This is a genomic window from Saccharococcus sp. Marseille-Q5394 (assembly GCF_946901335.1).
GTDB classification, from domain to species: Bacteria; Bacillota; Bacilli; order Bacillales_A; family Planococcaceae; genus Sporosarcina; species Sporosarcina luteola_C.
In genome coordinates this window covers 864,430-922,100 of sequence record NZ_CAMPPQ010000001.1, presented here as the reverse complement: position 1 = coordinate 922,100, position 57,671 = coordinate 864,430, and the positions used below count along the sequence as shown (strand labels likewise).

Genomic DNA, 57,671 nt, shown 5'->3' with positions numbered 1-57,671 from the left:
GAAGTCGTAGAAACAGTGATTGAGGTGTACGAAAAAGCGCGGAAGTGGGTTATGAAAAATCCGGAAGAGGCAGCCGATATACTTGCACAAGAAGCAGAGATGCCATTAGAAGTGGCCCAAAAGAGTTTAGAACGTAACGACTTTTCGGATTCAATCCCTGGCTCAAAGCAAATCGAAGCGTTAACTGCAGCGGGTGAAGTGTTGCAATCAGAGAACGTAATTAAAGGCAATGTGGATGTCACAAAGATTGTCGAAGAATTGATTAATGATCAGTTTGCAAAAAAAGTAATCGAATGAATTAGGGGGAATAGACATGACGGTCAATATTGACGAAAAAGAATTGTTTAAAGTGAAAGGAAAAAAGTTGGTCAAAGTAAACTTTGAAAATAAGGTGAGGGGTTTAGCGCTTGGCTTGATCATTCCGTTCATTCTTTTAGTCGTTTGGGAAGCGGCTGTCCGTTTCAATTGGCTCGATGCCTATGTCTTTCCCGCTCCGACAACCATTTTGCAAAAAAATATCGAATTAGCCCAAGAAGGCACACTCTGGGGACATGTAGGAATTACGTTCTTTCGTGTCCTGATCGGGTTTCTGGCAGGAACAATTGCCGCGGTTGTACTTGGATCCATCGTTGGTTATTTTAAATGGTTTGAACAGTTGATGGATCCATTAATTCAAGCCTTTCGCTCGATTCCCTCACTAGCGTGGGTTCCGTTGTTCATCCTGTGGATGGGTATTGGAGAGTCATCCAAAGTGATGTTAATCGCTGTCGGTGTGTTCTTTCCGATCTATTTGAATATCGTCTCGGGTATTCAAGGGGTCGATCGGAAGTTGATTGAAGTCGGTAAGATCTATCATTTCACACCGTTGCAAATTATTCGTCGTATCATCCTGCCCGCTTCACTTCCATCATTTCTTGTAGGATTACGCAGCGGTGTCGGATTGGGCTGGATGTTCGTCGTTGCTGCCGAGCTGATGGGTGCCAGTCAAGGCCTTGGCTATTTACTTGTCGTTGGTCAGAACACGTACTCACCGGAGCTCATTATTGCCAGTATTATTTTGTTTGCATTGTTAGGGAAAGCGACTGATTCCCTGTTGAAAGCATTGGAATCACGTGCATTGAAGTGGCAAGACAATCTACAAAACCAACTATGACGGAGGGGTTTCAATGTTGAAAGTGAAAGAGGCAACGAGGACATTCAATAACGGGCTTGCAGGATTCAACAACATCTCATTTTCAATAAAGGAAGGGGAAACTGTTGGAATTCTGGGAACGAGTGGTTGTGGGAAAAGTACATTGCTGCGCGTTTTATCGGGACTTGATCAGAATTATGAAGGGGCAATTGAAATTGGGGGTGTAGGGGATCAGCCAATCGGGATGATCTTTCAAGAGCCAAGATTGATGCCTTGGCTTACAGTAAAAGAGAATATTTTATTCGGGGCGAAAGATGAGAAGGAGAAACAAGAAACCGTCCATGAGTATTTGAATCTTGTCGGTTTGTCTGACTTCGACGCTCATTATCCGAAAGACTTGTCCGGAGGTATGGCACAGCGAACCGCAATTGCCCGTGCACTTATTGGAGAGCCCGATGTCTTGCTTCTTGATGAACCTTTTAGTGCATTGGATGCCTTCACTAAAATGCAATTGCAAGATTTATTATTGAAAATCCAACAGAACCGTTTAACAACGATGGTAGTCGTTACACACGACATAGACGAAGCTCTATACTTATGCGACCGGATTTTTATCCTCGGTGGTCAGCCCGGGACATTGCAAGCGGAATTATCGATTGATGTACCGAAACCGAGGAATCGAGGAGATTCGTTTTTAGCGGGGAAAAAAGCAGAAATCCTTGAGCTTTTACATATCGAGAAGGAGGTTATCTAACATGGCAAATGAGGAAGTAATTCGTCCATTAGAAGGAAATTACAATATTTCAGCTGAACTTCCTTCAAGAAAAGATTTCACATGGGAAAGTATCGAATCAAATTTTAGTTGGTATGATTCCGGAAAAGTGAATATGGCTTATGAATGTGTGGATCGCCATGTAGTGGAAGGATACGGAGAGAAAGTCGCTCTGCATTATTTTGCAGAAAACGAAGAGTATACAGTAACATATCGTGAATTGAAGGCGAAATCAGATCTGTGGGCTACTGTTTTGAAAAAGAGAGGGGTGAAAAAAGGGGACTTCGTCTTTATCTTTTTACCGAAGCATCCTGATTGCCATATCGCGATGCTTGCTGCCATTAAACTGGGGGCTGTTGTCGGACCACTTTTTGAAGCATTCATGGAAGATGCAGTGAAGGAGCGGATTGCAGATTGTGAGGGAACGTATTTAATTGCTTCACCTGAGTTCATAAAACGGGTTCCGCGTGCCGAGTTGCCGTCATTGAAAACAGTGTTCATTACGGCAGAGCCGGAACAATGTAAGGATGATGAAATCTCGTTGTTTGAGGAAGCGAGAGCTGTTGAGGTTGAAGACGATCTCATCGAGTGGGTAGGGTTGGATCATGCGCTTAATATTCATTATACGAGTGGTTCGACAGGTCGGCCAAAAGGAATTATCCATTCTCATCGAGCTATGATCCAACAATATATCACAGGCAGATGGGTGTTGGATTTGAAAGAGGAGGATGTTTATTGGTGCACAGCACACCCAGGTTGGGTTACAGGGACGGTATATGGAGTATTCGCTCCATTGCTAAACCGGGCGACCATTGTCATTCACGGTGGCAGATTCAATGCCGATGAATGGTATTCCGTCTTGGAGAAATCCGGTGTCACTGTTTGGTATAGTGCGCCGACAGCTTTCAGAATGTTAATGGCGGAAGGGGATTATAAGACAGCTACTTATGATTTATCGAAAATCCGGCATATCTTAAGCGTGGGCGAGCCGTTAAATCCCGAAGTGATTCGTTGGGGGATTAAGACGTTGTCAAACAGAATCCATGATACATGGTGGATGACAGAAACAGGGGCTCAACTCATTGTAAATCTGCCCTCCGATAACATCATTCCAGGATCTATGGGAAGACCGTTTCCAGGAATTGAAGCGGCAATTCTAGGAGATGATGGAGAAAAGCTTGCGTCTGGCGAAGTAGGACACTTAGCTTTGAAAGCAAATTGGCCTGCCTTGTTGCGGGAAGTGTGGAAAGATCCTGCAAAGTATTCGACGTACTTCCCGTTCGAGGGATGGTATGTGTCCGGTGATTTGGCGACAATCGATGACAACGGTTATATATTCTTCCAAGGCAGGAGCGACGATATGATCAATTCTTCTGGTGAGCGCATCGGTCCGTTCGAAGTGGAGAGTAAATTGATTGAACATCCGTCTGTTGCAGAGGTCGGTGTGATTGGGAAGCCGGATGCTGTGAGAGGAGAAATCGTGAAGGCGTTTATCGTTTTACGGGATGGATTTGAAGCAAGTGATGCGTTATTGCAGGAACTACGTCTTTTTGTCCGAAGTGGGCTTGCTGCTCATGCTGCACCTAGAGAAATTGAATTTCTTGAGGAACTGCCGAAGACACCAATAAGCGGAAAAATCCTTCGACGTGAATTGAAAGCAAGGGAGCTTCAAAAAGTAAACGCGTAACAATTGTAGAGTTCTAGAATTTAAACACTAGAAAAGATATATTGAGGAGGAAATGAAATAATGAGTAAAGAAGAATTGTACAGAAAATCATATTTTAACCGTCTTGGGGAATTAAGTGATCTTGTACCAGAAGCGTTCAAGGCTTATGCACAATTTGACAAACTGGCCCTGTCTGAGGGGAAACTATCCAAGAAGCTAAAAGAACTAATAGCCATTGCTGTAGCCCATACGACAGGATGTCCATATTGTATTGAAGTTCACGTGAAAGCAGCGAAGTCAGAGGATGTTACGAAGGAAGAAATGGCGGAATCCACCTTGGTTGCAACGGCTTTAAAAGCAGGATCAGCGCTTGCTCATGGAGTGAATGCATTAAATGCATACGATCAAACGGTCGATGATGAATTATACAAAGCGTCCTATTTTACTAGATTGAAGGAGTTCTCAACCCTAAATGGAGATGTCTTTAAGTCGTTTGTTGATTTTGATACAAAATCAATGAAAGATAGCATCTTAAGTGTAAAAGAGAAAGAATTGATTGCTGTAGCTGTTGCACATACTACGGGCTGCCCGTACTGTATTGACATCCATACGAAGGGTGCAAAAGGTGCAGGCGCAACAAAGGAAGAACTAGCAGAATCGATTATGGTAGCAACTGCATTAAAAGCAGGTTCAGCGCTCGCTCACAGCGTGAATGCATTAAATGCATATGATTCATAAAACAGTGTAGTGTATTCCCTTATTAGTTTAAATGCGATGCAAGCGTTGAAAAAGTAACGCTTGCATCGCTTTTTCTTTAGTAAATAATACATTTATAAAACGAATGAATACCTGTCATGATATAATTTCCAAAGGAGATTATTTCTTATAATAGGAGATAGTATATGATAAATAAGCAATTAACCCCCAAAAAACTTAAAATTGACCTTACAGCTTTATTGTTGACGGCTTTATTGACGGCCATAGCGGGGGAGTTTAAACTTATTCCTTTCAATGGAGAGTATTTTCGTTTTGGTTTAGGGAGCATTGCTTTTTTCCTTCTCCTCCTCATTCGTCCAGCCGGATCTCTTCCGTTGACAGGTTTGGTGACTGGCTTGACTGTCGTTGTTTTTCGGACAGGTATTGAAATGACGACAATGTCTGTTTCGTTTACGGAGAGTTTCCAGCATCATATGCCTATTTTGTTATATTATGTTGTCTTTGCGATGGGTTTTCATATCATCCATCTTGACAAGTATCGGGCAGCTCCGCTCATGTTAGGGGCTTTGGCTTCATTTTTTGAGTTTGTCGGGAACGGTTCGGAAAGCATCATGCGCATAGTCATGCTGGACCGTGGCGGTCTGATGTGGAAAGACTTGGCGTTGATTGCCGGTGTGGCGATGTTCCGCAGCTTTTTCGTCGTTGGCCTTTATAGTTCAATTATGGTATCTGAGCAGAAAAAGCGAGTGCGGGAAATGCTCGGAATCGGTTCGAATCTGTATGCGGAGTCGTTATATTTACAGAAGTCGATGAATCATATCGAACAAGTAACGGCCGCCAGCCATGATTTGTACCGGAAGTTAAAGCAAAAGAATCTACATGACTTGAGTGTGCAGGCGCTAGCCATTGCACAAGAAATCCATGAAGTGAAAAAGGATTCTCAGCGGATAGTAGCAGGATTGTCTAACATTACAAAAGAAAAGAGCGCTGATTTCTTTCTCTTGTCCGATCTGCTTGAACTTGTAATTACATCGAATCGGAATTATAGCGAGTTATTGAAGAGGACTGTCAATTTCCGCTTAACGATGACAGTTGATTATGAAACGGATCAGCATATCCCGCTATTGGCTTTATTGAATAATGTAACGGCCAATGCAGTTGAATCGATTACACATACGGGTACCGTTGACATTCGCATATTCGAAGAAGCGGATGATCTGCGCATCACAATCAGGGATACAGGCAAAGGGATTCGAAAAGAAGATATCCCTATACTGTTTGAACCTGGCTATACAACGAAGTTCAATGAGCAGGGCGTGGCGGCGACTGGCATTGGTCTATCCCATGTCCAACAGATTGTTCAGACACTGCAAGGGGAGATTCATATTGAAACACCAGAAAAAGGAACGGTTTTTCAAATACGGATTCCTGCACATACTTTAGTAATGAGGTGATCTATCGTGCGTTATTTTATTGTAGATGATGATTTGGCATGCCGGAGAATGCTTGAGCAGATTATCATAGAAGAGGAGCTTGGCTATGTGGCAGGCGAGGCGGAAAATGGTGTGAAATCACTTGTTCTTATAATGTCTACGCAGCCTGACGTTGTACTGATTGATTTTCTCATGCCGGAACTTGATGGCATCGAAACGATGGAACATTTGAAAGAGCAAGGATTCAAGGGTCAGTTCATCATGATTTCTCAAGTCGTCAATAAGGAAATGGTTGGTGAAGCGTACGAAAAAGGTGTGGAGTTCTTTATTCATAAGCCCATTAATCGTGTGGAAGTTCGAAGTATTTTAACGAAGACTAAAGAAAACTATCGGCTTCAGCAATCGCTGCAAACGATTCGGGAATCGCTAGCAAATATCGGATCGGTTGGTGAACAACCAATGCGACACAGTGTGAGTGAAATTGTTCGTTCCATTTTAAACGATATGGGGATTGTTGGAGAGGCAGGCAGCGATGATATCGTAGCCATTATGGACTTACTAATGCAACAGCAAAACCGGCCATCGCAGTTGCCGCCATTAAAGGACTTATATGAAGCGGCCGCCAGGGATATGGAGAATGTTGATATTACAAAAGAAAGCAAGGCGATTGAGCAGCGGATCCGAAGAACAATCGCAGCCGCAGTCAACAACCTAGCCTCGATGGGAGTAGTTGATTATACATCGCCTCAATTCGAATATTATGCACCGCGCTATTTCGACTTCCAGGACATTCGCCTACGCATGAAACAAATAGAAGATGACCTCCCAACTCCTTCCCGATTAAAAATTAATATAAAGAAGTTCCTACAAGTGCTCTATATTGAAACAGGCGAAAGGTATAAGCGGTAATGAAGATTTTTCCTGCAAATAAATAAAAAACACATTGTCGGATTTTGTCGGATTCGATAAGTATCCCTTACACTAGTAAAAAGTGAGAAAACGCTTTCATTGGTAGAGGGAGGTATCTTTATGAAAAAGAAATTTAAATTTCCATTAGCTTATCAAATACTTGTCGGATTAATAGCAGGAATCATCGTCGGGGCAGTCTTTTATGGCCATCCGGCAATAGAGACTTATTTACAGCCACTAGGTACTATCTTTATTAACATGATCAAAATGATTGTTGTCCCAATCATCGTTTCAACTTTGATTGTTGGCGTTGCAGGAACGGGTGATCTAAAGCAATTAGGTAAACTTGGCGGAAAGACGATGCTTTACTTCCAAGTTGTCTCGTTAATCGCTATCCTCGTCGGTTTATCTGCAGCAAATATCTTTAAACCAGGTGAAGGCATTGATATGTCGACATTGGCAAAAGGCGATATCGACTCCTATGTCCAAACGACTGAAAGTGTACAAAACGAAGGATTTATGGACGTTCTAGTCGGTATCGTGCCGAGTAATATTATCCAAGCGATGGCATCAGCCGATATGCTTGCGGTCATCTTCTTCTCTGTATTGTTCGGATTAGGGGTTGCTTCAATCGGTGAACGCGGAAAGCCGGTGCTGGCATTCTTCCAAGGCACTGCAGACGCGATGTTCTGGGTAACGAACTTGATTATGAAATTCGCACCGATTGGTGTATTCGGTTTAATCGGTGTGACGGTTTCAAAATTCGGACTCGAATCGCTAGTGCCGCTTGGTAAATTAATGATTCTCGTCTATGCAACTATGATTTTCTTCGTCATTGTGGTCCTTGGCGGAATTGCGAAGTTAGTCGGCTCAAGCATCTTCAGCATTATAAAACTGTTGAAAGACGAACTTATTTTGGCTTATTCTACATCCAGTTCTGAGACTGTGCTGCCGAAGCTTATGGAAAAGATGGAGAAATTCGGTTCACCGCGGGACATCGTGTCTTTTGTTGTTCCGACGGGCTATTCATTCAACTTGGACGGCTCAACACTCTATCAAGCACTTGCGGCAATTTTCATTGCTCAAATGTATGGCATTGACCTTAGCATCATGGAGCAGGTTACATTAGTATTGGTACTCATGGTCACTTCGAACGGTATCGCAGGGGTACCAGGCGTTTCATTCGTCGTTTTGCTTGCGACGCTTGGCACAGTCGGTATTCCATTGGAAGGACTTGCTTTCATTGCAGGTGTCGACCGACTGCTAGACATGGGTCGTACAGTCGTCAACGTACTGGGGAACGCTATGGCGACGGTTGTTATGGCTAAATGGGAAGGTCGCTTCAGAACCGAAGATCAAGATAAGTATACGCAGGTAAACCCTGTTGGTGATTCAATCTAATTGGACAGGCAGTTTCGCCGCCCGTAATGGGTGGGGGAACTGCCTGTTTTATTATGGTGGTATAAATAAGTGAAATATGTAAAGAAGGATTAATGCTAGGTTTGTTGAACTAACCTTAAGTAGGAAACAAAAAGGTGAGTGGGGGGAGTATGTTATGAAGATAAAAGGTTTTGGCGGGGTTTTTTTGAGGTCAAAAGATGTAGATCAGTTAAAGAACTGGTATGAAGAAACGCTGGGATTTTCAATGGGTGACTGGAATGGCGCTATAATTAAACCAGATATAGATAATGAGACGATATTTTCTCTTTTTAAAGAAGAAAATAGCTATTTCCCTGTCGAACAATCTGTTATGCTAAATTTCCAAGTGGAAAATATAGAAGATTGGATGGAGCACTTCGAAAAAATTGGTGTACCACTTCTAAAAGAACCTGAAAAAAGCGAGTATGGGACCTTTGTTTGGATTTCTGACCCTGAAGGAAGATGGATTGAAATTTGGGAGAAATGATAATGGTCAATACAGCCAATTGCCAGAATAACTCTGGCGATTGGCTGTTTATATTTATTGATGGGAAATGTAACGTGATTTTCTGACTGACAAGCATATAGTTTGAATTCGAGATGCTTTTCTTACATCATAATTAGTTGAGTTATAAAGAAAAGCTTATATAAGCTTATGTCGCGTGTTCAAAAAAATAGTAAACAAGAAGTTGCCGAATAGGTGATTTCTTATCTTCTCACTTGTCTAATCAAACGATAAATAGGAGGAAAAAACTCATGTACAAAATTCCAGGACATCACCACATTTCGATGATCACCAAAAATGCTAGTAAAAACAATCACTTTTATAAAGAAGTACTTGGTTTACGGCGTGTGAAAATGACGGTCAATCAAGACGATCCGTCAATGTATCACTTATTTTATGGAGACCGAACCGGAAGTCCTGGCACTGAATTATCATTTTTTGAAATTCCGGTTGTAGGAAGTACGCACCGAGGAACAAATGCCATCACCCGAATCGGATTACTTGTCCCATCCGTTGCTAGCTTATCTTATTGGAAAACGCGTCTTGAAGAATTTGATGTACAACATAGTGACATTACAATGTACGCTAATCGTCCCGCTTTACACTTTGAGGATTCAGAAGGCTTGCGGATGGTGCTTCTTGTGTCAAACAGCGAAAAACCCGAGCACTGGGAAACATGGGGAAAATCAATCGTACCGGAAGAACATCAAATTCAAGGCATGGGTTCAGTTGAAATGACTGTGCGGAGACTCGATAAACTTGCAAGTACACTTACAGAAATATTCGGATATTTGGAAGTGTTCCGTACGGAAGAAGAGGCGATATTCCAATCGGTTAAAGGCGAAGTTTTTGGTGAAATTGTCGTGAAATTTTTAGACGGTCCATCCGAAAAACCTGGACGCGGCAGCATTCATCATTTGGCGGTGCGTGTTAAAGACGAAGAAGAGCTTGCATATTGGGATGAACAAGTCCGGGCACGAGGCTTCTATTCATCCGGCATTGTGGACCGCTTCTACTTCAAGAGTTTATATTTCCGCGAATCAAATGGAATTCTATTTGAAATTGCGACAGACGGACCGGGTTTTACAATCGACGGAAATATTGAAACGCTAGGTGAGAAATTAGACTTGCCGCCGTTTTTAGAAGAGCGTCGGAATGAAATTGAAGAAAAACTACAACCTATTGAGGAGAATGAATAATTACAGAAAATCCTTTGTGTGCATGTGAAAAGTTACGTCACTTAAAGATTTTTGGAATAGGGACAACTTTACTCGGAATAGATTGATTCAGTACGTATGCATACAAAGGGGAGATTCGTATGTATTGGAACGAAGAGTACCAAAGCGGTGGTCCCAACATATCGCCAACGGAGTTTGTGGAACGGTCATTGGAGGAAATCCAGTTCTGGTCAAGAATTATGAAAGAACATTCCTTATTTCTAAGGCTAGGGTTTCGGTGTGAAGATACACAACTAATCGCAGAAGCAAATCAATTTTATCGTATATTCGAACGAATTGAACAACAGTCGCATGCTTATACAAATCAAACAGACCCCCTGACCATCAGAAGGTTCAATTCAGAAGTTCAGATGGCAGCGACGAATATTTACGCTTTTAAACGAAAAGTGTTAGGGTTGATCCTATCTTGCCAGTTGCCCGGCGGAAACAACTTCCCGTTATTGGTAGACCATATTAGTAGGGAAGCCAATTATTTCAGGAAGCGACTCATTGAATTAAATGAAGGGAAATTAGTGCCGCTTGCAGATGCAATCATCAAAGAGAATGTGTTCTTTTTACGAATTATGGCCGATCATGCAAAATTCATCGGTCATCTACTTGATCCTTCGGAAAGAAAGCTCGTCGACATTGCAAGGAATTTCAGCAATGATTTTGATGAATTACTGTTCCAAGCTAGGGATTTAGACGGAATGAGACCGTATTCCCAAACCGTTCCCCTGTTGGACCAATTCCTTGATCAAAATCGGGTGTCTGTCGTTTCCCTCCGCGAATTCAAAAAGACGGCCAGAGATTTAATTGAAGAATGTAAAATAAAGAGTATTATCCATCCGTTATTAGCGGACCATGTTTATCGCGAAGCAGACCATTTCCTAACGATTATCGATTCGTTCGATGCGCATCTTACTGGGGCCAATGCATAGAAGATGAAAAAGGAGGGCGTTAAACTTTGAAAAATCAAAGTTTAATGCCGTCCTTATTTTAGTTAAGCAATATATTTAATTTCCATTATTACAGTAATCAATTACATCCATCAGGAACTGTATATCGGACCGAATTGTAGGCTTTAAGCTATCAGGACATCTGTTAATATCGCTCTCAAGCTTTTGAACCTCCACTTCGAGTAAAAATAATTCACTCAAAATACTCACCTCTTTATGTTATCATACCCGACTAAAGGCTAGTTCAAACTGTCTATCGATGCTCGTTTCATAGGATTTTAAAACTAGTTATAGTATACTTATTGAAATGGGTATAAACTATTGTTAGTCATCCAGGATAGTGAATTTCTTGAGCAATGCTCTTTTATATAGTAGTTGTTATATAGTGTTCATTTAGGAAGGGGCGGTATAGATGGATATGCTTTTTAAGGGGATTACGAGTGATGTATTGAATTCGATACTAACTTTTAATCCGGATCCTATCTTCCTACTAGGGGAAAAGGGAGAAGTACTTGATGTGAATATAGCGGGTACGAATTTATTCGGATATTCAGCATCCGAATGGGTGGACATTAATTTTCAGGACATAATTGCCCCGGAAAATGTGAAATTGGTTGCTGAATTATTCGCTAACACATTGAAAGGGGAATCTAGCTCATATAATGTGAGTGCCTATAATAAAGAAGGTGAATTACTTCATTTGTATGTAAAAAACCTCCCTCTCTGTGAAAAGGGTCAGCAACCCCGGAACATAATGGTTGTCGTAAAAGATGTGACCGAACTAGTCAAAACGAAAGATGAACTTCGAAAAACAGCGGAGAAGTTAATGTTTTTTTATGAGTCATCTGCCGAGGCAATGGATATTATTGACTTGGACGGAAATGTTGTACAGGTGAATAGAGCCTTCGAAGAAATGTATGGATGGAAAGCGGAAGAAATCGTAGGGAGGCCTATGCCGACAATACCAGCTAAACAAAGTGAGCAAGTAAAGAGAGACCGTGCACGTGTATTGAATAATGAAAGCATCCGTGGGCTCGAAGTGGAATGTTTGAAGAAGGACGGAACATTTATTCCGGTCAGTATAACGCTTTCTCCTCTTCATGATGAACATGGCAACATTATCGCTTTTTCCGGTATTTCGCGTGATATTTCAGAAAAGAAAAGATTTGAAGAGGCCTTGATCCGTAGTGAAGAAAAATACCGTTTAATTGCCGAAAATATGACTGATTTGGTGACAGTCATAGATAAAGACGGGGTGATTGTCTATGCATCCCCCTCACTAACGCCAGTCCTAGGGTTTCCTTTGGAATATTTCGAAGGGAAGAGTGCTATTGATATAGTGCACCCTGAAGATTTGCCGGAAGTTGAAGGACATTTCTATTCCTTATTCCAATCGTTGGAATCCGCCGAAATGGAGTTTAGATATAGGCATAAAACGAAAGAATGGATATGGCTTGAAGCAAAAGGCACTTATTTTGTAGATGAAAAGAACGGTGAAGGTTTTATATTGGTTGTCTCCCGTGTCATCGAAGAAAAAAAGATGATGCGCGAGAAGCTGACGCAAATGGCTTTTCATGACGAACTGACAGGGTTGCCGAATCGGAGACTTTTTCAGGAAATCATGCGCCAAACTTTGAAGGAAGCAAAACGAAATGAAATAAATTGTGCATTACTATATATGGATCTTGATAGATTCAAGTGGGTGAATGATCAGCTTGGTCACTCTGTCGGTGATGAATTACTGAAACAGCTTTCTAAACGAGTGAGATGCTCACTTCGGGAAAGTGATGTGTTTGCGCGCCAAGGCGGTGATGAGTTCCTCATGCTCCTTCCTGATACAGATGAGAACGAGGCGAAGGCGATCAGTAGACGGGTTTTGGACAGCTTGCAGGAAGATTGGCAAATAAGGGGGTATACCTTCACCACCACTTCTAGTATCGGAATCGCCATGTTTCCGCAAGACGGAGCTACGATGGACGAGTTACTGACGAATGCGGACAACGCCTTGTACAGGGCGAAGGAAAATGGGCGCAACACATATATAACATACTCAAGTGGATATTAATTCGATAAAAATGACCTTTCATCAATCCAGAGAATTGATGAAAGGCCATCCTTGTATTGGCGCAAGATTTTTCAAGCGATTGAAATCTTCCTCAATCTACTTCATCTACTTCAATTATTTCGCGCTCATTTAAAGGTTGAACAGGACGTTGGTTTTCAGGGAAAATCTCCTGATAAGCTTGAATTTGTTCTTTTGACATTTCAATTGGTTCTACAAAAACAATCCATTTCACCTTCTCTGTGCAAGGTGGTGTCGTTAATGAGCCGTTGTAAGAGTAAGTTGTTTGATCTGAAGGAAGTAAGGCGTGTAAATCAATAGTTTCATTTAATTCAATATCATTCTCAGTTTCTTTCATAGGAAATGCATCCCAAATAGCTGCAAGTTCTTCGTTTTCTTTTCCTTCTTTAATCATCAGACCGAGTACTGCAAGCTCACCGTCCGCATCTTGGTGTACTAGATGAAGTTCCATATCCATGTTTTGACCATTGATCTGATGCTCGCTTGGTGTATGGAAATGAAATTGAGCAAGCTTATATTCTGTTCCTTCGACGACAATGCTATTGTTTGGTGCTGCTGGATTAGCCTGGATCGAATGACCGTTATTTAAGATCGAAAGGTGTGACGGTTCATATTGAATTTCAATGCTATCCAGTTTTTTACTCGTTTTCACTTGTGATGAATCGATATTGATTGGTGATTGTTCATTTCCATCTGTACAGGCTGAGTATGCAGGATCCAAATCCCCCCAATGGTCTGGACCTGTTTCTTCATCATAAGACCATTGCATGTTCGTTGTGTCATCTGACTCCGATGTCTCAATTTCTGTTTTGTCAGTGACAGTTACTTCTTCTTTTTCTGATGTAGTTGTTTCTGATGTAGTTGTTTCTGTTGTCTTTGTTGCCTGTTCAGAGCATGCTCCCAATAACAAGGCTAACGATACAACTACAAACGGATACAAAAATATGTTTTTCATCTTTGGGAATTCCCCCTCTTCCTTAATTTTTTTCTACACCGTTACACAAGAAATACTATACTGAAAAAATCCGTCAAAACAAGACAAAAACTGCCAATACGAATCAAATTTGCCAATACAGTTACTTGATACTAAACGTTTGCAAATAAAAAGGAATGGACATGAGAATTATCCCTTGGTGCTAACTAACTAAGTTCCATTTCGTGGGAACAATAAAATCCAAAGAGTGAAGCTGGTTTGAGGAAAAATGTATCGAGAAATTTTCAGATATGAACATATATAACAGGGAGTGAATAATTCATTTCCGGTTGGAAAATGCTATATGGTATAGTGGATGGATGAAAGAAGGTGAATCCAGTGAGACATAGATACGGAAGGCTAATTAAAAAGGATAACATAGTCGTGTTTCCTGGCGCCTTGGAACGACTGATTGAAAAAGGGTTGGATGCTGTCGAGGATACAGACTACGTAGAAGCTGTGGAGGCATTCGGACAGGCGTATCATTTCGATCCTGACAACACCCGCATATTAGCGCCATACGCGGTTTCTCTCTATGAAACAAAAAACTTTCCTTTGGCGAAAGAAGTAGCAACGAAATTATTACATAGTGGAACAACGGAGTATCTGGATGCCATGGAACTATATTTAGCAATCAGCATCCAGCTGCAGGATTATGACGAAGTTGAAATGACGATTGAAACCCTCCTGGACGAAGGTATCGTCCCGCCAAATATGATTACTAAATTCAATTACTTACGGGAGTTGAATAATAGGCTATCCTCAAGATACATACGTGAGGAATTGGAACCTCGGCAATTGGATGTGTTTACCATGGATGAATTCATGGAAGGAACAACAGAAACACAACAGGGGATTCTTGCTTTATTTGAAAACAGGGAATTGGACAAGACGACAAAAAATCTATTATCGCAAATTGTCGAAAAGGAAAGCTTGCACCCAATCGTCATCACGTACGCGCTTGTCCTCCTGCGCGAATCAGGTTTTGATGGGGAAGTGACGGTCCGGAAGTTTGGGAGGTCGAAAAGTGTCATCCCTGCGGATTTGGAGCTGCCGAGCCAGGATGATCGTTCCATTGAAGTGGTCAATCAAATCGGCGGACTCTTTGAGAAGGATCCCTCGCGTATGCAAATGGCTATTGACGCCAGTCTTCGTTACGGTATTATCGCCTACCCATTCTGCTGGGATGGATTTTCCACTTCCGAGGTTGCGGATGCTTATACGCAATACATAGAAAGCATGTTCACGGGGGCACCGGTCAATGCAACGGAGCTGAATTCCTGGATCAGAACTGTTGACCAACAGACGGATAAGTGATGTGCAGTAAATCTGTTGAAAGATCGAAAGACTATGATATACTGTAAGGGTTGTAAATAGCGTATAAACGTGAGAAAATATACTGGTCATAATGATTCGGAGGTATTTAAATGTCTGTTAAATGGGAAAAAGAAGAAGGCAATAAAGGAACACTTACAGTTGAAGTTCCTGCTGAGACAGTGGATGCAGCACTTGATGAGGCTTTCAAGAAAGTAGTTAAGAAAGTTCAAGCGCCTGGATTCCGTAAAGGGAAAATGCCCCGCAAAATGTTTGAAAGAATGTACGGCGTAGAATCACTTTATAACGATGCGCTTGACATCATCCTGCCTGAAGCGTATTCAAATGCGCTTGATGAAGCGGATGTAGAGCCGATCGCTCAACCTGAAATCGAAATCGATGAGATGGAAAAAGGCAAAACGCTCGTATTCAAAGCACATGTTACATTAAAGCCTGAAGTAAAACTTGGCGACTACAAAGGTCTTGAAGTGACACCTCAGGAAACTGAAGTGACGGACGAAGAGATCGAAGCACAATTGAAGGATCGTCAAACAGCGTTGGCTGAAATGGTCGTAAAGGAAGACGGCGCTGTTGAAAACGGCGACACTGTCAACCTTGATTTCGAAGGATTCGTTGATGGCGAAGCTTTCGAAGGCGGCAAAGCTGAAGGATATGACTTGGAAATCGGAACTGGTTCATTCATTCCAGGATTCGAAGAACAAGTTGTCGGTATGAAGCAAGGCGAAGAAAAAGATATTGAAGTTTCCTTCCCTGAAGAGTACCACGCTGCAGAATTGGCTGGTAAACCGGCTGTATTCAAAGTGAAAGTACATGAAATCAAGTCGAAGGAAGTTCCTGAGCTTGACGATGAGCTTGCAAAGGAAATCGATGAAAGTGTCGAAAGCCTTGAAGAGCTTCGTACAAAAATGAAAGAACAGACAGCTCAAGAGAAGAAAACTGCTTCTGAAACAGCAATGCGTGACGATCTTGTTGAAGCTGCAGCACGTAACGCTGAAATCGATATCCCGGAAGTGATGATCGACTCCGAAGTGGATCGCATGATGGACGAATTCGGTCAACGCCTCCAAATGCAAGGTATGAACTTAGATTTATACTTCCAATTCTCAGGACAAGATGAAGCTGCATTACGTGCGCAAATGAGAGACGATGCACTCAGCCGCGTTCGCGTTTCCTTGACACTTGAAGCAATCGGAGCTGCTGAAGGCCTTGAAGTTACAGAAGAGGAAATCGACGCAGAGCTAGAGAAGATGTCTGAGCAATTCGGTATGGACGTCGATCAGATTAAGCAGACATTGGGCGGAACGAAAGTGCTTGAGAACGACTTGCGTTTCAACAAGACTGTTGAATTGCTAGTTGAAAATGCAAAAGTCGCTGAATAATTGTTGATGAAAAATACAAGGTGCGGGTTTCCGTACCTTGTTTTTCATAGGCTAGGATTTTTTGGGCAACTATAGAGGATAAGTTCTAAATAGTTGATAAAACCGGGGGAATCTTGTAAGATTGTCACTTGAATAGGGGTGAGCTTGATGTTCAAATTTAATGACGAAAAAGATAATTTAAGTTGTTCTTTTTGTGGTAAAACCCAAGACCAGGTGAGAAAACTTGTTGCCGGTCAGGGTGTTTATATTTGTGATGAGTGTGTTGAACTTTGTGCGGAAATCGTCGAGGAGGAAGTTGGACTTGATGAGCACTTCGAGCTGAAGGACGTTCCGAAACCACGTGAAATCCAAGGTATCTTGGATGAATATATTATTGGCCAGGACCGTGCTAAAAAGTCATTGGCCGTTGCGGTTTACAACCACTACAAACGGATCAATACGAATAGTAAGGTCGACGATGTGGAAATTGCAAAATCGAATATCGTTTTGATCGGACCTACGGGCAGCGGTAAAACGTTGTTGGCGCAAACATTGGCACGTATTCTCGATGTTCCTTTCGCAATTGCGGATGCAACTTCTTTGACGGAAGCCGGCTATGTCGGTGAAGACGTTGAAAATATTTTATTGAAATTGATCCAAGCTGCCGATTTCGATATCGAACGTGCAGAAAAAGGGATCATCTATATTGATGAAATTGATAAAGTTGCCCGTAAGTCGGAAAATGCATCGATCACGCGTGATGTGTCCGGTGAAGGTGTGCAGCAAGCACTCCTGAAGATTTTGGAAGGAACTGTTGCAAGCGTCCCACCTCAAGGCGGCCGCAAGCATCCTCACCAGGAATTCCTGCAAATCGATACGACAAATATTCTCTTCATCGTCGGCGGTGCCTTCGATGGGATGGAAGAAATCATTAAACGCCGAACAGGACAGAAAGTGATCGGCTTTGGCACGAATATTGAAGAGGGCGCAAATGAGGAAGCTTCTTTGCTTTCAAAATTGATTCCTGAGGATTTACAGCGTTTCGGACTGATTCCTGAATTCATCGGCCGGTTGCCGGTCATTGCAACTTTGGAACAGTTGAACGAAGATACTCTCTATCAAATCCTCACAGTTCCGAAAAACGCGATTGTCAAGCAATACCAAAAGATGGTCGAATTGGATGGCGTTGCGTTGCGTTTTGAAGATGATGCGCTGATTGAAATCGCAAAAGAAGCGATTGATCGGAAAACGGGTGCCCGTGGATTGCGGTCGATTATTGAAAACATCATGTTGGATATCATGTATGAACTTCCGTCACTTGATGAAGTCACCGAATGCATCATTACTAAAGATTCCGTCCTGAAAAAATCCAGCCCGATCCTTTATCGAGAAGATGGTACCCAGATGGAGCTCGATCAAGAGAAAAATACGGCCTGATAAATGGAGGGGTAAAGCTGACTCCGACGATGCGAATCATTCGCTCATCGGTTGTCGGCTTTTTCCACCTTATAGAAAAATGATTAATGGACATACATAACTTATGGAGGTGACTTCCGCATGCCGAATCGAAAAAAGCTGAATGTACCTTTATTGCCTTTGCGGGGGATGTTAGTCTACCCGACGATGGTTTTACATATTGACGTCGGGAGAGAGCGCTCCGTATTTGCGGTCGAACATGCAATTGCGAATGACAATCTCATCATGCTTGCTTCACAAAAAGAGACAAGTGTTGAACATCCGGAAGCCGATGATTTATATCGAATCGGACTTTTGGCACATGTGAAGTCATTGACGGAATTGAACAATGGGACATATCGACTCAATGTTGAAGGTATCGAACGGGCGGAATGGTCTAATTATGAGGAGGCGGACCTCTACCCTGTTGTAGATGTGAAGAGAATTCCGGACGACACGGAAGTGGATGCAGAATGCATTGCACTTATGCGCATTTTACTTCCTTACTTCGAAAATTACACAAACTATTCCGCTAAAGTTTCCCAGGAAACATTCGATTCCATTGCATCTATCGAAGAGCCGGGAAGGTTCGCAGATATGATCGCTTCCCATCTACCGTTGAAGCTGTCTGCCAAACAGGAAATACTTGAAATTACGGACGTTAAGAAGAGATTGGAGTTCCTTATCAATAAACTTCACGACGAGCAGGCGATCCTCGAACTGGAGCGGAAGATCAATACTCGTGTAAAAGAAGCGATGGAACGGACACAAAAAGAATTTTACCTACGCGAGCAGATGAAGGCGATCCAAAAAGAGCTTGGCGATAAAGACGGGAAGAGCATTGAAGTTGTTGAGTTGACGAAAAAGATTGAAGAGGCTGGTATGCCTGAAAATGTAAGACAGGCTGCATTCCGTGAACTAGATCGTTATGAGAAGGCTCATTCCGCTTCCGCTGAAAGTGGTGTGATCCGGAATTATATCGATTGGCTCGTCGCATTGCCATGGTCAAAAGCTTCGAAGGATCAATTGGATATCAATAGATCCGAGGAAATATTGAACCGCGACCATGAGGGACTCGAATCGGTGAAGGAGCGTATATTGGAATACCTTGCCGTCCGGCAAATGACCAACTCATTACGCGGGCCGATCCTATGCCTCGATGGACCGCCAGGAGTTGGAAAGACTTCTTTGGCTCGCTCCATCGCGGAATCATTGGGGCGCAAATTTGTCCGTATTTCCCTTGGAGGAGTGCGTGATGAATCTGAAATTAGAGGGCACCGCCGTACATATGTCGGTGCTATGCCAGGACGAATTATTCAAGGCATGAAAAAGGCGGGAAAGATCAATCCTGTATTCTTGCTCGATGAAGTCGATAAGATGTCCAATGACTTCAGAGGGGATCCGTCATCTGCCATGCTGGAGGTTCTTGATCCTGAGCAGAACGCAACGTTCAGTGACCACTATATAGAAGAACCATATGATTTATCGGATGTCTTATTCGTAGCGACTTCCAATGATTTAAGCTCCATACCCGGTCCTTTGAGGGATCGAATGGAGATCATTTCGATTCCGGGGTATACAGAATTGGAAAAGCGGACTATCGCCAAAAACCATCTCATTCCAAAGCAGCTGAAGGAGCATGGATTGACAAAGTCTCAAGTCCGTTTCAATGACGAAGCGATTCAGAATATCGTCCGTTATTATACACGGGAAGCCGGTGTCCGTGGACTGGAAAGGGAAATCGCCAGGATTTGCAGAAGAGCTGCAAAGCAAATCGTAACCGGGGAAAGAAAAAGTGTTACTGTCAGTGCAAAGGCGCTTGAAACCCTTTTAGGCAAAAGGAAATTCAGCTACGGACAAGCTGAGAAGAAAAACCAGGTCGGCGTTGCAACCGGATTGGCATATACGACGGTTGGAGGAGATACACTCCAAATTGAGGTTTCATTGTCACCGGGCAAAGGTAAACTGATACTGACGGGCAAGTTGGGTGATGTCATGAAAGAATCGGCACAAACGGCATTATCCTATGTCAGATCTAAGGCAGTGGATTTTCATATCAATCCGAATTTCCATGAATCGTGCGACATTCATATACATGTTCCTGAAGGTGCAGTTCCAAAAGACGGACCTTCTGCGGGCGTAACGATTGCGACCGCACTCGTTTCTGCATTGACGAAACGCCCGATTAAGCGTGAAGTCGGAATGACAGGCGAAATTACGCTCCGAGGCAGGGTGTTGCCGATCGGAGGCGTTAAGGAAAAGTCTTTAAGTGCACATCGAGCTGGCTTGACGACAATCATCTTGCCGATTGCAAATGAACGTGATATTGAAGATATACCAGAAAGTGTACGGAGTGAGCTGACATTCAAGCTTGTCTCAGATGCTGAAGAGGTATTAGCGTACGCATTGGAGGAGGCTTCCGAATGAAAGTAAATCAAGTTGAAATGATCATGAGTGCGGTAAGACCGGAGCAATACCCGGATGATGGATTTCCGGAATTTGCGTTGGCTGGCCGTTCGAATGTAGGAAAATCTTCCTTCATTAATAAAATGATCGGACGTAAAAGTTTAGCCCGTACATCATCGAAACCGGGCAAGACCCAAACATTGAATTTCTATAAAATTGAAGAGAAATTATTCTTCGTCGATGTCCCCGGTTATGGCTATGCGAAAGTGTCCAAATCGGAACGGGAAGCATGGGGCAAAATGATTGAGAGATATTTAACCGGTCGGGAGCAATTGAGGGCCGTTGTCTTGATTGTCGACCTTAGACATCCCCCAAGCGTAGATGATTGTGTTATGTATGACTTTCTTGGTCATTACGACATTCCTACAATCGTCATTGCAACGAAAGCGGATAAAATCCCGAAAGGTAAGTGGGAGAAGCATAAAAAAGTCGTGAGAAACGAATTGAATATGCGCGCTGGAGATCCATTAGTCCTGTTTTCCTCTGAAAAAGGCATGGGGATTGATGAGGCATGGCGAGAGATTGAAAATAGAATGTAGTTTTTATCCGGATGATAACAAACGTTCATCCGGATTTTTAATTCAAAAGCGAAGGCGACCTGCCTAGGTGCGACAGGCATAAGGCGAACATGCGAAACGGCGCTCTTTGCCGTGCAGCAGGGTCGACTTATGACCCGAGCATCTGGTCGCCGGAGCTAGATGCTAGCGGAGAAGAAATACATTAGAATAAGTACAAAAATAGGGAACGAACCGTTGATGGTTCAAGAGTTAGTCACAAAATTGTCCGTTAGATACAGCGAAATATGTTATAATCGTATATGTGAAAAAGAACGGGAGAGGTGTGAACACCTTATGTATACAATCGTGGTCGGTGTCAACCACCGAACAGCTCCAGTAGAAATCAGGGAAAAATTATCTTTTGTAGAAGCTGAATTGCCAAAGGCGATGCAAGCTTTACAAAAAGAGAAAAGCATTTTGGAAAATGTAATCATTTCTACTTGCAATCGTACTGAAATATACGCTGTTGCTGATCAACTCCATACGGGCCGTTACTACGTGAAACGATTTTTAGCTGACTGGTTCGACATGGAACTTGAGGAATTATCCCCTCATTTGCTTATCTACGAAAATGATGCAGCGATCGAACATTTGATGCGTGTATCAGCGGGCATCGATTCAATGGTGCTTGGCGAAACTCAAATTTTAGGACAAGTCCGAAACAGTTTCTTGGAAGGGCAAAACATCGGGACGACTGGAACAGTCTTCAATGAGTTGTTTAAAAAGTCAATTACACTCGCGAAGAAGGCGCATTCAGAAACTGCCATCGCCGACAATGCTGTATCTGTATCCTACGCTGCTGTTGAGCTTGGAAAGAAGATTTTCGGTTCATTGGATGGAAAGCATATAGCCATACTTGGAGCAGGGAAGATGGGAGAATTGGCCATCAAGAACTTGCATGGCAGTGGTGCCGGCAAAGTGACTGTCGTCAATCGTACGCTTTCTAAAGCAGAAGAGATGGCGGAGCAATTCGGGGGCGTCGCTAAACCGATGCAGGAATTGCAATGCACGCTATTGGAAGCAGATGTATTAATCAGTTCCACCGGCGCAACTGATTTTGTCATTGATTTCGAATTGATGAAATATGTTGAGAAGCTCCGGAAGGGGAAGCCGATTTTCATGGTCGATATTGCCGTACCTCGGGATTTGGATCCTAGAATTGGTGATTTACCGAATGTCTTCCTCTACGACATTGACGACCTGCAAGGAATCGTCGAAGCGAATTTGGCGGAACGTAAACGTGCCGCAGAAGAGATCGGTTTGATGATTGAAGAAGAGATTGTCGAATTCAAGGAATGGATTGCAACGCTCGGTGTTGTGCCGGTCATTTCCGCATTACGCGAAAAGGCTCTCCATATCCAGGCTGAGACGATGGCCAGCATTGAGAATAAAATGCCGAATCTCACTGCTCGTGAAAAGAAATTATTGAATAAGCATACAAAGTCAATTGTCAACCAAATGCTGAAGGAACCGATCCTGCAGGCAAAAGAGTTGGCATTGGATGGACAGGCAGCTGAAAAACTGGCTTTATTCAAGCAAATATTCGGATTGGTTGATGAAGAAGAGGAAGAAGAAATCGTTCAATCTGAAGCCAAATCCCTTGGTAAAGCTACACACAAATTAGCCGAGGCATAATCCGGGCTATAGATCCATGCGAAAGGCAGAGGTTGCATCATGGCCGAAATGACTATGGCGAGATTCCACGAAGTAATCGTCGTCCTGTATGCGGTGAGCCTCGTATTTTATTTCATCGATTATTTGAATAACAATAAAATCGCCCATCGCAGCGCTTTTTCGATTTTGTCGGTTGTCTATTTGATGCAGAGCGGATTTCTAGTTGCACGGGTGATTGACACACAGCGATTCCCGATCCTTTCCCTTTACGAAGGGATCTATTTCTACGCTTGGCTGCTCATTTCGTTATCGATGATTCTCCAAGTGTTTACAAAGGTCGGGTTCGCTGTCTTCTTTTTAAATGTGATCGGGTTCATCTTTATGACAATCCATACATTCACGCCTGTGCAGATTGAGAAGTCGCCTGTTGGTGAATCTCTCATTTCGGAATTGCTCTTCATACATATCACCTTTGCAATCCTATCGTATGCAGCATTTGCAATGTCCTTCGTTTTCGCCATCCTTTATTTGCTCGTCTATAAAGTGTTGAAGAAGAAGAAGTGGACAAAGCAATTCGGACGTCTGCCGTCCCTTCAACAATCGTTATCTGGGATGAAAGCATCGATCTATACCGGCATACCAGTACTGTTCATCAGCCTCGTGCTAGGAATTCAATGGGCAGCTGTTGCACTTGATGAATGGGCAATTTCCGACATGAAGATCATCGGGTCTTTCCTCGTTATTATCCTTTATAGTTTAGTATTGTTTTTGCAAAGAAGAGGAAGACTGACAGCGAACGATTTTGCGTGGGCGAACGTCTTCGCTTTTCTTTTTGTTATCATCAACTTTTTTCTTGGAAGCAGATTATCGCAATTCCATTTTTGGATTTGACGTTTAGGCAGTAAGTATGGGAGGAAGATCGTATTGAGAAAAATCATTGTAGGCTCAAGAAGGAGCAAGCTCGCATTAACGCAGACAAATTGGTTTATCGACCAAATGAAGGCAGCGGGTGCGCCTTTTGAATTTGAAGTGAAAGAAATTGTTACGAAAGGTGACAAAATCCTCGATGTGATGCTTTCGAAGGTGGGAGGCAAAGGACTATTCGTCAAAGAGATCCAACAAGCTCTTTTCGATAAGGAAATTGACTTCGCTGTCCACAGCATGAAGGATATGCCTGCCGTATTACCTGAAGGGCTTATGATCGGTTGTATGCCGCCGCGTGTCGATTCACGGGACGCATTCATCTCCAAAGGTCATGTGAAGTTCATGGACCTTCCGGTTGGTGCCGTCGTCGGGACGTCGAGTTTACGCCGCAGCTCCCAGCTGATCATGCTTCGTCCTGATATTGAAATCAAATGGATTCGAGGCAACATCGATACTCGGTTGCAGAAGATGCAAGATGGCGAATACGATGCGATCCTTTTGGCTGCCGCAGGTTTGAAGCGGATGGGTTGGAGCGATGATGTAGTGACTGAGTATATGTCAATCGAAGACTGTATCCCGGCTATCGGCCAAGGTGCACTTGCGATCGAATGCAGAAGTGACGATGCAGAACTGCTCGCCGAACTGAAAAAAGTCTCCGATGAGAAGACGTGGCTGGAAGTCGAAGCGGAGCGCACATTCCTTGCAGAAATGGATGGCTCATGCCAAGTGCCGATTGCGGGAATTGCCGAATATGACGGAAAAGAGATCGAATTTACTGGATTTGTTGCTTCCCCGGACGCGAAGCAAGTGTTCAAGAAGACGGTGCGCGGTTCTGATCCGGTTGCAGTCGGCAAATCTGTAGCATCTACTTTACGCGCAGAAGGAGCTTCAGAAGTAATCGAGAAAGTGAAGGCGGAAATGGATGCCTGAATTGGGTCCGTTGAAAGGGGAAACCGTCATTTTTACGGGGACGCCGAAATCGCTTGAAGTTTTTGATCTCGTCAGACAGTACGGTGGCATCCCTTACTCGATGCCGCTCATCCAGGTGAATGAAATCGTAGATGCGACCGATGAGAATCAATTAAAGCGTTGTGCAGACTTTGATTGGTTGATATTCACAAGCCAAACTGCTGTGAGAGCATTCCATTTGAAAATGGAACGTTTTAATATGACAACTCAACAGATCCCCTCCAAAATAGCTGCTGTCGGTACACAGACCGCCTCGGCGTTGGAGAAGATCGGCTTCACTGTTGAATTCATCCCGACCATTTTCAGCGCAGACGTGTTTGTAAAGCAATTCAAACCAACGGATGACCGGGAGCTTCGGGTTCTGTTCCTTAGAGGGAATCTAGCCGGTAGCCTCATCCGTGAGGAACTGCCGTTTCAAGTGGAAGAATGGACGATTTATGAAACGGTGTCCCAGCCTGATTCAGTATCTTCAATCATCGATTTGCTGAAAACAGGAGAGAGCACAACTGTTTTATTTGCAAGTCCATCTGCTGTCCGTGTATTTGTAGAAGGCGCAATGCCTGTCGTCGGTTGGGATGGCTATTCAATCGGAGCAATCGGACATGTCACTGAAAAGGCGTTGATCGAGGCAGGCGCCAAGGTGGATGTGAAGCCTGAAATTTATACTCTTAAGGAACTCGTCAATGCATTGGCGAGGCGAAAGGAAGAAATCAAATGACTCAACTACAATTCCGACGTAATCGCCGTCTGCGCAATTCGGCGACAATACGCTCGATGGTAAGGGAAACAATCCTGCAGAAAGAGGATTTCATTTATCCGCTCTTCATCATTGAAGGGGAAAATGTGAAAAATGAAATCAGCTCGATGCCGGGCATTTATCAATTGTCACTTGATCGTTTGTTGGAGGAAGTGGAAGAAGTCGTTTCATTAGGCATACCTTCCGTCATCCTCTTTGGGATTCCTGCAGAGAAAGATGCGACGGGTACAGGAGCCTTTAACGACGAAGGAATTGTCCAGCGTGCTACCCGTCTTATCAAAGAGAAGTTCCCTGAACTTGTTGTCATTGCGGACACATGCTTATGCGAATATACCGACCATGGCCATTGCGGCGTCGTCCATGGTTCCGACATATTGAACGACCCTTCACTTGAATTGTTGGCGAAAACTGCGGTCAGCCAAGCAAAGGCGGGTGCTGACATCATCGCACCATCCAATATGATGGATGGCTTCGTCGTCGCCATCAGACAAGCGCTTGATGAAGAGGGCTTCGAAAATGTTCCAATCATGTCTTACGCAGTCAAATATTCATCTGCATACTACGGGCCGTTCCGCGATGCTGCTGAATCGGCTCCGCAGTTCGGGGATCGGAAGACATATCAGATGGATCCTGCCAACCGGATGGAAGCACTTCGCGAGGCGGAGTCGGATGTCATGGAAGGCGCGGATTTCCTGATCGTTAAACCTGCATTGTCGTATTTGGATATCATGCGTGATGTGAAGAACAATGTCCTGCTTCCTGTTGTCGCTTATAATGTGAGCGGTGAATATTCGATGGTGAAGGCAGCGGCACAGAACGGCTGGATCAATGAAAAAGAAATTGTATTGGAAACGTTGACAAGTATGAAACGCGCAGGTGCGGATCTCATCATGACATACCATGCAAAAGACGCAGCGCGTTGGCTGGAGGGAAAATGAATGGGTAAAAGCTACGAAAAATCAAAGCAAGCATTTGCGGAAGCAGTGAAGTTAATGCCAGGCGGCGTGAACTCTCCTGTCCGTGCTTTCAAATCGGTCAATATGGATCCGATTTTCATGGAAAGCGGAAAAGGGCCGATCATCAAGGACATAGATGGTAATGAATATATCGATTATGTCCTTTCATGGGGTCCTCTGATTTTAGGGCATGCAGATCCTGACGTTGTTGAAGGTATTAAAAAAGTGGCTGAGACAGGAACGAGCTTCGGAGCACCTACTTTACTTGAAAATGAACTCGCGCAAATCGTTATCGATCGCGTGCCATCCATCGAGGTTGTCCGGATGGTCTCTTCAGGAACAGAAGCGACTATGAGCGCATTGCGTCTGGCTCGCGGTTATACAGGACGCAACAAGATATTGAAGTTTGAAGGCTGCTACCACGGCCATGGTGATTCGTTGCTTATTAAAGCGGGATCTGGCGTCGCTACGCTGGGTCTGCCGGATAGTCCGGGTGTTCCTGAAGGCATTGCGAAGAACACGATTACAGTTGCTTACAATGACATGGATGGCGTTCGTGCTGCTTTCGATCAATTCGGAGATGACATTGCAGGCGTCATTGTCGAGCCGGTTGCCGGAAACATGGGAGTTGTCCCGCCGGAGCCAGGTTTCCTGGAAGGGTTACGTGAAATCACCGAGAAGAACGGCACATTGCTTATTTTCGATGAAGTGATGACGGGCTTCCGTGTTGATTACACTTGCGCGCAAGGCTATTTCGGAATCACTCCGGATCTTACTTGCCTCGGCAAAGTGATCGGCGGCGGTCTTCCTGTCGGTGCATATGGCGGGAAACGTGAAATCATGGAAAATATCGCACCTGCAGGAACGGTCTACCAAGCAGGGACATTGTCCGGAAATCCAATGGCGATGACAGCTGGCATCGAGACATTGAAAAAATTGACACCGGCTTCGTATGATTATTTCAAGAAACTTGGCGATCAGCTGGAAGCAGGCTTCCGTGAGGCGGCGACGAAATACAACATCCCGCATACTGTGAACCGAGCAGGCTCCATGATCGGTTTCTTCTTTACGAATGAAAAAGTGACCAATTATGACCAAGCGAAAACGTCCGACCTGGAACTGTTTGCGGAGTACTTTCGCTTGATGGCAGAAGAAGGAATCTTCCTGCCGCCATCCCAGTTCGAAGGCATGTTCCTTTCCTCATCCCATACGGAAGAGCATATCGAACAGACCGTCCAAGCATTCCACAACGTATTCGCCCAATTGGCACGATAATTATGTTAGCTGTCCGTTGTCGGGTTTCCCGACAACGGGCAGCTTTTTTATTGGTAATCGCGAGTAATGGAGCCCTTGATGGAATAAATGAGCCCTTGTGTGAATAATGCAGCCCTTATTGGAATAAATGAGCCCTTGTGTGAATAATGGAGCACTTGATGGAATAAATGAGCCCTTGCGCGAATAATGGAGCCCTTGATAGAATAAATGAGCCCTTGTGCAATTAATGGAGCCTATCAATAATACGAGCTTCAGTTTCTTCTACCTTTCCTGTTCGCTGCATATAATGGCAAGTGAATGAAACAAGGGGAGGGAAACGGAATGAAAAAGTTACAATGGAATATGGAAGAGGTCTTTTATTTTCCAGAGAATGTCGGTGTCCCGAAGGATGCACGCCTCGTTAAAGTGAAAGCTGGATTCACAGAGAAGCGATCAGAAGAAGCAGTACGCCTATCTGGCATCTATCACATTGCCGCCAAGGTAGACTTCACAGAGGGGCAGCGTAGTGAGTCGATTCCTACAGACGCAATCTTCGTCGATGATGTGGAGTTGGAAGGGGAAACGGGTTACTTTGAATACGCTGTGCCGCTTTATATCGACCTGCCGCCGGAAGTAGATCACCCATTGCATATCGAAGCGACAGACGTCAAGTCCACATTCGACGGACAAGGTTCCTTTACGGTCGCTTGGAATGTCAACTGTACGTACGGACAGAAATCTGCTGAGGAAGTTGCAAGCGAAAAATCTGCCAGCAAAGAAGACATTAGTCAAATTACAGCAAATGTAGAAGCGAAAAAGGAAACCGAAGTCCCAGAAGAGAAGTTGATAACGGCTGCAGTTCAGGATGTGCCAAAAGAAAAGGTGGCTGCCGGAAAGCAGGAGCAGACACAAGTAGCACAAGTGACCGAACCACGTCAGTCTTCAGATGCACAAAATCGGACAGCTGAGGCGCCTGTCCAAGAACCGCAAGCAGCTGCAATGCATGACAGCAGTATATGGAATGCCCAGGACGATATACTGTCATACATTGCAATGTTGCCGGATGAGCGGACGTCGACGCGATTCCGCTCAAATGATATCTTTGTAAAGGAGGAAAGCTAATCCTCCAAGAGCACATAATAGGAGGAAATCACCGGTCGTAGGGACGATCAAAAGCCTGATCAACTGAAAAATGGCAATCGGGATGATGATGCCTTTGCAATAAAACCTTGTCTTCCGTAACCACGGGGGTAATAAATAAGGATTATATCCCTTTCTCATACTACCTTCCTTTCCTAATTTACTTGACGAAGTCTCTTCCAATCGCATACAATGGTTATAACTATATAATGATGCATTGATCGGGAGAGTACGCGATTTTCATTTATCCAAGAGAGGGCGCCATCGGTGGGAGGGCCTATGAATGAACTTGCGGAAAGTCACCCGGGAGCAGTTTCCGTGAATTTCGAGTAGCGGAAGCCGGTTTGAAACCGTTATTTATTATTGAGGCGCAAACGCTTTTTAGTTTGCGCGAATAAAGGTGGTACCACGGATAACTCCTTCGTCCTTTTTGACGAACGGAGTTTTTTTGTATTCACTTTTATTTTATTAGCTGTTTTGCAAGTAAAGAGGAGGAGTTCAAATGTCAACAGAGAATTTGTCAATGCCGACGAAATATGAGCCGCAGTCGATTGAAGCGGGCCGTTATGAATGGTGGCTGAAAGGGAAGTACTTCGAAGCGCAACCGGAAAGCGGGAAAGAGCCGTATACGATCGTCATTCCGCCGCCGAACGTAACAGGCAAGCTCCATTTAGGTCATGCTTGGGATACGACGCTGCAAGATATTCTTATCCGGATGAAGCGGATGCAAGGCTACGATGCTTTGTGGCTGCCAGGAATGGACCATGCAGGAATTGCGACACAGGCAAGGGTTGAAGAGAAGCTTCGGGAAGAAGGAAAGTCCCGCTATGATCTTGGCCGTGAAAAATTCCTTCAGGAAACGTGGAAATGGAAAGATGAATACGCTGGCCATATCCGGGCGCAATGGGCGAAGTTAGGTCTAGCGCTTGATTATTCTAGAGAACGTTTCACATTGGATGAAGGATTATCGAAAGCGGTCCGTGAAGTGTTCGTCAAGCTCTATGAAAAGGACTATATTTACCGCGGCGAATATATCATCAACTGGGATCCGGCTACGAAAACGGCGCTTTCAGACATCGAAGTTATCCATAAGGATGTTCAGGGTGCATTCTATCATATGCGCTATCCACTGGCAGACGGAACGGGCAGCATCGAAATTGCTACGACGCGCCCTGAAACGATGCTCGGCGATACTGCTGTAGCCGTTCATCCGGAAGATGAACGCTATATGCATTTGATCGGTAAAACGGTTAAACTGCCGATTGTCGGACGGGAAATTCCGATTATCGCAGATGATTATGTTGATATGGAATTCGGTAGCGGTGCAGTAAAAATCACCCCGGCACACGACCCGAATGACTTTGAAATCGGCAATCGACATGACTTGCCACGCGTGCTAGTCATGAACGAAGACGGCAGCATGAACCAACTTGCAGGCAAATACGAAGGAATGGACCGCTTCGAATGCCGGAAAGCGATCGTCAAAGATTTGCAGGACCTTGGCGTTTTATTCAAAATCGAAGAGCATTTGCACTCCGTAGGCCATTCAGAACGTAGTGGTGCAGTTGTTGAGCCATATTTGTCAACGCAATGGTTTGTTAAAATGGCGCCGCTTGCAGAAGAGGCGATCAAACTTCAGCAATCGGAAGGAAAGGTCAATTTTGTTCCGGAACGTTTTGAAAAGACGTATTTGAACTGGATGGAAAATATCCATGACTGGTGCATTTCACGCCAGCTCTGGTGGGGACATCGAATTCCTGCCTGGTACCATAAAGAAACGGGCGAAATTTATGTAGGACATGAAGCGCCACAGGATCTCGAGAACTGGAACCAAGAGGAAGATGTACTCGATACATGGTTCTCCTCCGCATTATGGCCGTTCTCGACGATGGGCTGGCCTGATCTTGATAATGAAGAGTTCAAGCGCTACTATCCGACGGATGCGCTCGTAACTGGTTACGACATCATTTTCTTCTGGGTATCCCGGATGATTTTCCAAGGAATCGAATTTACGGATCAGCGTCCGTTTAAAGATGTATTGATTCACGGTCTTGTCCGAGCGGAGGATGGCCGCAAAATGTCGAAATCCCTAGGCAACGGAATCGACCCTATGGAAGTGATTGATAAATATGGTGCCGACGCATTGCGCTATTTCTTATCAACTGGATCCTCACCAGGCCAGGATCTTCGCTATTCAACGGAAAAAGTTGAAGCGATCTGGAACTTTGCGAATAAAATCTGGAATGCCTCTCGTTTTGCGTTAATGAATATGGACGGCATGACGTATGATGAAATCGATCTAACCGGTGAAAAATCCGTTGCGGATGCTTGGATCCTTACACGGTTGAATGAAACGATCGAGCAAGTGACGAAGCTTGCAGAGAGATATGAATTCGGTGAAGTCGGCCGAGCGCTCTACAACTTCATCTGGGATGACTTCTGCGACTGGTATATCGAAATGGCGAAATTGCCGTTGTACGGAGAAGATGAAGCGGCGAAGAAAACGACACGTTCGGTTCTCGCTTACGTTCTTGACAACACGATGCGCCTCTTGCATCCGTTGATGCCGTTCATTACGGAAGAGATCTGGCAGAACCTCCCTCATGAAGGTGAGTCGATCACAGTGGCGGCTTGGCCTGTAGCGGATCCTGCATTGACGGATAAGGCAAAAGCTTCGGATATGAAGCTGCTCGTCGACCTCATTCACGCAGTCCGCAACATCCGTGCTGAAGTGAATACGCCGATGAGTAAAAAAGTACCGCTTTATATTGCAGCGAAAGACGAAGCGACTGTTGCCGTTCTGGAAGCGAATCGCAGCTATATCGAACGCTTCTGTAATCCGGAAACACTTGAAATCGGAGTCGGCATTTCGGCGCCGGGCAAATCGATGTCAGCCGTCATTACAGGAGCTGAACTATTCCTTCCGCTAGAAGGCCTGCTTAATATCGACGAAGAAATCGAACGGTTGAAGAAGGAACTGGCGAAATGGGAAGGCGAAGTGAAACGTGTCCAAGGAAAACTGTCCAACGAACGATTCATCTCAAAAGCTCCTGAAGCAGTAGTCGAGGAAGAACGCGCGAAAGAGAAGGACTACTTGGAGAAGAAAGCTGCGGTAGAACGCAGGATTGAAGAATTGAAAGAGATTTAATGCAAAAAGAGTTGGTCCTCCTGATAATGGAGTTGACCAACTCTTTTTTTGTTAGTTAACTGTGAGCACGCTCATATATCTTTTGAGTGATCATAAACTTCTGCAGGTGATCATAAAGCTTTGCGAGTGATCATAAACACTCGCAAGTGATCATAAAGCCGTGCGAGTGATCATAAACTCCTGCAAGTGATCATAAAGCCGTGCGAGTGATCATAAACTCCCGCAAGTGATCATAAAGCCGAGCTAGTAATTATAAACTCCCGCAAGTGGTCATAAAGCTGTGCAAGTGATCATAAAAGCCATTCAAGTGTTCAATAATTCGCGCCAGCGCTCAAAAATCCTCTAATTTCTTCTTTACATACTCCAACAACTTCTCCGCAACCGAAAAATCATGCGTCGCATATAGAGATCGGGCGCCTACCGGGTCTTCAATTTCATTCAACAGCCAATCGCCATTCGGCAATAAAAGAAAATCAATGCCGATATAATCGCTTTTCAACGCATTCGCAATTTTACGAACCTCAATTTCCTGCCAAGACGAGAGTGAATACTTCTCCACTGAACCGCCGAGAGTATAATTCGATTTAAAGGAATCGCTTCCAGTCCGTTTAACTGCACCAAGGACTTCCTCCCCGAGCATGAAAACTCGTACGTCCGTTGCGTTGGATTCAATATACGGCTGGGCAACCAATCTTCTGCCTGCGAACTTTGAGAGAATCTCTTCTGCTTCATCCTCCGTTTGACAAAGGAATACTTCACCTCCGCCATGTCCATCAGTTGTTTTTATCACAATTGGTAGGGGAGGTAGGTCTAGCATTGACATGACCTTTGTCGTAGGAATGACAGAAACGCCTAACAGAGTCGCAAGCTCAAATGTCTTCAATTTATCATTGGCAATCCGGTTCACTTCTGACCGATTGATCACCCTGAATCCCGCAGATTCCCATCTTTCCGCAAGCATTGGATTTCGAGTCCGGAATAAAATGAAGTCCACCTCATCATTAGGTTCGGCCACATCCAAGAGCAATGTCAACGAAATTTCCATCCGCGACGCTTGCAACAGTAAATCATCAATGAATCCTCGATTGCGCTCCGCATCAGCCGAAGAATAATATATATGTCCTTTCAACCCAATTTACCAAGAATATAGCTGATCATCCTGTCCGCAACGTTAATGCCTGTTACGTTATATATATTGCGGATATGAGCCGCGGCATTCACTTCACAGACGAGCGGCGCTTCATTTTCTCCAAACAGCAAGTCCACCCCTGCAAATTCGGCACCGACCGCTTCGGCTGCCTGAATTGCCAATTGCTTTTGATCGGAGGTCAATTCAATGACGCTCGCCACTCCGCCATTCGTAATGTTCGCCCTGAAATCAGTTTCGGAATAACGGTACATCGCTGCAACTACTTCACCGCCAACGATATTCACCCGGATATCACGTCCTCTGCTCGTCGCTATAAACTGCTGGAACACATAATCGACCCCTCGCAATTCATCCACTTTCGCAAAGAACTCCTTTTCCGTTTCAATCAAATACACTTTCATTCCGAAGGAACCATGACCTTCTTTAATAATCATTGGCAAACCAAGTTTTTCAAGCACCTTTTCATAATAGCCCGAGCCTTCAATCGTGAAATTTGGATAGACTTTCGGAGCAATGATCGTTTCGGGCATTGCAATATTGCTCTTTGCAAGTTGTATGTATTGCTTTGCTTTATTATCACAAGTCTCAATCACTTCAGGGTCATTGAAGACGGGAATGCCTGCATTTTTCAAAAAAGTCGCAAGCAGGATATCCTTGTCCAGGAAGACGACAAAGTCAGGGCGCTCTTCCAGCGTTTCATTCAAGGCCATTAGCACTTCGTAATTTTTCTTGAGTGTCCCCTCGACTCCTGCTCGAATAGCGGCGTCTCTCAAAAGCTCCGCCTGATCACGGAATTTGTCACTCGTCAAACTGCCATTATAGATGACCCAACATTTTTTCATTTCGTTCCCTCCGGCCGTGATATACTTACCCTATGCTGATTTTACCATAAGGGGCGAGTGTATTGATTCCGAAATTTGATGAATATAAAGATCGATTTGATATAGAAAGTGATGATGAAATAAAACCGGGGCTCGATAGCATTCGTGCCGCGCTTCGGAAAGTAGGGAACCCGGAAAACGGATTGCGTGTCATCCATGTGGCGGGGACGAACGGAAAAGGATCCACCATCGCCTTCATGGAGTCCATCTTGAAAGAGCATGGATTTTCGACAGGCGTCTTTTCATCTCCGGCCTTGGTTGATGTGCATGACCAAATCCGTATCAACGGAAAGCCGATCACCCGGGAAGAGATGGACAAGACGTTTAAAGCGATGAAAAAAGCGGATCTAAGTGGAACATTGACTGACTTTGAATTATTAACCGTCGCGGCTTTTCTGACATTTGAAAGGCTGTCGCCAGATTTTGTCCTTCTTGAATGCGGAATGGGAGGCAGTTTGGACAGCACGAATGTCGTTATACCGCTCGTTTCTGTCATCCCTTCGATTGCATTGGATCACGTTGGGTTTCTAGGAGATTCGCTTAAGGAAATTGCTGGCCATAAGGCGGGGATCATTAAAGAGGATACGCCTGTAGTTGTCGGACCGCTGCCAAATGAGGCAATGGAAGTGATCCGATTGAAAGCGTTAGAGACAAAAAGTGAATTGCTATCGTACCGGTATGACTTTGAACTGTTACATGGTGAGTTCATCGGGGAATCGTTTCGTGTGTCAATAAAGGAACGTAGGATGAAAGGTCCCCATCAGGCTGTAAACGCGGCAGTTGCAATCGAGGCATTGCTTCAAGCGAAGATTTCTTTGAATGAGGAATCCGTTGCAAAGGGCATCGCAACTGCGTCATTGCCATACCGATTCCAGGAAATCGCTGATGGTGTCTTTATCGACGGTGCGCATAACCCGGCAGCTGCCAAAATGCTTGCCGAGACGATCAAGTCGGAATTTCCCGGTGAAAAAGTCGACTTCGTCATCGGCATGTTGAAAACGAAAGACATTAAAAGAACGTTGGATGAATTGATTCCTGTCGCTGCGTCTTTCACTTTCGTCACTTTTCCGCACCCACAGGCAGCTACCGCGGAGGAATTAATATCCAGTTGTCAGTATAGTAGAAAAAAGGTGACAAAACAATTAGATGATACTATAATACTAAGTAAGAGAAATGGTAGGAAGATAATAGTCGCAGGGTCGCTATATTTGATTAGTGGTCTTTTGAACTAGTTCTCTAGCGAGGCCTACATCGCCTTCAATTTGGACAACTTCATATTAATTCGTATATATTACAGATAGAATTTAAAAAGGGGGGCATGAAGAGTGTCTAAAAACAAGTGGTCTACAATCAGTCTTTTTATCATTTGGTTGCTCATCGTTCCCCCCGGAATCAGTTATTTTCTTATTACTCAGATGCCTGAAACCATTAACGTAGTTTACCTAGTGCTCTTTATTCTATTTGGAGTACTGACAGCCCTTTTTCCAATTAAGCGGGATGGAAAACCAATTACCTTAGTCATGTGGGCAACATTGCCGGCTTTCCTCATGTATGGGATCGCAATTGAGATGATTGTTATGCAACTTTCAATAATTGCGACACTCTTTGTGTCCAAGAGATATCAAAAGCAATCACACCGATTTTTCCTGAATTCCATCATGATGTTCATTTTATCCCTTGTAGCTGCTGCCGCTTTCTATGTAGTCGGTGTGCAACCCGGCTCAATGGACTTCTGGCCGCTTCTGATCGGTGTGGCAGTATATAGGTTGGTTCATACGACAACGAATTTCGGTTTGTTGAATATGTATTTTGAGGCAAGAGGAGCGAAAAGGACTTACACGATAAAAGATATTGTTTTCGAGTACGCTACACTTATTATCATATTACCGCTGGCTCTAACATTCTATTTGACACTTAATATGGTTGGCATCGCTTCTTTTTTACTTTTAGGATTTCCTTATTTTATGACAATCACGATTATTCGTCTTCACAGCCGTTCCGAGAGTATCAACAAGTATATTAAAATAGCAGGGAAAATTGGAAGCGACCTTTCTGTCATGACGGATGAAGATTCAGTTACAACCCAATTCATCGAGAAAACGAGCGAGTTATTCAAAGCCGACTATGTCCTACTCTTCACGAATCATGATCAATGGCTAGAGCTGGAAAAATGGTACGAAAGAAAGCATTTTGTCAAAAGATCATTCCAAACGGTCCAGCTCGGTGAAGGCATTGCAGGTAAGATATTGGAGACGAAGGAACCTGTCATTTACTCGAAGCGTAAAGACTGGGAACAACATGCCACGGTTTCAGCTCCTGATGACATGGAGAGCGTCCTCTGCATCCCATTGGTCCATAACAATGAAACGAAAGGAATTCTTCTATTAGGTTCCAATCGGAAAGCCGCTTTTGGGGATCATCAGTTGAAGATTTTGGACTTGCTCGGTTCCTATTATATTGTAGCTCTCGAGAAGGCGAGATACGTACAAGAGGCATTGCAGCGTAGTGAGAGGTGCGCATTGACGAAACTATATAATTATCGGTATTTGGAAGAAAGGCTTCACTTTGAAATGAACCGGATGAGCATGGGGGATATCGATGACTTATCTGTCATCATGCTTGATATCGACCATTTCAAAAAAGTGAATGATACTTTCGGCCACCAGAGCGGAAACGATATCTTATATGGTCTGGCTAGAATTCTGGAGAAAGCATTACCGGACCATGGGACGGTCGGACGGTATGGCGGTGAGGAATTTGTCTATTTATTGCCGGACTTCTCCAAAGCGGAAGCAGTCGATTTTGCCGAACGTCTTCGATTGCTCATCAGGCAGCATGTCTTTACAATTATTCCTGATTTGGGAGAGGACAAGTATCCGGTGAAAGTGAACATCACATCCAGTGTCGGAGTAGCGAATGCCCCTACGGATACTGATGAAGCGATGAATTTATTGCGCAATGCGGATCGCGCTTTATACATCGGCGCGAAGCAGGCAGGAAGAGATCGTGTGGCCGAATACGTGAGATAACAAAGGAGGGACTAGGAATTGGTAGTGACAGCTCAACAAAAAAGAACGGTTTATATCCTGTGGCTTCTTATTGTTCCTATGATGTTTTACGTAGCCCTCAACTATTATCCGGCGGCACCCTACGATTATTTGAACTTGGCCATTTATATGGCCATCCTCCTTGCTACACTGATGACAACCATTTCCTTGGGGAATGTTAGCATCACATTGGAAAGATGGGTCATTTTCTCGCTGTTTTTTCAATACGGCATTGTTGCTGAAATGATTTTTATGCAAGTCGCAACCTTGGTACTGCTTTTCAGCCATAAATCATCGACGCCGAAAGCATTCCGATTTGGTGTGAATTCTATCGAAGCTGTCATTGTTTCGCTAATAAGCGCGGCTATCTTTTATGCTTTCGGCGGTTCGCTTAAGGAAATGTCACTAGGTTCGTTTTTACTTGCAGGTTTCATATTTGCCACCGTCTATTCATTGCTTAATAGTGCCATCCTCTTTATCGTTTTCAAATGGGTAAAAGCTGGAACATCAGGGATGAAAAAGATTATCTGGTGGGATTATATTTCAACTATCCTCTTGTTGCCGTTTGCTATTATATTTTGTCTTCTTATGCAGGAATTTGGCAGTAAAGCATTTTTGCTGATTGGCGTTCCATTTTTGATTGTGTTACTCGTTTCAAGCAACTACATGAAGTCTAATAAATTGAATGAAGTATTATCCTCATCCACCGTCATCGGCCATCAGCTGGCAGATAGGCTGGGAGTTGAAGATGTATTCCTCACATTCATTGATAGTATTAATGGTGTAATCCCTTATGAAAGCGCCTATATTGTTGATTTGAGAATGGGTGAAAACCTTGTTGTGCTTGCACTTAAAGAAGGCGAATTTCATAGTGGTGAGGCAAATAGATTTTCATTTCCACAAAAGAAGTCTGATGGGGACGGCTTAGACGTGGAAGTGACAAAGTTGTTTTTGAATAAAAGAAGTATAAGCTCGCTCATAGGATATACATTCGATCCCTCCGTCGAAAGTGTTATGACAGCTCCTATTAAGAGGAACCAAAAGACGGAAGCCTTCTTAGTCCTCACGTCCAATCATCGGTATGCATTTGAAGAAATGCATGTGAAGATGGTGGATCTCTTAACCGGCTATTTTGCTACCGCAGTGGAAAAAGCAAGATATTATGAGCGTACGGTGGAAAAGAGCGTAAGATGCGGATTGACAGGCCTCTACAATTTCCGCTATTTAGAATCTAAGCTAGATGAAGAGGTTATCCGTTACCACACTGGTGAAATTTCCACCTTATCCACAATCATTCTCGACATCGACCACTTCAAGGCTATCAATGACACATATGGGCACCAGAGCGGGAATGATCTGCTATGCACATTCGCGGCACTATTGAGAAGCCACCAAACGTCCGAAATAACTTTAGCCAGGTATGGCGGTGAAGAGTTCGTAATGATCCTGCCGAATTATGAAAAATATGAAGCAGTGGAGCTTGCTGAAACGATTCGAAAAGAAGTGGAAGAGTCCAGTTTCAAAATCATCCCGGATCTATCCGAGGACCGTGAACCGACAATCGTCAACATGACAGTGAGCGTCGGGGTCGCAACAATGCCGATGGACGCAAAAGACGGAAAAGAGTTGCTTCGCAACACCGACCGTGCACTTTATATCGGCGGCAAACAGGCAGGGCGCAACCGGGTAGGGGTTTATGAAGAAGAAAAAGAGAATGTAGTCAGTTGAAGACCGGCATCTGTCGGTCTTTTTCTATGATATTTTTACTATTTTCATTAACTAGTTGATTAGTTTCGACATTTTTCGTATGCTGTTAGTAATAGAACCAAAAAAAGGTAGGCGATGTTTCCAATGAGGAGCCATAAGGTTAACGAAAAAGGGATGACCCTTGTCGAAATCCTGGCTGCACTTGTCATCTTGGGCATCGTCTTTGTTGGATTTATGTCGGTTTTTCCTCAGATGACTAATTTTAATGAGAAGACAGGGACGAAACTCGAAACAATGAATGAAGCCAGAAATTTATTACATCAGTTCAAAACCCTTTATACTTATGATGAATTCACAGATTCTAGTTATACAGATAGTGATGGTATGTGGATTAAAACGGTGAATACGGAATTAATAAATGAAAAAGTTCAATATAGAATTCGTAAAACTCCTTCATTGGAAGCCGGAACTACTACAGAGCAGAGCAATCTGCATTTAGTGGAAATACTTATAATAAATAACGGCAAGGTGAAAAGTAAGACATTTGGTTACATCGAGGTTCTGAATTAAAAGGAGGAGACAGGATGCTTAGAAAACAGAACGGCATGACATTAGTGGAAGTCCTTGCGGTTCTTGTCTTGTCTTCTTTGGTGATTCTCTTAATTTGGACAACTGTAATGACAGCAATTAAGTACAACATTACGGAGACGAAGAAGCTTCGAATGCAAGAAGAAGCGAATTATATCATAACAGAAATACAACGGATTCATCGGCAATGCAGCCAATACGAGCTGAACGTCAGTGCAGGTGAAATTTCCATGAAGAGTTGTGACGGGCCGATAAGTGATCGAGTGATTAGCAGGGGGTATAATTACAATGGGACCATTTACGTAAAAGATAAAATAGATGCAAAAAAGAAAGATGCTTCGATTCCCTTCACTTTAGTCATGAATGATTTAGAAAATGACAGATTAGAAGTGGAAATTACAACAACCATATCAAGGTATAAATTAAACTAGATCCCGAGGTGGCATGATGGAGAAATTGGAGAACGAAAAAGGGTATGCCCTATTAATTGTTCTATTTATGATCGTTTTCATATTGACTGTTTCCGCCATTTTTATGCGTGGTTCCATAAGCAATGCTATGCAAGAGAATCGTGTCGATGAATCCCATCTTACGGTTATGACGGCGGAGGCGGGAGTTGATTATACTAAACAATTGTTAAGCAACGAGTATTTCGAGAGAAAACAAGAACTTGATAGTTTAGCCAATAGCCTTATAGCTGATACTAAGAAAAATGAGCAAGTGAATTATGCCGCAATTCATAAACAAGTGAGAGATAAGTTAGATGGTTATTTGAAAACAAGAATTGCACAAGAAATATATATTGCTGACTATGTAGAATTTACTAAGCCATATAATTATAAACTTATCTCATATTCTTTTTCAGGTAGTATGAATCCGAGGGAAATCATTTTCAGCGGTACAATTGAAGGTAAAAGAGATAATAAAGAATCGAAAGCTTTAACTAAGAGAATTAATTTTAAACAATCCTTTTTGATACCTGATTACAGCACGACTTCCAATTCGGGTGGGGCTTTGGTTTCTCCTTCTAATCTAGTTAAGGTCTATCCCGATAATATAACCGCACCCGATTGCCCAGGAGATAAGTTGGACTCCAAGACTTGTAAAGGGTCACAGTATGGCGGGTATAAAAATGTGAAGAATTCAAAAGTCTATTTTCCGAATGGATTTAAGGTTGCCAACGGAAACTTTCAAGTATATAACTCAGTTTTTTTCAGCAAAGAAACATTTGAAGTTGCTAATATGAACGATATCGAGAAATCTACATTAAACTTGTATAAAAATTTAATCATAAACAGCAATGTTAAAGTATTACAAGAGTCAACTATATTGGCTTTAGGGAATGCGGATTTTAAGGGTCAGTTGACGGTTAATGGAAATTCATTAGTTTGCGTAGGCTCACTTTCCGTCGGTAAGAACCTGACTATTGGGATAGGGAGTAAAGTTGTGTATATGGGCGATTTCTCCAAAGGTAAAAAAGGTGCTGGTGAATTGATAAAAGTAAACAGTGTTAATGAACTCTGGGAGAAATGTAAGTTAGGAAGCAATAATACCAATAATAATCTTGTTTGGCCAAAACCTACCCTAGAAGATGTAAGCTATGAATAATCTTGTGCTCTCATAAGAAATACGCGGGTGGACGATGAAGGATGGTGTTCATAATGAACAAAAATATAGTAACGATAAGTGTTTCGTCCATAATTGTTTTGGTTTTAATGTCGAGCGTTGCTTTGGCATCTGAATTCCGAATTGGCAATCAATTCGCTGATAATACCTACGTCGGCCCATTCAACATTTCCAACAATAAAACCAAGCAAGCAAAGGCGAAATTAGCATCAGATTTATCGGAGCTTCAGAACAAACTGGAGGTAAACCTGATTTACCAGGATATCCAATTCTCGCTTCCTCCCGAGACAGTTGCATTCGATATCGATATGACCCTCGCGAACGCGAATTCCGGAGAGGACAATCCAATCATTGTATCTGTTTCCCGAGAAGGATTGAAAACATTGCTTAGCCAAGAACTACCCAGAATTCTCATTGCTAAAAATGCAATTGATTCGGTTGCTGCGGGCATTGAAAAAGAATTACAAACAGGCATCATGCCTCAAAATGTTAATATAACGGATTACGTAGCAAATGAAATTCCAAATAAAGTAGTCGGCACATCCGAATTTACCATTGACGGGATTTCACCAGCTTTATCAAAAGCAATCCATGCTCTAGATAAATTGACCATCGAGCCATTTGAATCTTTTTCCATGATGGAATTGCTGACAAGCACTGAAGTCGGACCGCTTAGCGATGAAGAAATGACATTGCTTTCTTCTACACTTTACACTGCGGTCCTACAAACAAATTTCCAGATTAATGAGCGGAATATTAGTACAGTCGTATCTCCAAATATTCAACCAGGATTCGAAGCGGCGATCAATCAGACATTAGGGCTCGACTTTAAATTCACGAACCCGAACAAGACGGAATTTACCATTCAAGCGGCTTGGTCGGCAGGGGCCATTCATCTATCTATAGAAGGCAAGCCGTTTTATTACACATACGAACCTACAATTGCAAATACAGAAACGTATAAACCTAGGACTGTCGTGCAATACAGCGCATTCGTCGACGATGGCCAAGTTGTCGTTTCACAAGGCGGTAAAGTAGGTGTGGAAGCTACTGTTATAAGGACGCTGTCTGTCGATGGGAATATTGTTGAAACAGAGGATATTTCCAAAGATTTTTATGCTCCTGTTCATCGAATAGAAATCCATCCATTATTGGAAGTGGATACATCGGTAACAGATAGTGCAGATAATAAGGAAACTAACAATCCACAAAATGATGGAACTGATTCTAAGACGACAACTGGGACATCCAACCCGGAAGAAATGGACTCCAATGCTTCGGACAGTAACGCCACTGTTAGTGAAAGTGGTGGTGAAGAGTCAAATGTTGGGGAAGTCATTTACGATAAGAGCGGCCTCCCGATCTCGGGATCTGGAAAATAATCGACATCTAGTGAAGGAGGGGTACATATGGCAATAACACGAAAACGGCTCGGCGATTTGCTCGTTGAATCTGGACTCATTACAGACGCCCAGCTTCATACAGCTTTAGAAGAAAAGCCCCGGGATCAAAAACTTGGAGATGCACTTCTTCAAAGGGGCTATATAACCGAACAACAATTAATTGAAGTGCTCGAATTTCAGCTAGGGATTCCTCACGTTAATCTTTTCAGATACCCGTTTGATCCGAAGTTGTTCAATGTCGTTCCGAAAGAGTTTGCCAAGAGGAATCTTATTGTTCCGTTGAAGGCCGATGGAGACAGGTTATTTGTAGCAATGTCCGACCCGATGGATTATTTATCTGTCGACGATTTGCGTTTATCGACGGGTTTTCATATTGAAACAGCAATCGCTTCTAAGGATGATATTTTACGGACAATATCGAAGTATTACGAAGATGAATTGCTTGAAGACTTTTTCATTGAGCAGCCGGAGGAGACGAGAGAACAGCAAGACGAGCTGACCGATCTTGATTCCCCGATCGTCCGTCTTGTAAATCAGTTATTGTCGTCTGCCATTACGCAAAAGGCGAGTGACATCCATATCGATCCCCAAGAGCATCAAGTCGTCATCCGCTACCGGGTCGACGGGATGCTAAAAACGGAGCGGTATTTGCCGAAGCATATGCAAGCGATGTTAACGGCACGAATCAAAATTATGTCGAGCCTTGATATAACCGAACACCGCGTACCACAGGATGGAAGGATAAAAGCGACAATCGATTTCCGACCGATTGATCTGCGTGTTTCTACATTGCCTACTGTATTCGGCGAAAAAGTCGTCATGCGTATTTTGGATTTGAGCAGCTCGCTGAACGATTTGACGAAATTGGGCTTCAGTCAAGTCAATATGGAGCGGTTCATGAAAGAAATCGAGCGTCCGAATGGAATCGTGCTCATTTCAGGGCCGACCGGGTCGGGTAAATCTTCCACTCTATATGCTGCGTTGAATAAATTGAACAAAGAAGAAGTGAATATTATAACTGTTGAGGATCCGGTTGAATACCAGCTCGAAGGCATTAATCAAATCCAAGTAAATTCCGCAGTTGGACTCACATTCGCAAACGGTTTGCGATCGATCCTGCGGCAAGACCCGGATGTTGTCATGGTCGGTGAAATCCGTGACCGCGAAACCGTGGAAATTGCAATTCGTGCATCTTTGACTGGTCATCTTGTCCTGAGCACGATTCATACGAATGATTCCATTGCGTCGATTACACGATTGATCGATATGGGCGTCGAACCGTTCCTTGTGACTGCTTCCGTGAATGCAATTATTGCGCAACGGCTGATCCGCCGGGTTTGCCGGGATTGCGGACGGGAAATGGCTGCATCAAACCGGGAGAGGGAGATTTTTGCAAAACGCGGCATGGAAATTGAAAAGATTGTCCGAGGGCCAGGCTGCGCGGCCTGCAATATGACCGGGTACCGGGGAAGGGTCGCAATTCACGAAGTGTTAGTTATTAACGATGAAATGCGCGAAGTGATTAATAACCACGGTACGCCTGCAATGCTAAGAGAAATCGCGATGCGGAACAACACTGTGTTCTTGATTGATGATGGATTGGAGAAAGTGAAGCAGGGAATAACGACAACTGAAGAAGTATTGCGTGTTTCACTTCTTGAATAGGGGTATAGGTATGAATGAAACAATAGATAAAATATTGGAAAAAGCATTTGAATTGAAAGCATCCGACATCCATTTGACAATCGGCGTGCCTCCTGTTTTTCGGATCCATGGAGAATTGAAACGTTATGGGGAAGTGACTATGGATGATGAATTTACTGAGGAAGCGGCCAAATCGACTATCCCGGAAAAATTATTCGGGGCATTTCTTGAAAAGGGCCAGATCGACTATTCATATGAATTGAAGGGAATCGCACGTTTCCGTGTAAATGCATTTCAACAGCGCGGTTCAATTTCGCTTGCCTTTCGGACAATCCCGACGATAATTCCATCAATTGATGAATTGCAAGTGCCCGGAATATTAAAGTCACTGGCTGAAACTCCTCAAGGTCTCATTTTGGTGACTGGCCCTACAGGTTCTGGAAAATCGACGACACTTGCAGCGATGATCCGTTATCTGAATGAAACCAGTCGCAAACATATTATCACTCTCGAAGATCCGATTGAGTATGTTCACTCCCATCAATCTTCCATTATCGACCAACGGGAAGTCGGCTTTGACACAAGCACTTTTGCTGATGGATTGCGTGCATCTTTACGGCAGGATCCTGATGTCATCCTTGTAGGGGAGATGCGAGATCTAGAGACGATTTCAACTGCCATCACTGCGGCTGAAACAGGTCATCTTGTTCTGGCGACACTCCATACTTGGAGCGCGGCTTCGACGATCGACAGAATCATAGACGTCTTCCCACATGGACAGCAATCCCAAATCCGTGTTCAGTTGGCTGGTGTATTGACAGCTGTATTGTCGCAACGTCTCTTTCAGACAGTTGACCGGAAAGGTAGAAGAGTCGCAACTGAATTGATGATCAACAATTCTGCAATCTCTAATTTGATCCGCTCAGAAAAAGTCCATCAAATTCCAAATGTTATCCAGACGAATCGGTCTATGGGGATGCATATGATGGATACTTCAGTCAGGCATCTTCTTGACCGGGGACTCATTTCATACGAAGCGGCAGTGCCGTATATTGAAGGTGATGATTGATGGCTCGGTTCAAATATGATGGCCGGGATGCTAATTCCAAAAGATCCGGTATTATTGTTGCTGCGAATAAAAGGGAAGCCGCTTTGAAATTAAAGAACCAAGGAATCCGTGTGACCAATTTGACAGAGCAAGCCGAAACGGTTCTCACGAAAGAGATTCATCTCGGAAAACCGATCAAACGCACACAATTTATCATGTTCCTTCGCCAATTTTCAACATTGCTCCGTGCGGGCGTAACAATCGTGGAATCAATTCGTATATTATCATTGCAAGTCGAATCGAAGCCGTTTCAAAAGATTTTGGTTTCTGTCGGGGATGATCTGCGGGGAGGTGGTTCATTATCTGATACGCTGATGAAGCATCCGAAGGCGTTTGAACCATTGGTCATTAATATGATCAAAGCGGGAGAGATGTCGGGTACAGTCGATGATTCGCTGGACAGACTTGCAGAGCATTACGAAAAAGCGCATATGACGAAACAGAAAGTCATTTCTGCCATGTCTTATCCGATTGTCGTTGGAATCGTAGCAATTGGCGTCGTTATTTTCCTGTTGTCATTCGTCGTCCCGATGTTTGTGGATTTATTCGCGAGTGTTGGTGGCGAACTTCCATTGCTGACACAATTTGTATTGAAGGCAAGTGATTTCATGGTCGCATATTGGTATCTTTTCATTCTAGCTGTTGCTGCAGTAGTAGTTGGCATAATCATGTTGCACAATAATAAGGAAGGGAAGTATTTGCTGGACTCCTTCCTGTTACGTCTTCCGATTTTTGGTGATCTTTTGAAGAAATCATCGCTAGCCACGTTGACGAGGACGCTAAGTTCTTTATTTGCGAGTTCCGTTCCAATTTTGCAGGCATTGTCGATGACGGAGAAGATTGTGGAAAACGCAGTCATTTCTCGCGTTGTTGGTGAATCAAGAGAATCATTGGAACGTGGCGGTTCATTGACAGAGCCGATGGCGGGACATTGGGCGTTTCCGCCGTTAATTCCGCATATGATTGCAATCGGGGAACAAACTGGGTCGCTTGATGCGATGCTCGGAAAAGTAGCGGATTTCTATGAAAAGGAAGTCGACGCTTCGACAGATCGGCTGAAAGCACTAATAGAGCCGCTTATGATTGTCCTACTTGCAGGATTGGTCGGGACAATAGTACTTTCGATTCTATTGCCGATGTTCAGTCTATTTACAGAAATAGATAATATGTAATGGATTTTGTCGAAAAATAAATATTTGTATAAAATTATAGTTTGATAGTTTCATTTCGGCTAGTAGTTTGGTATTCTTAATTTGAAAGTGTAAATAAGGTAGAATAGGGAGGAATAATGATGAAAAAGTTATTACAGAAACGTTTGAAAAACGAAAAAGGGTTAACACTCGTCGAACTTTTGGCGGTTATTGTCATTTTGGGGATTATTGCGGCGATTGCTGTACCGGCGATTGGTGGAGTAATTGAAAACTCGAAATATAATGCGGTAAAGGCAGATGCTTTAAATGCTTTAAACGCGGCTAATCTTTATTTTATTGATGGAAAGGCAGATTCCGTAACAATAGACACGTTGGTTAGTGAAGGTTATTTAGAAAACAGAGGTAAGTTGCCAACAGGTAACACCAATAAAGTAGAAAAAGGAACACCAAGTAAAATTACAACAGCTGAAATAGACTACTCCGGAGGGAAAAAGGTTACTTTTAGCGGAGCTACAGTAGAGTCAATTAATAATGATCCAAAGAAAGGAAGTGGAGCAGGAGGTTACACAATTACTGGAACTACCACAAATCCATAATATATAATTAAAAGGAGTTTAATAATGCTGCTATTCAACCGCCGCAAACAGCCGGCAACACTTACAATTGAAGATGATGCCGTCCGTTTTGTCCGGTTGAAGTCACAAGACCCTATCGTTATTGAATGTGCGGAGGAAGTGAAGCTTCCTCCGAACACTGTCGTCGAGGGGAAGATTGTCGATGCGGAGGCGCTGGTGGTCATTCTGGAAGGGCATTTGAAGGAGTGGGGCATCGCGAAACGCGATGTCCAATTTCTTGCTCCTGATACATACGTGATGATTCGGAAGGTGCCCTATCCGGAAGACATTGAGCCGGATGAACTGAAAGGGCATTTCTTCATTGAAATCGGCTCTACGATTTATTTGCCATTTGATGATCCGGTCTTTGACGTAGTTCCTTGTAGTTTGAATGGAGAAAGCAAGGAAGCGATTTTAATTGCATCGAAGGAAAGCATTTTGGACAAGTACGAAGATGTGCTCAAAGCGGTGAAACTGAATCCTGTCGTTGCGGACATCGGACCGCTTGCACTTTATCGCCTTGCTTACAAGGTGTACCAATTTGGCGGACATGAGCATGTCCTCATCGCTGATATGCATGACGGTGTACTCACGGTCTCGATTTTCCATAAGCATTACCCGCTTTTCATGCGACCTGTCGATCTGTCGCAATCCGCCGATCTTTCGATTGTTGCGGATGCTCAAGTAGACCCGCATTCCATTACACCTACGACGATAGTGATGGAACTTGAAAAGTTGATGAACTTTTATCGATATAATTTACATAACGGAAGTGCTTCCATTACACATCTGCTCGTCAATGGCGAATATGGTGATATGGAGAAACTATTGTCCACTATACGTGAGCGATTTTCAATTGAAGCGGAACGTTTGCTGAAAAAACCTTTGGAACTTCAAGATGGACAACAATTGCCCGCAACCTTCAACCGGACGATCGGGTTGGCATTGAAAGAGGTGTAGTCATGCTCGTTGATATTAATCTATTGCCTGAAAAGGAGAGGGAGCGATCGACGCTCCTCATTGCTGCACTCGTTGTTTTAGGTGCGGCTCTTCTTTTTTGGGCGACTCTTTTTGTCTTATCCCTCTCCCTATCGAAAGAGACGGCGCTGGCGGAAACGCAGATCGCATCCTTGCATGCAAGCCAGGAGGCGATCCGGGATAACCTCCAGCCCTCTTCACATGCGGGCGACCGGGAATTGCTCGCTTTAACTGTTGAATGGGCGGAAGCATATCGCTTCGATACATTGCCTTTATTGCGTGAGATGGTCGCTTTATTGCCGGAGCGTGGTTTTTTTGTTTCGTTCGAATTTACAGCTCCTCATGAATCGTCAGTAGTTGTCCAATTTGATGATAAGTCGGATGCTGCCTATTATTTGACGAGGATCAAATCGTCGACTGTTGTATCATTAGCAACAATGGAGTCGTTGGTAGCTGAAAGTCTTGATGAAGAAAGTGATTTGGAGTCAATTCCGCGTTTCGCAGCAACGTATCGTATTGAATACTTGGATGAACGAGATGTTGTTGTCGAAGTTGAAGGAACAGAAGAAGCGGCTGAAAATGATAATACGGACGAGCAGGGGGTCGACTCCGATGAGTAATTTTTCAAAACGTCAAAATGAGATGGGGCTCCTAGTGTTGGCGATTGTATTTCTTCTTGTACTTGCCGCTTATTCATACTTTCAAATCTTCGCCCCGGCTAAAGAATCAAATGACCGCGCTGCACAGACGTTGGCGAATGAACGTGATATCCTTTTTGCGTTACAGCGTCAAGAGGCGCAGCAAAGTCCTACAGGTACATCCAGTTCCCGTCCATTGCAAGAGAAGCTTCCTGTAAAGCCGCTAGAAGATCTAATCCTCCTGCAAATTCAGAAAGCGGAAGTGAAGTCAGATACCTATGTCCACGAATTGAATTTTTCTATTGAAGAACCGATCATTGAAAATGCGCCCGAACATGTTGAAAATGTACAAGCTGTCATTGCAGAAGTGCATTTGGCGGCGGATGTATACAGCCAAATCGACCAGTTCATCGAAGAAATCGAATCGATGGAGCGCATCTTCATTATGGACCGTATAGAGTTCACTGCTCCTGATGAAGTGAGGACGATCGAACAAGAGGATGGTCCGATAGAGTTAATTGTCACGTTTCATGCGTTATTCCGGCCGGATTTAGGGAATCTTGAAGATGAAGCGCCGAAAGTGGATGCTCCGTTACCGGCTGGTAAACAGGATCCGACGCCGATAAACAAAATTCCTGGACTAGGTGATAGTGAATGAACATTGTTTGGATACTCTTATTTTTCGTATACGGAAGCATTTTCGGCTCCTTCTTCAACGTCGTAGGTCTCCGTGTGCCGAAAAAGGAATCAATCGTTTCTCCCCCTTCCCAGTGTACGAAATGCAATCGGAGACTGGGTCCGCTTGATTTGATTCCGATCCTCTCCTACGTCGCTCTGCGCGGAAAATGCAGAGGGTGCGGACAGAAAATCAGCCCGATGTATCCTTTTATGGAGTTCATAACTGGTGTTTTATTTGCATTTTCGTATTACCATATCGGTTTTACATATGAATTAATCATCGCGTTGTTATTTGTCTCATTGCTTGTCATCATCACAGTTTCCGATTTCACGTATATGTTGATCCCCGACAGAGTGCTCTTGCCGTTCGCCATATCGCTTTTGATCCTTCGGTGGCCAATTCCTACAACGCCGTGGTGGGATAGCCTGTTAGGGGCGGCAGTCGGTTTTACTGTGCTGTATCTCATTGCCGTCGTGTCGAAAGGTGGAATGGGCGGAGGAGATATCAAGTTGTTCTTCGTCATCGGGCTAGTGCTTGGGACGGTGAATACACTATTGACGTTGTTCCTCGCTTCATTAATTGGTTCTGTCGTCGGTCTTTATGTGTTGAAGAAAACCGGAAAAGGCAGGAAAACGCCTGTCGCCTTCGGACCTTCCATTGCGGCGGCAGCCGTCATTTCGTATTTCTTCGGAGCGGACCTTGTCGAATGGTATCAGCATTTATTCATTTAAGTCGATAAATTTCTTGGAACAAGACGACATACGTCTTGTTCTTTTTCATGTCAAATTTGATACGGTTACTAAAAACGGGGTGGTCTGGCATGAACTTCAAGAAGAAATATTCGAAAGTGACAGTCGCGATGGCGATGCTGCACGGCGTCATCATTGGCATTGCAGCCGTGGCAATCGTAGGTTTCATCATTGTCGGTACGAATGGACAAGGGAAAGAAAAGGCGGGGGAAAAGGAAGTAGTGGTGACTGATCCGCCTGCATCCGGTGAAACGACTCCTACTTCCGGTCCTGCAATTTCGCCGGAAGAAGCCCCTCTCCAACTGTTCGCTAAACAGCATGGTGTGTTTTCATCTGCACAATCAGCGCAGGATTTCATTTCGCAAGATGCAAGCCTTGCAAAAGCGACCATACTGCAAATTGGGGGACAGTTCTATGTGTGGAGCGAGGTCGGTATTCAAGAAGACGAGATAGAAGTGAGCGAATACGAAATGACATTTAGAAAGCCATTTTTCGTAGATGCATCGTCGTGTTCAAACGTTGGCGCCGGAAAATTAAGAAGCGCTCTGTCTGAAACCGAATTATCCAAAATTAAAGTTTTGACAACTGTTGCAGAAGGAGAAGCGGATGATGAAAAGATTGCTGAATTCCGGAAGAATATAGCGGCTGTCACTGCGTTTACTTCGGATTTGCGCATTTTTCGCATTAAGCTGCTCGCGCATTATTTCCATAAGGATGGTTGTGCGAAAATCAATTTTTGAGGCGGAAAAACGGGACAAACTCTCATTATTGCGGATTTATGAAAATTTCCATTACACTCCTTCTACAGTATGATTAAGAAAAAGGAGGTTGCTTATATGGAATTCATTGCAAAAGGGCCGATTATTCTGGCGTCAGGCTCACCGAGAAGGCAAGAGTTGCTCAGAAACCTTGGCATTCGGTTTGAAACAATGCCAAGCGATGTCGAAGAAGTTGCGGATTTGGAGGAAGGGGATTTCGCGGAATATGTCCAGAAGCTAGCTGTCAAAAAGGCTGCCGCTGTTTCCGAAATGCGATCTGATGCTTTCGTCATCGCAGCTGATACGATTGTCGTCTTTGAAGGAGAGATTTATCCAAAACCGTCATCGAGAGAACAAGCAGAAAGCTTCCTAAGAAAGTTTTCCGGCAATACCCATACAGTTTTCACGGGTGTAAGCATTCTTGGAAGCGGATTTTCGAAAGTGTTTTCAGTCGAGACGAAAGTTACATTCAAGGAACTGGACGATCAGCTGCTGAAGTCATATGTTGACTCAGGCGATCCTATGGATAAGGCGGGGGGATACGGCATCCAAACCGCGGGGGCCCTCCTTGTCGAAAAAATTGATGGCGATTACCTGAATGTCGTCGGATTGCCTTTATCGAAGCTGGTGCAGATATTACGTGAAGAGGGCGTCATCCTGTTGAAGGAGGCTGAATGATTCATTGACAGTCGATGTGAAGAAACAGATGATGATCCGAGATGTACATATCGCGGATAGACCCCGTGAAAGGCTTATCCGGCAAGGGGCTGGTAGCCTGTCGAACCAGGAGCTCATTGCCATCCTGTTGCGGACAGGCACAAAGGAAGAGTCGGTTCTTATTCTTGCCAATAGGATCCTTAAATCATTCGATAAAATCCAGGACCTGAAGGATGCCAATGTAGAAGAAATGATGGCTGTTAAAGGCGTGGGACAAGCAAAAGCAGTCCAAATACTCGCCGCCGTCGAAATTGGCAAGCGGATATCCCGCAAACATTCGGAAGGCCGATATGTCATTAAATCTCCCGAAGACGCTGCAGCTTACTTGATGACAGATATGTCTTCCCTCGTTCAGGAGCATTTCGTCGTCCTATTTCTGAACGTGAAAAATGAAGTGCTGCACAAACAGACGATCTTCATCGGAAGCTTGAATTCATCGATCGTGCACCCTAGGGAAATTTTCCGTGAGGCGGTAAAACGCTCTGCGGCTTCCATAATTTGCGCGCATAACCATCCAAGTGGAAACCCATCGCCTTCCCCCGAGGATATAGAGGTGACAAAGCGGCTTGTCGAAGCAGGTTCGATTATCGGGATTGAGCTGCTCGATCATCTCATAATCGGTGATCATCGTTTCATTAGTCTTAAGGAAAAAGGGTATATGAGTTAGCAAATAACTCCTAATATGGAAGTGGATTTATGTAATATAAGTAGTCGATAGAGGCGCCTGACCCCACAGTATGACGAGATTTCAGGGGCTTCTTGAAGCTGCGTGGAGAAGGAAGGCGATAGCATCAAAATCCAGTCTATTGCTATTGACACTGTGAATTTGTTCTCCAATCCGTTATAATGTGGTGTATGATTTCAAGAAGACCATAATTATGCGGTCGAATAGAAAGGAAGAACAGATTTGTTTGGATTTGGATCAAGAGATGTCGGGATTGACCTCGGCACAGCAAATACATTAGTTTTCATTAAAGGAAAAGGGATTGTTCTTAGAGAGCCTTCCGTCGTTGCGAAAAATACAGTAACGAATGAAATTGTGGCAGTCGGATCATCGGCTAAAAATATGATTGGGCGTACACCTGGTTCCATCGTAGCGACTCGGCCGATGAAAGACGGAGTCATTGCGGATTTTGAAATTACGACAGCGATGATCGAGCATTATTTGAAAGAAGCGACAAAAGCTGCAGGAAGCGCTTGGAAAAAGCCGAACGTCATGGTTTGCGTTCCTTTCGGCATTACTTCTGTTGAACAGCGGGCGGTCATTGACGCGGCAAGACAGGCTGGTGCTAAAGACGCGTTTACGATAGAAGAGCCGTTTGCTGCAGCTATCGGTGCTAATTTACCAGTTTGGGAACCTACCGGCAGCATGGTCGTCGATATAGGTGGCGGTACGACAGAAGTTGCAGTCATTTCACTTGGCGGCATCGTTACGAGTGAATCGATCCGTGTCGGAGGAGACTCGATGGACGGAGCAATCATCGGTTATATCCGTAAAACGTATAATATGACAATCGGTGAACGTACTGCGGAAGCTATTAAAATTGAAATTGGTTCGGCGAAAGTTTCTGCTAAACCTGAAAAGATGGATATTAGAGGCCGAGATCTCTTAACTGGCCTGCCAAAAACTTTGGAAATATCTTCTGATGAAATCGTAGAAGCACTTCGTGAATCTATCACACAAATTATTGAAGGCGTCAGGAAGACGTTGGAAGCTACTCCTCCTGAGCTATCTGCAGACGTCATGGAACGCGGAATCGTCTTGACAGGCGGGGGAGCATTGCTTGAAAACTTGGACAAGGTCATTTCGGATGAAACGAATATGCCTGTCTTCATCGCTGAAGACCCGCTTGATTGTGTAGCGATTGGAACGGGGAAAGCGCTCGATAATTTCGAAGTGATTAAAAAGATGCAAGCTAGGTAATGAGGGAGGATTTGGGCAATGCCGCGATTTTTTTCGAATAAACGGTTGATTTTGCTGCTTGTGGGCGTCATTGTCCTTGTGGCTTTGATTTCATTCTCCTTAAAAGACAGGCAGAACGCCACCCTTCCAGAACAAATTGTGAAAGATGTCGTCGGTTTCGGGCAATCTCTTTTCTCGAAACCGGCACATTATATTACAGGCACATTGGATAAAATCGATGGTATTTTAAATACATATGAAGAAAACAAGCATTTGAAAGCGCGATTAAAAGAATATGCCGCAACGCAAGCGGAGCTGGCAGATGTAAGAGCAGACAATAAAACACTGCGTGAAATCGTAGACAAGAAAGATAGCCTGCGTGATTACGAGCCTATCCAGGCGACTGTCATTTCCCGGAATCCCGATCAATGGGAAGAGAAAATCGTCATCGACAAAGGCAGCGTCGCAGGTGTGAAGTTGAATCGAGCTGTCATAACTGCATCAGGTCTGATTGGAAAAGTGGTGCTCGTCACTCCTTTTAAATCGACAGTTGAATTGCTGTCGACTGAAAACAGCAACTTCCGGGTAGCTGCAGTCATTCCTGGGGATGAAGCGATTTTTGGTTTGATAGAAGGATATGACCAAGCGCGCGGCGAATTGATAATGAAGCGCATCGATTCGAATTTTCACATCAAGGAAGGACAGAAGGTCGAATCATCCGGTTTAGGAGGAATCTTTCCGAAAGGTTTGCTCATCGGGGAAGTGACCGAAGTCTCAACGGATGATTTCGGATTGACCAAACTGGCCTATATTCGTCCGGCCGCTGATTTCTCCATGTTGGATCATGTGATGGTTGCAAATCGTTCATCCGGCGTTACAAGCGGAACGGATGGCGAAGTCGATGAGGAAGAAGAGGGGGAGGATGGATCGTGATTAGGTTCATAATCCCTCTTATTGCTGTCATATTATTCTTTCTTGAACCTGTATTCAGTCTTTTCTCACCCATATCGATCGCAGATGTATCCTACACGCTCGTTCCCCGTTTTGTTATCGTTTATCTGATTTTCATCACAGCCTACTATGGTCGCAGACGTGCAATCCTTTACGGAATCGTACTTGGACTCTTGTATGATATGTATCACATTGATATTATTGGTATATATACTTTTTTATATCCGGTGATCTGTTATTTTGCTGCTTTGATCATTAGGCAAATCCATCGCCATATCATCACTGTCATGCTTTTAGCATTGGCGATGGTTGCGCTGCTTGAATTGCTATCATTCTTTTTCGCGAGCCTGATTGCATTGACCTCAATTGGCTTTGAAGAGTTCATCGTGCTTAGGCTTATGCCGACGATGGGCGCCAATTCCATCTTTGTGGGGATGTTCGGCTATCTGTTCAAACGGCTGATCGATGAAGTGGGACTGCAAAAAGCCGGAATATAATTAAGGAAACTGTGAGGGACGCAAATGACGAAACAGCACTATGTAACAATAAAAGGGACAAAAGACGGGCTTGTCCTCCGACTTGACGACAAATGCGCTTATTCGGACATGATTGCAGAACTCCGCAATAAAGTCAGCGAAAACAGTCTGGAAGGGCTTGCTGAAGTGAAAGTCCATACAGGGAACCGCTATTGTAATGAAGAAGAACTGAAGGAAATTATGAATGTCGTGCACGAATCTCCGCATTTACGAGTTTCAAAGATTCAGAGCGAGGTCATTACAATCGAAGAATGCAATCGGAAAGTACTTGAGAAACAATCGGAGACCTATATCGGCATCGTCCGCTCCGGACAAGTCGTAAAGGCTGACGGCGATCTCGTCGTCATCGGCGATGTCAATCCGAACGGTCGTGTAGTTGCTGCCGGAAGCATTTATATATTAGGTAGGTTAAAAGGAATCGCACATGCAGGTGCAACTGGCAATGAAGAGGCGGTCATTGCGGCTTCATGGCTTGAAGCGACGCATTTGATGATAGCGGATAAATTGGAAACGATGACTGATGAACTGACGATTTTGTCGGAGCAACCGGAGATGGAATGCGCATACATACATTCAAGCGGTTTCATTGCCATCGACCGTTTACAGGAGCTACGGATTCTGCGGCCAAATCTGTCAACATTCAAAGGAGGGAGCTAGTGTGGGTGAAGCAATCGTAATAACGTCAGGAAAAGGTGGAGTCGGTAAAACGACGACATCTGCAAATCTTGGGACAGCATTGGCTCTACAAGGTAAAAAGGTATGTCTTGTTGATACGGATATCGGCCTTCGTAATCTGGACGTCATCCTCGGTCTCGAAAACCGTATCATTTACGATCTCGTTGATGTAATAGCGGGACGATGCAAAATCCACCAGGCGCTCGTCAAAGACAAGCGTTTTGAAGATGGACTTTTCTTGCTGCCGGCTGCGCAGACTACAGACAAAAATGCAGTCGAACCGGAACAAATGAAGGAATTAATCACTGAATTGAAACGTGATTATGATTATATCTTGATCGATTGCCCAGCAGGCATCGAGCAAGGGTATAAGAATGCCGTCGCAGGTGCGGATCGTGCAATCGTCGTCACGACGCCGGAAATTTCAGCGGTGCGGGACGCGGACCGTATTATCGGACTGTTGGAGCAGGAGGATATCGAGCCTCCTAAGTTGATCATCAACCGGATCAAAAGCCGTCTCGTCAATAGCGGCGACGCTTTAGATGTCAATGAAATCACAACTCATTTATCCATCGATCTACTTGGCATCGTCTTGGATGATGAAAAAGTCATCTCCTCTTCGAATAGAGGGGAGCCGGTCGTCATGGACCCTTCGAACCCGGCAGCAATCGGCTACCGGAACATCGCCCGCCGTATTTTAGGCGAATCCGTGCCGCTAATGTCACTAGACGAAGGCAAACCCGGTTTCTTCGGGAAACTGAAAACATTATTCGCGAAATAACCAGAACCCTTTTCTTTAAGGGTTCTTTTTTTATAGCTATATCCTTTTTAGTAGTTAGGAAATTCACTTGAGAATGAGCGGAAGGTGGCGACTCCAGCGGGAGAAGCGAGACAGCTGAGACCCCGCAGGGAGCGTAGCGACTGAGGAGGCTTAGCCTCGCCCGCGGAAAGCGTCCACCTGGAGCGGTTATTACCTACAGATAATAAAGAGCACACTTGGACATTTGCCCATAATATTCAGAGTACACCCGTCATATACTGAGGAAAAAGGTGGTGTGGCGGGGTGAAATGGAAAACAAAATGGTTCATTGCAATCATACTAGTAATTGGCGTATTCTGCTTTGCCAAATTGGAAGAGGCCGGAGTCATCAGCAAGCCTGTTACCCAATATATAACGACAGGCAAAGATTTCATCGTCATGAAAAAGTGGGTTGCCTCAATAATCGGTGATCCCGATAAGGATACGATCACAGTCTCTGCCGATTCCGAGGAGATGCCGTTTGCTGCATATGAATCGATGCAGCCCTATAAGGACGGCGTTATCGCTTCGTATGCACATGCGATGCCGATCATAGCCCAAGGGGACGGGCTTATCGTTTTCACCGGCTTTACCCGGCAATCAGGAAAGACGGTCACCGTTTTGTACGATGACGGGGACGAAGTGACGTACGGATTTGTTGGAACGATTTCAAAGCTACCCTATTCGACTGTGAAAAAGGGGGACACGCTTGCCCTTATGAATGAAGAGGCGATCTACTTAAAAGTGAAACGGGAAGGGGTCGTATTGGAAGCGGCGGTTTTGGCTACTTATTTCTCGGAAGATACGAAATGAAGCTTCGCCTTCATCCCATTTTGGCACCATTTTTCCTCGTGCTGATGGTCACGGGTGGATTGGCGTTTTACGCTCTCGTCTTCATCTCTCTACTCTTCCATGAGGCGGGCCATATATTCGCTGCAAAAATGTCGGGCATGAAAGTCAGGTCATGCACGATCATGCCTTATGGAGGAGAACTGCGAATTCCCGACCGATATGCTTACGGGAAAAGGCAAAGAGTGGCCGTTGCTATCGGCGGACCTGCCGCGACAGCAATTCTTCTCCTGTTATCGATGTTTTTTGACTTTCCCGGAGATGAACAATTCATGCGTATTCAACTAGTGATTTTGGCGCTGAATCTTTTGCCTATTTTACCGCTTGATGGTGGACAGGCTATCAGCGCCATGCTTGAAAAGGAAGAGAGGAAATATAAGATGAGAGCCGCATTTCTCGTCTTTTCCATCACCGTTTTACTGGCTGTCAGCCTACTGCTCCTTCTGGGACTTCCGGAAACCGTCCTTCTTCTTGCATTAGCACTATTTTTATTGATTCAAAACATTTCCGCTTTCAAGTTCCGGAAATATGAACAAGCTTATGAGCAATTAAAAAGAAAACAGTTGACGCCATAGATTGCGCATGGTAATATTTTAATGTTATTGTTTGTAGCGCACCCGTGCTACAACCGCACTGACAAGGTACAAGCATCCGAAAGGGTCACCTATGAAGGCGAGTCTGAGTCTATAGAGGAGGTGCAAGTATGTACGCAATCATTGAAACTGGTGGAAAACAAATCAAAGTTGAAAAAGGTCAAGAAATCTTTATCGAGAAATTAGTCGGCGAAGCTGAAGAGACTGTA

Annotated in this window: 54 protein-coding genes and 2 other annotated features (2 of these 56 only partly in view); of the genes, 51 read left to right on the top strand and 3 right to left on the bottom strand. The window is 44.0% G+C overall.

All coding sequences use genetic code 11. The features are described from left to right. The 12 genes from OC538_RS04635 to OC538_RS04580 form a co-directional block, all read left to right on the top strand. A protein-coding gene (locus tag OC538_RS04635) for an aliphatic sulfonate ABC transporter substrate-binding protein (protein WP_251694244.1) crosses the window boundary here: on the top strand, nucleotides 1–297 show its 3' end. Its footprint begins 687 nt before the window's first position; 297 of the gene's 984 nt are visible here — the last part of the coding sequence; its start codon lies beyond the left edge, outside the window; the stop codon is at nucleotides 295–297. Nucleotides 298–313: 16 nt separating this feature from the next. Continuing rightward, nucleotides 314–1,153, top strand: coding sequence for an ABC transporter permease (locus tag OC538_RS04630; protein WP_251694245.1), 840 nt, complete (start codon nucleotides 314–316; stop codon nucleotides 1,151–1,153). A 13-nt stretch (nucleotides 1,154–1,166) separates the two neighbouring features. Then, entirely contained in the window at nucleotides 1,167–1,886 is a 720-nt protein-coding gene (locus tag OC538_RS04625) for an ABC transporter ATP-binding protein (protein ID WP_251694246.1), read from the top strand. Nucleotide 1,887: 1 nt separating this feature from the next. Beyond that, nucleotides 1,888–3,591 carry an acetate--CoA ligase gene (gene acsA, locus OC538_RS04620; protein WP_251694247.1) on the top strand — a complete coding sequence of 568 codons (1,704 nt, stop codon included), beginning with the start codon at nucleotides 1,888–1,890 and terminating at the stop codon, nucleotides 3,589–3,591. Between the two features lie 60 nt (nucleotides 3,592–3,651). After that, on the top strand, nucleotides 3,652–4,308 hold the full coding sequence (locus tag OC538_RS04615; RefSeq protein WP_251694248.1) for a carboxymuconolactone decarboxylase family protein: 657 nt from the start codon (nucleotides 3,652–3,654) through the stop codon (nucleotides 4,306–4,308). Nucleotides 4,309–4,472: 164 nt separating this feature from the next. Continuing rightward, on the top strand, nucleotides 4,473–5,741 hold the full coding sequence (locus OC538_RS04610; protein ID WP_251694249.1) for a sensor histidine kinase: 1,269 nt from the start codon (nucleotides 4,473–4,475) through the stop codon (nucleotides 5,739–5,741). 6 nt (nucleotides 5,742–5,747) lie between these two features. Beyond that, nucleotides 5,748–6,629, top strand: coding sequence for a response regulator (locus tag OC538_RS04605; protein ID WP_251694250.1), 882 nt, complete (start codon nucleotides 5,748–5,750; stop codon nucleotides 6,627–6,629). 120 nt (nucleotides 6,630–6,749) lie between these two features. After that, entirely contained in the window at nucleotides 6,750–8,030 is a 1,281-nt protein-coding gene (locus OC538_RS04600) for a cation:dicarboxylate symporter family transporter (protein WP_251694251.1), read from the top strand. Between the two features lie 154 nt (nucleotides 8,031–8,184). Then, nucleotides 8,185–8,535, top strand: a complete 351-nt coding sequence (locus OC538_RS04595; protein ID WP_251694252.1) for a VOC family protein — start codon at nucleotides 8,185–8,187, stop codon at nucleotides 8,533–8,535. 269 nt (nucleotides 8,536–8,804) lie between these two features. Next, nucleotides 8,805–9,752 (top strand): ring-cleaving dioxygenase, encoded by a 948-nt coding sequence (locus tag OC538_RS04590; RefSeq protein WP_251694253.1) that lies wholly within the window; start codon nucleotides 8,805–8,807, stop codon nucleotides 9,750–9,752. A 119-nt stretch (nucleotides 9,753–9,871) separates the two neighbouring features. Continuing rightward, nucleotides 9,872–10,711, top strand: coding sequence for a DUF2935 domain-containing protein (locus tag OC538_RS04585; protein ID WP_251694254.1), 840 nt, complete (start codon nucleotides 9,872–9,874; stop codon nucleotides 10,709–10,711). Between the two features lie 430 nt (nucleotides 10,712–11,141). Then, complete coding sequence (locus tag OC538_RS04580) at nucleotides 11,142–12,794, top strand: sensor domain-containing diguanylate cyclase (RefSeq protein ID WP_251694255.1); 1,653 nt, start codon at nucleotides 11,142–11,144, stop codon at nucleotides 12,792–12,794. A 91-nt stretch (nucleotides 12,795–12,885) separates the two neighbouring features. Here the strand turns inward: OC538_RS04580 and OC538_RS04575 are convergent, their stop codons facing one another. After that, on the bottom strand, nucleotides 12,886–13,767 hold the full coding sequence (locus tag OC538_RS04575; RefSeq protein WP_262173496.1) for a carbonic anhydrase: 882 nt from the start codon (nucleotides 13,765–13,767) through the stop codon (nucleotides 12,886–12,888). Nucleotides 13,768–14,124: 357 nt separating this feature from the next. On the opposite strand from OC538_RS04575, the gene OC538_RS04570 reads away from it, so the two are divergent. From OC538_RS04570 to OC538_RS04505, 13 genes are all read left to right on the top strand, one after another. Continuing rightward, a complete protein-coding gene (locus OC538_RS04570; RefSeq protein ID WP_262173495.1) occupies nucleotides 14,125–15,102 on the top strand; it encodes a tetratricopeptide repeat protein in 978 nt (325 codons plus the stop codon). Nucleotides 15,103–15,212: 110 nt separating this feature from the next. Beyond that, nucleotides 15,213–16,499, top strand: a complete 1,287-nt coding sequence (gene tig, locus OC538_RS04565; protein WP_262173494.1) for a trigger factor — start codon at nucleotides 15,213–15,215, stop codon at nucleotides 16,497–16,499. Nucleotides 16,500–16,646: 147 nt separating this feature from the next. Beyond that, nucleotides 16,647–17,915 (top strand): ATP-dependent protease ATP-binding subunit ClpX, encoded by a 1,269-nt coding sequence (gene clpX, locus OC538_RS04560; protein ID WP_262173492.1) that lies wholly within the window; start codon nucleotides 16,647–16,649, stop codon nucleotides 17,913–17,915. A 120-nt stretch (nucleotides 17,916–18,035) separates the two neighbouring features. Beyond that, nucleotides 18,036–20,360, top strand: coding sequence for an endopeptidase La (gene lon / locus OC538_RS04555; RefSeq protein ID WP_262173491.1), 2,325 nt, complete (start codon nucleotides 18,036–18,038; stop codon nucleotides 20,358–20,360). Continuing rightward, nucleotides 20,357–20,938 (top strand): ribosome biogenesis GTP-binding protein YihA/YsxC, encoded by a 582-nt coding sequence (gene yihA, locus OC538_RS04550; RefSeq protein ID WP_262173489.1) that lies wholly within the window; start codon nucleotides 20,357–20,359, stop codon nucleotides 20,936–20,938. Before lon ends, yihA begins: the two co-directional genes overlap by 4 nt. Nucleotides 20,939–21,250: 312 nt before the next feature. After that, complete coding sequence (hemA, locus tag OC538_RS04545; protein ID WP_262173486.1) at nucleotides 21,251–22,591, top strand: glutamyl-tRNA reductase; 1,341 nt, start codon at nucleotides 21,251–21,253, stop codon at nucleotides 22,589–22,591. 39 nt (nucleotides 22,592–22,630) lie between these two features. Further along, the gene (locus OC538_RS04540; RefSeq protein ID WP_251694263.1) at nucleotides 22,631–23,461 is read left to right on the top strand and encodes a cytochrome c biogenesis protein; all 831 of its coding nucleotides are present in this window, start codon (nucleotides 22,631–22,633) and stop codon (nucleotides 23,459–23,461) included. Nucleotides 23,462–23,494: 33 nt separating this feature from the next. After that, the gene (hemC, locus tag OC538_RS04535; RefSeq protein ID WP_251694264.1) at nucleotides 23,495–24,424 is read left to right on the top strand and encodes a hydroxymethylbilane synthase; all 930 of its coding nucleotides are present in this window, start codon (nucleotides 23,495–23,497) and stop codon (nucleotides 24,422–24,424) included. Further along, complete coding sequence (locus OC538_RS04530; protein ID WP_251694265.1) at nucleotides 24,417–25,181, top strand: uroporphyrinogen-III synthase; 765 nt, start codon at nucleotides 24,417–24,419, stop codon at nucleotides 25,179–25,181. Before hemC ends, OC538_RS04530 begins: the two co-directional genes overlap by 8 nt. Next, nucleotides 25,178–26,158 carry a porphobilinogen synthase gene (gene hemB, locus OC538_RS04525; RefSeq protein ID WP_262173483.1) on the top strand — a complete coding sequence of 327 codons (981 nt, stop codon included), beginning with the start codon at nucleotides 25,178–25,180 and terminating at the stop codon, nucleotides 26,156–26,158. The genes OC538_RS04530 and hemB overlap by 4 nt, the downstream gene beginning before the upstream one ends. Beyond that, complete coding sequence (hemL, locus tag OC538_RS04520) at nucleotides 26,159–27,451, top strand: glutamate-1-semialdehyde 2,1-aminomutase (protein ID WP_262173482.1); 1,293 nt, start codon at nucleotides 26,159–26,161, stop codon at nucleotides 27,449–27,451. 321 nt (nucleotides 27,452–27,772) lie between these two features. Beyond that, nucleotides 27,773–28,552 carry a hypothetical protein gene (locus tag OC538_RS04515; RefSeq protein ID WP_262173479.1) on the top strand — a complete coding sequence of 260 codons (780 nt, stop codon included), beginning with the start codon at nucleotides 27,773–27,775 and terminating at the stop codon, nucleotides 28,550–28,552. A gap of 226 nt (nucleotides 28,553–28,778) precedes the next feature. Then, nucleotides 28,779–29,002: a binding site (T-box leader), on the top strand. Between the two features lie 70 nt (nucleotides 29,003–29,072). After that, complete coding sequence (locus OC538_RS04505) at nucleotides 29,073–31,718, top strand: valine--tRNA ligase (protein WP_251694270.1); 2,646 nt, start codon at nucleotides 29,073–29,075, stop codon at nucleotides 31,716–31,718. Between the two features lie 331 nt (nucleotides 31,719–32,049). Here OC538_RS04505 and OC538_RS04500 read toward each other — a convergent pair whose 3' ends face one another. Then, the gene (locus tag OC538_RS04500) at nucleotides 32,050–32,847 is read right to left on the bottom strand and encodes a RimK family alpha-L-glutamate ligase (protein WP_262173477.1); all 798 of its coding nucleotides are present in this window, start codon (nucleotides 32,845–32,847) and stop codon (nucleotides 32,050–32,052) included. After that, nucleotides 32,844–33,710, bottom strand: a complete 867-nt coding sequence (locus OC538_RS04495; protein WP_262173476.1) for a RimK family alpha-L-glutamate ligase — start codon at nucleotides 33,708–33,710, stop codon at nucleotides 32,844–32,846. The genes OC538_RS04500 and OC538_RS04495 overlap by 4 nt, the downstream gene beginning before the upstream one ends. Nucleotides 33,711–33,772: 62 nt before the next feature. Here OC538_RS04495 and OC538_RS04490 point away from each other — a divergent pair, with 62 nt between their 5' ends. The 26 genes from OC538_RS04490 to rplU form a co-directional block, all read left to right on the top strand. After that, on the top strand, nucleotides 33,773–34,981 hold the full coding sequence (locus OC538_RS04490) for a bifunctional folylpolyglutamate synthase/dihydrofolate synthase (protein ID WP_262173475.1): 1,209 nt from the start codon (nucleotides 33,773–33,775) through the stop codon (nucleotides 34,979–34,981). Between the two features lie 93 nt (nucleotides 34,982–35,074). Then, nucleotides 35,075–36,778 (top strand): sensor domain-containing diguanylate cyclase, encoded by a 1,704-nt coding sequence (locus tag OC538_RS04485; RefSeq protein ID WP_262173474.1) that lies wholly within the window; start codon nucleotides 35,075–35,077, stop codon nucleotides 36,776–36,778. Nucleotides 36,779–36,802: 24 nt separating this feature from the next. Then, nucleotides 36,803–38,524, top strand: coding sequence for a GGDEF domain-containing protein (locus OC538_RS04480; protein WP_262175148.1), 1,722 nt, complete (start codon nucleotides 36,803–36,805; stop codon nucleotides 38,522–38,524). 123 nt (nucleotides 38,525–38,647) lie between these two features. Continuing rightward, nucleotides 38,648–39,073: a type II secretion system protein J gene (locus tag OC538_RS04475; RefSeq protein WP_262173473.1), complete on the top strand. Its 426-nt coding sequence runs from the start codon at nucleotides 38,648–38,650 to the stop codon at nucleotides 39,071–39,073. 14 nt (nucleotides 39,074–39,087) lie between these two features. Then, on the top strand, nucleotides 39,088–39,522 hold the full coding sequence (locus OC538_RS04470; RefSeq protein ID WP_262173472.1) for a prepilin-type N-terminal cleavage/methylation domain-containing protein: 435 nt from the start codon (nucleotides 39,088–39,090) through the stop codon (nucleotides 39,520–39,522). A gap of 16 nt (nucleotides 39,523–39,538) precedes the next feature. After that, complete coding sequence (locus OC538_RS04465; RefSeq protein ID WP_262173471.1) at nucleotides 39,539–40,699, top strand: hypothetical protein; 1,161 nt, start codon at nucleotides 39,539–39,541, stop codon at nucleotides 40,697–40,699. 53 nt (nucleotides 40,700–40,752) lie between these two features. Further along, a complete protein-coding gene (locus OC538_RS04460) occupies nucleotides 40,753–42,099 on the top strand; it encodes a VanW family protein (RefSeq protein ID WP_262173470.1) in 1,347 nt (448 codons plus the stop codon). A gap of 27 nt (nucleotides 42,100–42,126) precedes the next feature. Next, the gene (locus tag OC538_RS04455; protein ID WP_262173469.1) at nucleotides 42,127–43,785 is read left to right on the top strand and encodes a GspE/PulE family protein; all 1,659 of its coding nucleotides are present in this window, start codon (nucleotides 42,127–42,129) and stop codon (nucleotides 43,783–43,785) included. Between the two features lie 10 nt (nucleotides 43,786–43,795). Continuing rightward, nucleotides 43,796–44,833 carry a type IV pilus twitching motility protein PilT gene (locus tag OC538_RS04450; RefSeq protein ID WP_262173468.1) on the top strand — a complete coding sequence of 346 codons (1,038 nt, stop codon included), beginning with the start codon at nucleotides 43,796–43,798 and terminating at the stop codon, nucleotides 44,831–44,833. Next, nucleotides 44,833–46,044: a type II secretion system F family protein gene (locus OC538_RS04445; protein ID WP_262173467.1), complete on the top strand. Its 1,212-nt coding sequence runs from the start codon at nucleotides 44,833–44,835 to the stop codon at nucleotides 46,042–46,044. The genes OC538_RS04450 and OC538_RS04445 overlap by 1 nt, the downstream gene beginning before the upstream one ends. Nucleotides 46,045–46,163: 119 nt before the next feature. After that, a complete protein-coding gene (locus OC538_RS04440; RefSeq protein WP_262173466.1) occupies nucleotides 46,164–46,619 on the top strand; it encodes a prepilin-type N-terminal cleavage/methylation domain-containing protein in 456 nt (151 codons plus the stop codon). A gap of 24 nt (nucleotides 46,620–46,643) precedes the next feature. Continuing rightward, on the top strand, nucleotides 46,644–47,597 hold the full coding sequence (pilM, locus tag OC538_RS04435; RefSeq protein WP_262173465.1) for a type IV pilus biogenesis protein PilM: 954 nt from the start codon (nucleotides 46,644–46,646) through the stop codon (nucleotides 47,595–47,597). Between the two features lie 2 nt (nucleotides 47,598–47,599). Further along, nucleotides 47,600–48,235, top strand: coding sequence for a fimbrial assembly protein (locus tag OC538_RS04430; RefSeq protein WP_262173464.1), 636 nt, complete (start codon nucleotides 47,600–47,602; stop codon nucleotides 48,233–48,235). After that, nucleotides 48,228–48,911 (top strand): pilus assembly protein PilO, encoded by a 684-nt coding sequence (locus OC538_RS04425; RefSeq protein WP_262173463.1) that lies wholly within the window; start codon nucleotides 48,228–48,230, stop codon nucleotides 48,909–48,911. Before OC538_RS04430 ends, OC538_RS04425 begins: the two co-directional genes overlap by 8 nt. Then, nucleotides 48,908–49,663, top strand: a complete 756-nt coding sequence (locus tag OC538_RS04420; RefSeq protein WP_262173462.1) for a prepilin peptidase — start codon at nucleotides 48,908–48,910, stop codon at nucleotides 49,661–49,663. The genes OC538_RS04425 and OC538_RS04420 overlap by 4 nt, the downstream gene beginning before the upstream one ends. 89 nt (nucleotides 49,664–49,752) lie before the next feature. After that, a complete protein-coding gene (locus OC538_RS04415; protein WP_262173461.1) occupies nucleotides 49,753–50,421 on the top strand; it encodes a hypothetical protein in 669 nt (222 codons plus the stop codon). Between the two features lie 96 nt (nucleotides 50,422–50,517). Further along, entirely contained in the window at nucleotides 50,518–51,117 is a 600-nt protein-coding gene (locus OC538_RS04410; protein ID WP_262173460.1) for a Maf family protein, read from the top strand. A 28-nt stretch (nucleotides 51,118–51,145) separates the two neighbouring features. After that, nucleotides 51,146–51,823 (top strand): RadC family protein, encoded by a 678-nt coding sequence (radC, locus tag OC538_RS04405; protein WP_262175144.1) that lies wholly within the window; start codon nucleotides 51,146–51,148, stop codon nucleotides 51,821–51,823. A 240-nt stretch (nucleotides 51,824–52,063) separates the two neighbouring features. After that, nucleotides 52,064–53,080, top strand: coding sequence for a rod shape-determining protein (locus OC538_RS04400; RefSeq protein ID WP_251694289.1), 1,017 nt, complete (start codon nucleotides 52,064–52,066; stop codon nucleotides 53,078–53,080). Between the two features lie 18 nt (nucleotides 53,081–53,098). Continuing rightward, entirely contained in the window at nucleotides 53,099–53,992 is an 894-nt protein-coding gene (gene mreC, locus OC538_RS04395) for a rod shape-determining protein MreC (protein WP_262173459.1), read from the top strand. Continuing rightward, a complete protein-coding gene (gene mreD / locus OC538_RS04390) occupies nucleotides 53,989–54,507 on the top strand; it encodes a rod shape-determining protein MreD (protein WP_251694291.1) in 519 nt (172 codons plus the stop codon). The genes mreC and mreD overlap by 4 nt, the downstream gene beginning before the upstream one ends. A gap of 24 nt (nucleotides 54,508–54,531) precedes the next feature. Next, on the top strand, nucleotides 54,532–55,203 hold the full coding sequence (minC, locus tag OC538_RS04385) for a septum site-determining protein MinC (RefSeq protein ID WP_251694292.1): 672 nt from the start codon (nucleotides 54,532–54,534) through the stop codon (nucleotides 55,201–55,203). A gap of 1 nt (nucleotide 55,204) precedes the next feature. Further along, on the top strand, nucleotides 55,205–56,002 hold the full coding sequence (gene minD, locus OC538_RS04380) for a septum site-determining protein MinD (RefSeq protein ID WP_262173453.1): 798 nt from the start codon (nucleotides 55,205–55,207) through the stop codon (nucleotides 56,000–56,002). A gap of 282 nt (nucleotides 56,003–56,284) precedes the next feature. Continuing rightward, nucleotides 56,285–56,833 (top strand): M23 family metallopeptidase, encoded by a 549-nt coding sequence (locus OC538_RS04375; RefSeq protein WP_262173452.1) that lies wholly within the window; start codon nucleotides 56,285–56,287, stop codon nucleotides 56,831–56,833. Next, nucleotides 56,830–57,444 carry a metalloprotease gene (locus tag OC538_RS04370; RefSeq protein ID WP_262173451.1) on the top strand — a complete coding sequence of 205 codons (615 nt, stop codon included), beginning with the start codon at nucleotides 56,830–56,832 and terminating at the stop codon, nucleotides 57,442–57,444. Before OC538_RS04375 ends, OC538_RS04370 begins: the two co-directional genes overlap by 4 nt. A 41-nt stretch (nucleotides 57,445–57,485) precedes the next feature. Beyond that, nucleotides 57,486–57,559 (top strand) — a sequence feature (ribosomal protein L21 leader region). Nucleotides 57,560–57,572: 13 nt separating this feature from the next. Further along, nucleotides 57,573–57,671 carry the 5' end (the start) of a 50S ribosomal protein L21 gene (gene rplU, locus OC538_RS04365; RefSeq protein ID WP_251694297.1) on the top strand. Its footprint extends 210 nt past the window's final position, so the window shows 99 of its 309 coding nt (coding positions 1–99); it begins with the start codon at nucleotides 57,573–57,575; the stop codon falls past the right edge of the window.

What these genes read in the sequence shown, in the direction of transcription:
- OC538_RS04460 (WP_262173470.1), top strand. Translation starts at nt 40,753, where the DNA reads ATGAACAAAAATATAGTAACGATAAGTGTTTCGTCCATAATTGTTTTG.
- OC538_RS04595 (WP_251694252.1), top strand. Translation starts at nt 8,185, where the DNA reads ATGAAGATAAAAGGTTTTGGCGGGGTTTTTTTGAGGTCAAAAGATGTA.
- OC538_RS04495 (WP_262173476.1), bottom strand. Translation starts at nt 33,710, where the DNA reads ATGAAAAAATGTTGGGTCATCTATAATGGCAGTTTGACGAGTGACAAA.
- OC538_RS04425 (WP_262173463.1), top strand. Translation starts at nt 48,228, where the DNA reads ATGAGTAATTTTTCAAAACGTCAAAATGAGATGGGGCTCCTAGTGTTG.
- pilM (WP_262173465.1), top strand. Translation starts at nt 46,644, where the DNA reads ATGCTGCTATTCAACCGCCGCAAACAGCCGGCAACACTTACAATTGAA.
- hemL (WP_262173482.1), top strand. Translation starts at nt 26,159, where the DNA reads ATGGGTAAAAGCTACGAAAAATCAAAGCAAGCATTTGCGGAAGCAGTG.
- acsA (WP_251694247.1), top strand. Translation starts at nt 1,888, where the DNA reads ATGGCAAATGAGGAAGTAATTCGTCCATTAGAAGGAAATTACAATATT.
- OC538_RS04580 (WP_251694255.1), top strand. Translation starts at nt 11,142, where the DNA reads ATGGATATGCTTTTTAAGGGGATTACGAGTGATGTATTGAATTCGATA.
- OC538_RS04465 (WP_262173471.1), top strand. Translation starts at nt 39,539, where the DNA reads ATGGAGAAATTGGAGAACGAAAAAGGGTATGCCCTATTAATTGTTCTA.
- mreC (WP_262173459.1), top strand. Translation starts at nt 53,099, where the DNA reads ATGCCGCGATTTTTTTCGAATAAACGGTTGATTTTGCTGCTTGTGGGC.
- OC538_RS04415 (WP_262173461.1), top strand. Translation starts at nt 49,753, where the DNA reads ATGAACTTCAAGAAGAAATATTCGAAAGTGACAGTCGCGATGGCGATG.
- OC538_RS04430 (WP_262173464.1), top strand. Translation starts at nt 47,600, where the DNA reads ATGCTCGTTGATATTAATCTATTGCCTGAAAAGGAGAGGGAGCGATCG.
- hemB (WP_262173483.1), top strand. Translation starts at nt 25,178, where the DNA reads ATGACTCAACTACAATTCCGACGTAATCGCCGTCTGCGCAATTCGGCG.
- OC538_RS04625 (WP_251694246.1), top strand. Translation starts at nt 1,167, where the DNA reads ATGTTGAAAGTGAAAGAGGCAACGAGGACATTCAATAACGGGCTTGCA.
- clpX (WP_262173492.1), top strand. Translation starts at nt 16,647, where the DNA reads ATGTTCAAATTTAATGACGAAAAAGATAATTTAAGTTGTTCTTTTTGT.
- lon (WP_262173491.1), top strand. Translation starts at nt 18,036, where the DNA reads ATGCCGAATCGAAAAAAGCTGAATGTACCTTTATTGCCTTTGCGGGGG.
- OC538_RS04590 (WP_251694253.1), top strand. Translation starts at nt 8,805, where the DNA reads ATGTACAAAATTCCAGGACATCACCACATTTCGATGATCACCAAAAAT.
- OC538_RS04630 (WP_251694245.1), top strand. Translation starts at nt 314, where the DNA reads ATGACGGTCAATATTGACGAAAAAGAATTGTTTAAAGTGAAAGGAAAA.
- OC538_RS04475 (WP_262173473.1), top strand. Translation starts at nt 38,648, where the DNA reads ATGAGGAGCCATAAGGTTAACGAAAAAGGGATGACCCTTGTCGAAATC.
- OC538_RS04420 (WP_262173462.1), top strand. Translation starts at nt 48,908, where the DNA reads ATGAACATTGTTTGGATACTCTTATTTTTCGTATACGGAAGCATTTTC.
- minC (WP_251694292.1), top strand. Translation starts at nt 54,532, where the DNA reads ATGACGAAACAGCACTATGTAACAATAAAAGGGACAAAAGACGGGCTT.
- OC538_RS04505 (WP_251694270.1), top strand. Translation starts at nt 29,073, where the DNA reads ATGTCAACAGAGAATTTGTCAATGCCGACGAAATATGAGCCGCAGTCG.
- OC538_RS04515 (WP_262173479.1), top strand. Translation starts at nt 27,773, where the DNA reads ATGAAAAAGTTACAATGGAATATGGAAGAGGTCTTTTATTTTCCAGAG.
- OC538_RS04470 (WP_262173472.1), top strand. Translation starts at nt 39,088, where the DNA reads ATGCTTAGAAAACAGAACGGCATGACATTAGTGGAAGTCCTTGCGGTT.
- radC (WP_262175144.1), top strand. Translation starts at nt 51,146, where the DNA reads ATGATGATCCGAGATGTACATATCGCGGATAGACCCCGTGAAAGGCTT.
- OC538_RS04445 (WP_262173467.1), top strand. Translation starts at nt 44,833, where the DNA reads ATGGCTCGGTTCAAATATGATGGCCGGGATGCTAATTCCAAAAGATCC.
- OC538_RS04600 (WP_251694251.1), top strand. Translation starts at nt 6,750, where the DNA reads ATGAAAAAGAAATTTAAATTTCCATTAGCTTATCAAATACTTGTCGGA.
- OC538_RS04610 (WP_251694249.1), top strand. Translation starts at nt 4,473, where the DNA reads ATGATAAATAAGCAATTAACCCCCAAAAAACTTAAAATTGACCTTACA.
- OC538_RS04575 (WP_262173496.1), bottom strand. Translation starts at nt 13,767, where the DNA reads ATGAAAAACATATTTTTGTATCCGTTTGTAGTTGTATCGTTAGCCTTG.
- OC538_RS04450 (WP_262173468.1), top strand. Translation starts at nt 43,796, where the DNA reads ATGAATGAAACAATAGATAAAATATTGGAAAAAGCATTTGAATTGAAA.
- OC538_RS04370 (WP_262173451.1), top strand. Translation starts at nt 56,830, where the DNA reads ATGAAGCTTCGCCTTCATCCCATTTTGGCACCATTTTTCCTCGTGCTG.
- OC538_RS04530 (WP_251694265.1), top strand. Translation starts at nt 24,417, where the DNA reads ATGCCTGAATTGGGTCCGTTGAAAGGGGAAACCGTCATTTTTACGGGG.
- OC538_RS04615 (WP_251694248.1), top strand. Translation starts at nt 3,652, where the DNA reads ATGAGTAAAGAAGAATTGTACAGAAAATCATATTTTAACCGTCTTGGG.
- OC538_RS04585 (WP_251694254.1), top strand. Translation starts at nt 9,872, where the DNA reads ATGTATTGGAACGAAGAGTACCAAAGCGGTGGTCCCAACATATCGCCA.
- OC538_RS04440 (WP_262173466.1), top strand. Translation starts at nt 46,164, where the DNA reads ATGAAAAAGTTATTACAGAAACGTTTGAAAAACGAAAAAGGGTTAACA.
- tig (WP_262173494.1), top strand. Translation starts at nt 15,213, where the DNA reads ATGTCTGTTAAATGGGAAAAAGAAGAAGGCAATAAAGGAACACTTACA.
- OC538_RS04455 (WP_262173469.1), top strand. Translation starts at nt 42,127, where the DNA reads ATGGCAATAACACGAAAACGGCTCGGCGATTTGCTCGTTGAATCTGGA.
- hemA (WP_262173486.1), top strand. Translation starts at nt 21,251, where the DNA reads ATGTATACAATCGTGGTCGGTGTCAACCACCGAACAGCTCCAGTAGAA.
- OC538_RS04410 (WP_262173460.1), top strand. Translation starts at nt 50,518, where the DNA reads ATGGAATTCATTGCAAAAGGGCCGATTATTCTGGCGTCAGGCTCACCG.
- yihA (WP_262173489.1), top strand. Translation starts at nt 20,357, where the DNA reads ATGAAAGTAAATCAAGTTGAAATGATCATGAGTGCGGTAAGACCGGAG.
- OC538_RS04540 (WP_251694263.1), top strand. Translation starts at nt 22,631, where the DNA reads ATGGCCGAAATGACTATGGCGAGATTCCACGAAGTAATCGTCGTCCTG.